This window comes from Microbacterium sp. HJ5 (assembly GCF_054824025.1).
In genome coordinates, this window is sequence record NZ_JSYE01000024.1 from 1 (window position 1) to 50812 (window position 50812).

The window sequence follows — 50812 nt, forward strand, 5'->3', positions numbered from 1 at the left end:
CACCCGGATCCGCTGATCGGGCGTGCGGATCGCGGGGTGTCGAACCCCAGTCATGTGCACATCATGGACCCGCCTGCCCCGGTCCCGCCATCTCCCTATCCGCAACCCGCACGGCCGGCACGTGCGCAAGCGCGTACGCGGCGGCCTCGTGCGCCGACCACGCCCGCCCGCGCGCCATCGCCTCGGCCACCGCCGGGTCGTCCCCGGCCGCGGCGTCGAGGTACCGCAGGTGGTAGACGAACTGCGGCGCATCGAACATCGTGAGCCGCTCCCGCGTGCTCGCCGCCGCGCCCGCCAGCGCGGCCGCGGTCGCGACGTCCCCGCGGAGTGAGGCGATGGCCGAGAGGCCTTCGATCGCGTACGCGATGCCCTCATCGTGGTCGAGCTCCATCGACATGCGCATCGCCTCGGTGAAGCCGAAGGCCGCGGCATCCGTCTCACCCGCCAGCAGTCGCACGCGCGCGAGGTGATGCGTCGCCACGGACAGCCCGAAGATCCCGCCTCCGCCGCGTGCGGCGGCGGATGCCTCGGCGAAGCGTCTCGCCGCCTCGTCGGGGCGCTCGAGGGCCCACTCGAGCCGGCCGAGGGCGATGAGCGCGAGGGTCTCGGCCCAACGGTCTCCGCCGTCGCGGAAGCGTCGGGCGCAGTGCTCCAGGTCGGCGGCCGTCGCCGCGATGTCGGGATCGCCCATCGTGATCCGGGCGAGCCCTGCGGTCGCCTCGGCCATCGTCGCGCCGAACGCGTCGTCCGACCGGGCGAACAGCTCACCCGCCTCGAGCAGGCCGCTCACCACGCCGTCCCGCTCGTCGGTGCGCCACATCTCGGACCACAGGAAGTAGAAGCGCGCGATGGCCCGAGCGTGGTCCGACAAGACGGATGCCCCGTCCAGCAGCTCCTCCATCCAGACGCGCACCTCGTAGAAGTAGCCGCGCAGCCACCAGTAGATGTAGAGGCGCCACGCGATCTCGGTCGCCGCATCGGCGACACCCGCGGTGATCAGATGCCGGACCGCGGTGCGGAGATTGCCGCGCTCGAGGTCGAGCCGGCGGGTCGCGGTGCGCTGGTCGGCGCCGCCGAGGGATGGCGAGATGCGGCGGGTGAGCTCGAGGAAGTAGCGTGCGTGGGCGTCGCGCAGCAGCGTCTCCTCACCGGCCTCCGCGAGACGTTCCACGGCGTACTCGCGCACGGTCACGAGCATCGAGAAGACCGCGCTCCCGTCCACCTCGGACTGCGACACGAGGGAGTTGTCGATGAGCGCCTCGAGCGCCTCGACGGCGCGGGCCGCCCACGGGCGTCCGACCGCGACGGCTTCCACGGCGTCGAGGGTGAAGCCCGCCGAGAACACCCCGAGGTCGCACAGCATCGAGCGTTCGTCGGCCTCGAGGAGTCCCGCCGACCAGTCGATCGTGGCGCGCAGCGTCCGCTGACGCGGGGGCAGGTCGCGGGCGGCGTCGCCGAGCACCGACCGGGGCCCGTGCAGCCGCTCGAGGACGAGCGCAGGGGTGAGCAGCCGCATGCGCGCGGCGGCCAGCTCGATGGCGAGGGGCAGGCCGTCGAGCGCCCGGCACAGCTCCACCACCGCCGGGGTGCTGTCGGCGGACAGCGCGAAGTCGGGCTTGACCGCTCGCGCGCGCTCCACGAAGAGCTCGACCGCGGGTGAGGTCGCCGCACGCGCGAGCGACTGCGGCGCCCCGGGGTCGGCGGTCTCCAGCGGCGGCACGTCGTACACCCGCTCGCCGCGCACCCGCAGCACGGCACGGCTGGTGACGAGGAAGGACGTGAGGGGCGCGATCGTGTACAGCCGCACGAGTTCGGCGGCGGCATCCACCAGCTGTTCGAAGTTGTCGAGCACGAGCAGCATGCGCCGAGACGACAGCGCGAGCGCGAGTCGTTCCTCGACCGGCAGATCGCCGCTGTCGCGGATCCCCAGCGCGTAGGCGATCGTCGGCAGCAGCAGCCGCGGCTCGAACACGTTCTCGAGGCCGACGAACACGGCTCCGTCGGGGAAGTGGTCGCGCGCGGCCGCGGCGACCTCGAGCGAGAGGCGGCTCTTCCCGATGCGGCCCGGGCCGAGCAGCGTCACCACGCGATGCTGTCCGGACGTGAGCAGGCCGACGACTTCGTCGATCTCGCGGCCGCGGCCGATGAGGCGGTTGTAGGGGGTCGGCATCGGCGACGCGGGAGCGGCCGGCGCCGGCGCCCCGCGTTCCCGCGACGCGTCGAAGCGCTCGGCGAGCAGCACCGCGAGGTCGGCCTCGACCAGCTGCGCGAGCTCCTCGGGCGACGAGAACCCGCGGTACGACGCGGTGTCGTCGTCCTGGATGCGCCGGACGAGACCGTCGAGGCGCTCGTCGCGCCCTGTCGACTCGCGGAGGTAGATGAGCTTGGGCATGCCGCGCGGCGCGAGCCGGTACTCGTCCTCGAGTCCCGAGATGTCCTCGCCCGGCGCGACCCAGCCGTAGCTGTCGCCATAGACGCCCACGAACACATCGCTCTGCCGCAGGTACGAGCGGTACAGCTCGCGCGGCGGGTGCGGGCGCGCCCCGAGCTCGAACATCACCGGCGCGAGGTGCAGGGTCTCGATGGCCGTGCGCACCGACCGCCGCTCCGCCTCGAGTTCTTTGAGCGTCGAGCTCACGAACACGCGGAGCCGCTGGTCGGGCGTGCGGATGGCGCCCGAGACCCCCTCGCTCCCCAGCGTCATGCGGTTCATTCTGGGGGCGGGATGCTCTGCCGTCCAGCATTGGGCGCGGTTATACCGCAGCATCCGAAAGTCGTCAAGGATCCCGCTGGACATGGCGCGTCCCGACGCGTATAGTAGGACCTTGCGCTCTTGGATTCCCCCTGCCCTCATATGGTGGTCGGCTGTGCCTGCGCGCCCTCGCTTGATCGCGAGGCGTGACGCGCGGGCTATCGGGGACGACGACTGAGCACTCCACCCTGACGACAAGGAAACGTGCCCCTCAACGGGCCCACGGAGGTAATCCCCTTGGCTGCTGCGCGCAACGCATCCACCACCACCCCCAAGAACGGCCGCGGAGCTTCCCGCCTCTCGTTCGCCAAGATCTCCGACACGCTGACGGTCCCCGACCTGCTGGCGCTTCAGACCGAGTCCTTCGACTGGCTCGTCGGCAACGACGCGTGGAAGACGCGCGTCGCCGACGCCCAGGAGGCCGGTCGCTCGGATGTCCCCGAGGTCAGCGGCCTCGAGGAGATCTTCGAGGAGATCAGCCCCATCGAGGACCTGAGCGAGACCATGCAGCTCTCGTTCACGAACCCCTACCTCGAGCCCGAGAAGTACTCCATCGAGGAGTGCAAGGAGCGCGGCAAGACGTACGCCGCCCCGCTCTACGTCGAGGCCGAGTTCATGAACCACCAGACCGGTGAGATCAAGACCCAGACGGTCTTCATGGGCGACTTCCCGCTCCAGACCGACAAGGGCACGTTCATCATCAACGGCACCGAGCGCGTCGTCGTGTCGCAGCTCGTCCGTTCGCCCGGCGTCTACTTCGACAAGACCCCCGACAAGACGTCCGACAAGGACATCGTGTCGGCGCGCGTCATCCCCAGCCGCGGTGCGTGGCTGGAGTTCGAGATCGACAAGCGCGACCAGGTCGGCGTGCGCATCGACCGCAAGCGCAAGCAGTCGGTCACCGTCTTCCTCAAGGCGCTCGGCCTCACCAGCGAGGACATCCTCGCCGAGTTCGCCGGCTTCGAGTCGATCGAGGAGACGCTGTCGAAGGACACGATCCTCTCGAAGGAGGACGCGCTCCGCGACATCTACCGCAAGCTCCGTCCGGGCGAGCAGGTCGCCGCCGAGGCCGCCCGTGCGCTCCTCGACAACTTCTACTTCAACCCGAAGCGCTACGACCTGGCCAAGGTGGGTCGCTACAAGATCAACCAGAAGCTCGGCCTCGACAAGCCGCTGACGGACTCGGTGCTGACGGTCGACGACATCGTCGCGACCATCAAGTACCTCGTCCGCCTGCACCGCGGCGACGTCACGTTCGACGGCATCCGCGGCGGCAAGCCGGCCGAGATCCGCCTCGACGTCGACGACATCGACAACTTCGGCAACCGCCGCATCCGCGCCGTCGGCGAGCTCATCCAGAACCAGGTCCGCACCGGTCTGTCGCGCATGGAGCGCGTCGTCCGCGAGCGCATGACCACGCAGGACATCGAGGCGATCACGCCGCAGACCCTGATCAACGTGCGCCCCGTCGTCGCCGCGATCAAGGAGTTCTTCGGAACGTCGCAGCTGTCGCAGTTCATGGACCAGAACAACCCGCTCGCGGGTCTGACCCACAAGCGCCGCCTGTCGGCGCTCGGCCCCGGCGGTCTGTCGCGCGAGCGTGCAGGCGTCGAGGTCCGTGACGTGCACCCCTCGCACTACGGCCGCATGTGCCCGATCGAGACGCCGGAAGGCCCGAACATCGGCCTGATCGGCTCGCTCGCATCGTTCGCGCGCATCAACGCGTTCGGCTTCATCGAGACGCCGTACCGCAAGGTCGTCGACGGCAAGGTCACGGACCAGATCGACTACCTCACCGCGAGCGAGGAGAGCGACTACATCGTCGCGCAGGCGGGCGCCGAGCTGAAGGCCGACGGCCACTTCGCGCAGGACCGCATTCTGGCCCGCCGCGGCCAGGGTGGCGAGGTCGACCTGTTCCACGCCGAGGAGATCGGCTACATGGACGTCTCACCGCGCCAGATGGTGTCGGTCGCGACCTCGCTCATCCCGTTCCTCGAGCACGACGACGCCAACCGCGCCCTCATGGGTGCGAACATGCAGCGCCAGGCCGTCCCGCTCCTGCGCTCGGAGTCGCCCGTGGTCGGCACCGGCATGGAGGGCTTCGCGGCCATCGACGCCGGTGACGTCGTCACCGCCGACAAGGCCGGTGTGGTCCTCGAGGTCTCGGCCGACGTCGTGACGGTGCAGCTCGACGAGGGCGGCACCCAGGACTACTTCCTGCGCAAGTTCGACCGCTCCAACCAGGGCACGTCGTACAACCAGCGCGTCGTGGTCTCGGCGGGCGACCGCATCGAGGTCGGCGAGGTCATCGCCGACGGCCCGGCGACGGAGAACGGCGAGCTCGCGCTCGGCAAGAACCTCCTCGTCGCGTTCATGACGTGGGAAGGCCACAACTTCGAGGACGCCATCATCCTCAGCCAGGACCTCGTGAAGGACGACACCCTCTCCTCGATCCACATCGAGGAATACGAGGTCGACGCCCGAGACACGAAGCTCGGCAAGGAGGAGATCACGCGTGACCTCCCCAACGTGAGCCCCGACCTGCTGAAGGACCTCGACGAGCGCGGCATCATCCGCATCGGCGCCGAGGTGCGTCCCGGCGACATCCTCGTCGGCAAGGTCACGCCCAAGGGCGAGACCGAGCTCTCGGCCGAGGAGCGCCTGCTCCGCGCGATCTTCAACGAGAAGAGCCGCGAGGTGCGCGACACGTCGCTGAAGGTGCCCCACGGTGAGCAGGGCACGATCATCGCGGTCAAGGAGTTCAACGCCGAGGACGGCGACGACGAGCTCGGCTCGGGCGTCAACCGCCGCGTCGTGGTCTACATCGCCCAGAAGCGCAAGATCACCGAGGGTGACAAGCTCGCCGGTCGTCACGGCAACAAGGGCGTCATCGCGAAGATCCTGCCCGTCGAGGACATGCCGTTCCTCGCGGACGGCACCCCCGTCCAGGTGATCCTGAACCCGCTCGGCATCCCGGGTCGAATGAACTTCGGCCAGGTGCTCGAGCTCCACCTCGGATGGATCGCGCAGCAGGGCTGGAAGGTCGAGGGCACCCCGGAGTGGGCGGCCCGCCTGCCCGAGGAGGCTCTCGAGGCTCCTGCCGGCACGAAGGTCGCGACCCCCGTGTTCGACGGCGCCTTCGAGGAGGAGATCGCTGGTCTGCTCGACTCGACCAACGTGACCCGCGACGGTGAGCGCCTCATCGGCTCCAGCGGAAAGACCGTGCTGTTCGACGGCCGCTCCGGCGACCCGTTCCCGGCGCCGGTCTCGGTGGGCTACATGTACATCCTGAAGCTGCACCACCTCGTGGACGACAAGATCCACGCGCGGTCGACGGGTCCGTACTCGATGATCACCCAGCAGCCGCTCGGTGGTAAGGCCCAGTTCGGCGGTCAGCGCTTCGGTGAGATGGAGGTGTGGGCCCTCGAGGCCTACGGCGCCGCGTACGCGCTCCAGGAGCTCCTCACGATCAAGTCGGACGACATCCTCGGCCGCGTCAAGGTCTACGAGGCGATCGTCAAGGGCGAGAACATCCAGGAGCCCGGCATCCCCGAGTCGTTCAAGGTGCTCATGAAGGAGATGCAGTCGCTCTGCCTGAACGTCGAGGTGCTCTCGGCCGACGGCACGGCGGTCAACCTCCGCGACACCGACGACGACGCCTTCCGCGCCGCAGAAGAGCTCGGCATCAACATCTCCAGCCGCTTCGAGTCCTCGTCGATCGACGAGATCTGATCCGGCCAGGCAACGAACAGAATTCCGACACAGGAGAACCAGTGCTCGAATCAACCACTTTCGATCAGCTTCGCATCGGCCTGGCCACTGCCGACGACATCCGTCGTTGGTCCTTCGGCGAGGTCAAGAAGCCCGAGACCATCAACTACCGCACGCTGAAGCCCGAGAAGGACGGTCTCTTCGGAGAGCAGATCTTCGGGCCCTCGCGTGACTGGGAGTGCGCGTGCGGCAAGTACAAGCGCGTGCGCTTCAAGGGCATCGTCTGCGAGCGCTGCGGCGTCGAGGTCACCAAGTCCTCGGTCCGCCGCGAGCGCATGGGCCACATCGAGCTCGCCGCGCCCGTCACCCACATCTGGTACTTCAAGGGCGTCCCCTCGCGCCTGGGCTACCTGCTGGACATGGCGCCGAAGGACCTCGAGAAGGTCATCTACTTCGCCGCGTACATGGTCATCTCCGTCGACGAGGATGCGCGTCACCGCGACCTCGCGACGCAGGAGAACAACATCCGTCTCGAGCTGAAGACGCTGGCCGACCGCCGCGACTCGCGGATCGCGACCCGACTCCAGAAGCTGGAGGAGGAGCTCGCCGCCCTCGAGGAGGAAGGCGCCAAGGCCGACCAGAAGAAGAAGGTCAAGGACGCCGCCGAGAAGGAGATGGCCTCGATCCGCAAGAACGCGGACGACCAGATCGCCCGTCTCGAGCGCGTGTGGGAGGACTTCCGCACGCTCGAGGTCGGCGCGCTCAAGGGCGAGGACGAGATCTTCCACGAGCTGCAGGACCGCTTCGGTCAGTACTTCGAGGCCCACATGGGTGCGGAGTCGATCAAGCGCCGCCTGGAGGCCTTCGACCTGCAGGCCGAGGCCGACAGCCTCCACCTGCAGATCTCGGAGGGCAAGGGCCAGCGCAAGATCCGTGCGATCAAGCGCCTCAAGGTCGTCAACTCGTTCCTCCAGACCGGCATGTCCCCGGCCTCGATGGTGCTCGACGTCGTCCCGGTGATCCCGCCGGAGCTGCGCCCGATGGTGCAGCTGGACGGTGGCCGCTTCGCGACCTCCGACCTCAACGACCTGTACCGCCGTGTGATCAACCGCAACAACCGCCTCCGTCGACTGATCGACCTCGGTGCTCCTGAGATCATCGTCAACAACGAGAAGCGGATGCTGCAGGAGGCCGTCGACGCGCTGTTCGACAACGGCCGCCGCGGTCGTCCCGTCACCGGCACCGGCAACCGCGCCCTCAAGTCCCTGAGCGACATGCTCAAGGGCAAGCAGGGTCGCTTCCGCCAGAACCTGCTCGGCAAGCGCGTGGACTACTCGGGCCGTTCGGTGATCATCGTCGGACCCCAGCTCAAGCTCCACCAGTGCGGTCTGCCCAAGCAGATGGCCCTCGAGCTGTTCAAGCCGTTCGTGATCAAGCGCCTGATCGACCTCGGTCACTCGCAGAACATCAAGGCGGCCAAGCGCGCCGTCGAGCGCACGCGTCCCGAGGTCTGGGACGTGCTCGAGGAGATCATCCGCGAGCGTCCGGTGCTGCTCAACCGTGCACCCACGCTGCACCGACTCGGCATCCAGGCTTTCGAGCCCCAGCTCGTCGAGGGCAAGGCCATCCAGCTGCACCCGCTCGTCTGCGCCGCCTTCAACGCGGACTTCGACGGCGACCAGATGGCCGTGCACCTTCCGCTGTCGGTCGAGGCCCAGGCCGAGGCGCGCATCCTCATGCTCGCGTCGAACAACATCCTCAAGCCGTCGGACGGCCGCCCGGTGACCCTGCCCTCGCAGGACATGATCATCGGCCTGCACCACCTGACGACCGTCAAGGAGGGTGCGACCGGTGAGGGCCGCGTGTTCGGCTCGGTCGGCGAGGCGATCCTGGCCAAGGACGAGGGCACCCTCGACCTGCAGGCCAAGGTCCGCATCCGCATCCCCGGCATGACGTTCCTCGAGTCCGAGGGCGAGACCGCCGAGAGCATCGCCGCGTACGAGCGCAACGGCCTCGTCGAGACGTCGCTGGGTCAGGCGATCTTCAACGACACGCTCCCCAAGGGCTACCCGTTCGTCCGCGAGCAGGCCGACAAGGGCAAGCTGTCGCAGATCGTCAACAAGCTGGCCGAGGAGTACCCGAAGGTGGAGGTCGCTGCATCGCTCGACCGCATCAAGGACGCCGGCTTCTACTGGGCCACCCGCTCGGGTGTCACGGTGGCGCTGAGCGACATCCTCACCCCGCCGAACAAGGCTGAGATCGTCGGCGGCTTCGAGAAGCAGGCCGCGAAGGTCCAGGCCCAGTTCGAGAAGGGCCTCACCACCGACGCCGAGCGCCGTCAGGAGCTCATCAAGATCTGGACCGAGGCGACCGACGCCGTCCAGAAGGCGATGCGCGACAACTTCCCGGAGGACAACACCATCAACCGCATGGTGTCGTCGGGCGCTCGTGGCAACTGGCTGCAGATCCGCAACATCGCGGGCATGCGCGGCCTGGTGAACAACCCGAAGGGCGAGATCATCCCCCGTCCGATCATCTCCTCGTACCGCGAGGGTCTGTCGGTGGCGGAGTACTTCATCGCGACGCACGGTGCCCGCAAGGGTCTGGCCGACACGGCCCTCCGTACGGCCGACTCGGGCTACCTCACGCGTCGTCTGGTCGACGTCTCGCAGGATGTCATCATCCGCGAGGAGGACTGCGGCACCACGAAGGGTCTCGAGCTGCCGATCGCGGCTCAGAACTTCGAGGGCGAGCTCGTCCGCGACGCGAACGTCGAGAACTCGGTGTTCGCCCGCACGCTGGCCGCCGATGTCGTCAACCCCAAGGGCGAGGTCCTCGCCGAGGCGGGCGACGACGTGGGCGACGTGCTCATCGACAAGCTCGTCGAGGGCGGCGTGGAGTCCATCAAGGTCCGCTCGGTCCTCACGTGCGACTCGGCCGTCGGCGTCTGCGCGAAGTGCTACGGCCGCTCGCTCGCCACGGGCAAGATCGTCGACATCGGCGAGGCCGTGGGCATCATCGCGGCCCAGTCGATCGGTGAGCCCGGCACGCAGCTGACGATGCGTACGTTCCACACCGGTGGTTCGGCCTCGGCCGACGACATCACGCAGGGTCTGCCCCGCGTGCAGGAGCTGTTCGAGGCGCGCACGCCCAAGGGCGCGTCCCCGATCGCCGAGTCCGACGGCCGCATCACGATCGACGAGACCGACAAGTCGAAGAAGATCATCCTCACGCCCGACAACGGCGACGAGCCGCACGTCTACCCGGTCCTGAAGCGCGCGACGCTTCTGGTCGAGGACGGTCAGCACGTCACCGTCGGTCAGCCCCTGCAGGTCGGCACGCTCGACCCCAAGGAGGTCATGCGCGTCATGGGTGCCCGCGAGGTGCAGAAGTACCTCGTCAACGGCGTCCAGGGCGTGTACCGCTCGCAGGGTGTTCCGATCCACGACAAGCACATCGAGGTCATCGTGCGCCAGATGCTGCGGAAGGTCACCGTGGTCGACCACGGCGAGACCACGCTGCTTCCGGGCGAGCTGGTGGACTTCAAGCGCTACCAGAACATGAACCGCGAGGCCGTGGCCGAGGGCAAGCGCCCCGCGTCGGGCCGTCCGGAGCTGATGGGTATCACGAAGGCGTCGCTCGCGACGGAGTCGTGGCTGTCGGCCGCGTCGTTCCAGGAGACGACGCGCGTCCTCACCCAGGCGGCGATGGAGGGCAAGAGCGACCCGCTCGTCGGCCTCAAGGAGAACGTCATCATCGGAAAGCTCATCCCCGCCGGAACCGGACTTGCGAAGTACCGCAACGTCTCGGTCGAGGCGACGGAGGAGGCCAAGAGCGAGCGGTACCCCAACCGCATCTTCGCCTCGGACGGCGCGTACTCCGACGCCGACCTGAGCTACGTCGACTTCGACAGCTTCTCCACCGACGGCGACTTCAGCGGGAACTACAACTGATCCCCGACTGATCGCAGTGCGAAGGGCCCCGGTTCGCCGGGGCCCTTCGTCGTTCCCCCGCGGCGCCTCGGCGTTCGCTGCGCGCCGCGCCGCGGCATCCGTCCTCGTCGTCCTACCGTGGAGGAGGAGGTGGTGGGGGCCATGGCACGCGTGGGTGGGCGCAACACGTGGATCGCCGTGCCCGCGGGGCTCGCGTGCGCGGCGATCGTGGGCGGCCTCGTGTGGCTCTCGCTCCCGATGGTGCCGGTGACCGTCGCGTGGGCGGGGGAGATGCTGCGCAATGCGACCGCTCCGCCGCCGCCGACGTCGCTCGCCGACACCCCGGCGATGCGCATCGCCGCCGGCGAGGGGCTCGACTGCCGTCAGATCTACTCCGACGCCCTGTGGAACGAGATGACCTGGACGGGGCGCACCATCCTCGACCAGGGCGCCGACACCCCGCCGAGCGCGGTGATGTCGCTCACCGAGGTCCTCGCGCCGGACGTGCGGCTGACCTGCGCGTGGACGGACGACGACGGCGACACGGTGGTCTCGACCGTCGCGCTGGTCGACGCCGACGCAGCCGTCCTCGCCGAGGCGGCGCTGCGCGGGCAGGCCTTCGCGTGCGCGACCGACGAGGACGGGCTCCGCTGCACGGGCTCGCCGAGCGGGGGGTCGACCGAGACGCACGTCCTGCGCGGCGGGCTGTGGCTGGTGACCGCCGAGACGGGCTGGCACCCCGAGGAGTACGCGCCGCGGCTGGAGCGCGAGGTCTTCGGCTGAGCTAGCCGAAGATGCTCGCGACGATCGCCGACGTGTAGCCCGTCGGCGCGAGGGTCGAGAACTGCGTGTCGGGGATCTGCGCCGCGCTCCGCGTGCCCGCCCGCCGAACCGCGCCGAATCGCCCCGGCACGCCTCCGCGGCAGGAGGCGGCGTGCGGGCTACTCTCGCTGTGCGGGACGTACCCCCGCGTGAGGAGTGCCTGCGATGAGTGACTCGAAGTCGACCTACGGCGAACCGGTCGAAGAGCCCACGCCCGATGGCGACGTCGTCGGCCGCGCGCACGAAGGTCTCGCCGAAGCGGAGGCCGCGCGTCGCGACGCCGTCGACCGGCCCGTCGACGAGCCCCGGCCCGCGGACGAGCCGGAGGCTGCGGCATCCGACGCGCCGGCCGCGCCCGCCCCCACCGAGCCCGACCCGTGGGACTCCGCCGAGGCCGCGTCGCTGCAGTACGACGCCGCGCCGTCGCAGGCATCCGATGCCGCCGTCTACGACACCCCGTCGACCCCTGCGACCACCGTGTACGAGCCGGCGGCCGAGACCGTCGTGGCCGCTCCGGTGGTCACCCCCAGCGAGCCGGTCGCCGACACGGTCGTCGCGTCCCCTGCGGCACCCCAGCCGATCTTCGTGCAGGCGCCCGAGGCCCCGCGTCCCCGGGGCAACCGCGCCGCCGCCGGTGCGATCGGACTCGTCGCCGCGCTCGCGTTCGCTGTGCTCTACTACGGCGTCTGGCTCGCGCTGGACGCGATCGCCGGCGAGCTGACGGCCGACAACCTCGCCGAGCATGCGCTGGCCGCGCTCGCCTCGTGGACGCTCTGGGTGCCCGTCGTCGTCTTCTTCCTCGCGTTCTGGCTGCTCGGGGCCATCATCAACCGCGGCCGCTGGGGCTCGTGGGTGATCTTCGGCCTGCTCGTCGGCTTCGCGTCGTGGGGCGGGTATCTGCTGGGTCAGCTGTTCCAGGAGCAGTTCTGGAACCTCACGGCCTCGCAGGGCGCCGACCTCATGGCAGAGCACCTGCTCGCGCCGCTCGCGGTCGCCGCGTTCATCATCGGCCGAGAGCTCACGATCTGGTTCGGCGCGTGGGCCGCCTCGCGGGGCAAGCGGGTGACCGAGCTCAACGTCGAGGCCCAGCGCGAGTACGAGCGCACCCTCGAGGCGGGGCCGCAGCTCGTCCGTCAGTAGATGAGCGGCGAGCCGCAGGGCACGACCGGGCCGGTCCGCCCGCTCACGGCGCTCGCCTTCGCCACCGCCGGCTACGTCGCGCTGCTGATCTTCGGTCTCGGCATGACGAGTCTCGCCACGAACGCGGACGTGATCGCCACGCCCGGCCTCGGGCAGGCGCCGGGAGTCACGGCGACCGTCGTGTCGACCGCGGCCTTCGCGCTCGCCCTGTGGGTCGCCGTGCGGCGCAGCCCCGCGTCCTACGTGGGGTCGGCGTGGGCCACCGCGGCCGCCTTCCTCGGCTACGTCGGAGGGGTGTGGGCCGCCGCGATCGCCACCGGGACCGACCTCGCCGTCGCGTCCGCGGTCGCAGGCCGCATCGCCACATCGTGGTTCGGGTTCGTCATCGCCGCGGCCGCCTTTGTCGCCTCCTGGGCGGGGATCGCGCTCGTCCGCACGCACGCCCGGCGGCCGCGCTGGCCGTGGGAGGACGAGTTCGACGAGTGACGGTGTCCGGTTCGGATCCGCGTCATCCCGCCGCTCGCGGCCGTGCGGTACTACCGTTGTCACCGTGGAGCGGTCTCTCGAGACGCAGGTCAGCCAGGCGGTGGACGCCTGGCTGGCGTGGCTGCCCCGGTGGGAGCCCGCCACGCACCGCGGCAGGGTCGCCCCCTGCCGACGCTGCTTCGGCTCGCCGGTGCTGTCGGCGGCCGGTCTCGGTGCGGATGTGCCCCACGGGGTGCAGCACGGGCTCTCGACGCGCATCAAAACCATCGTCGACCGCGCCGTCGCGGAGTACACGTCGCTGAACCTGCCGATGCTGCAGGCCGAGCTCGACCAGCAGGCCGCGCGCAACCGCTCTCGCAGCTACCGCCCGGCCGAAGACCTCGAGCCCGAGTACGAGGGCCTGCCGCTCGACCCCGATCCGGTGCCGGGCGCGCCGTTCCTCTTCACGATCTCGGGGCTCGCCGAAGAGGCGGATGCCGACATCCCGGCGCTCCCTCCGCTGAGCGACGAGGCCAAGGCGGCGCTCCGGCAGGAGGTCGGGCTCGCCGACGACTACGCCAACATGGTGGGGCGGGAGGTGTGCACGATCCTGCTCCATCACCGCCTGCGCATCCAGGCCGCGATCACCGAGTACGTCGAGCCGCAGATCGAGGCGATGCTCGAGGAGCTCACCCGGTCGCTCGACGCCCCGTTCGACCCCCACGACCCGTCCTCCGGCTGACCGCGGGCCGGCGGCGGTCCACAGCATCAGGGTGCGCTCAGCCTCGCGGAGACGACTTTGTTAGCATGGCCGGGTTTGCTGTGCTAGCGGCACGCCGGCTCTTCCGGCGGCATGAACTGGAGGAGGAGTCATCGCCACCAGGCTCCCTTCCGCGCCCCCGATCCTCCCCGGGCTCGCCTACATCCGCCCGCTCGGCTCGGGCGGCTTCGCCGACGTCTTCCTCTACGAGCAGGACATGCCGCGGCGCAACGTCGCCGTGAAGGTCATGCCGAGCGACGTCCGCGACCCCGACCTGCGGCGCATGTTCAACGCCGAGGCCGACGTGCTCGCGCATCTGTCGGCCCATCCGTCGATCGTCACCGTCTACCAGGCGGGCATCTCGGCCGACGGCCGCCCGTACATCGTGATGGAGTACTGCCCGGGCTCGCTGGCCCAGCGCTACCGCATTGAGCGCATCCCGGTCGACGAGGTCCTCGCGATCGGGGTGCGCATGGCGGGGGCGCTCGAATCCGCCCACCGCGCCGGGCTCGTCCACCGCGACGTCAAACCCAGCAACATCCTGATCACGACGTTCGGCACCCCCGTGCTCGCCGACTTCGGCATCTCGTCGTCACTCATCCAGAAGAGCGCCGACGAGGTGCTCGCGATGTCCATCCCCTGGAGCGCGCCGGAGGTCGTCGCCGAGCAGACCGCCGGCTCGATCGCGAGCGAGGTGTGGAGCCTCGGCGCCACGGTGTACTCGCTGCTCGCGGGCCACAGCCCGTTCGAGCGCCGTGAGCGGGGCCAGAACACGAAGGACCTTCTCCGCCGCCGCATCGCGCGGGCCACGTACACGGAGATCGCCCGCGCGGACGTGCCGGCCTCGCTGCAGGCCGTGCTCGCCACCGCGATGAGCCGGGATCCCTCGCGTCGCCAGGCGTCCGCGCGCGCATTCGCCGATGCGCTGCGCGAGGTGCAGGCCGAGCTCGGCCTGTCGCCGACGCCGCTCGAGATCCCCGATGAGGAGTGGGCGCCGGCATCCGATTCCGTCGACTTCTCGGACTCGGCGCTGCGGGGTCCGGCGCGGTCCCGCCTCGAGCGCGACTCGACGCGCAAGCGGCGCGCGTCGACGGGCGTCTCCGGGCTCGCCCGCGACGAGGACACCGAGTTCTCGTCACCCACTCCGAAGCGGCGCGCTGTGATGCCGTGGATCGTCGGCGGCGCGGTCGGCGCCGTGGTCGTCGGCGGCGCGCTCATCGCCGCCATGTTCGCCACCGGGGTGCTGTGATGCGCCGCCGCACCCTCGCGGGCCTCGTCGCCGCCGGCGCCGCCACCGCCGTGATCATCGTCGCCGGCGTGGTGTGGCCGGGCCTCGACGCGCAGGAGACGCCCGAGGTCGACACCGCGGTGTGGGCGCTCCAGACCGGCGACGGCCGCCGCTACGCCCGCGTGAACACCTCGGTGGACGAGCTCGACACCGTCCGGGGGATCAGCAATCCCGACCGCGTGGTGCAGACGGGCGACGCGGCCTACATCTTCAGCGACAGCCTGAGCAAGGTGACGCGCATCGACGAGGCGCAGCCCGCCGATCTCGACGAGGAGGCGCTGCGCGCATCGGCCTCCACGCCGGCCGGCACCACCGAGGTCGCGACCGCCGGCGACTTCGTCGCGTACCGCACCGACGCCGGGACGGTCTTCGCCGGGCTGCTCTCGACCGGTGAGCCCGCGCAGCTCGACCCGTTCCCGTCCGACGACGAGGACGCGCCGCAGTACACGGCCGATGCCATCGCCGTCGACGACCGCGGGATCCTGTTCGCCTACTCCCGCGAAGACGGGTCGGTCGTGCGCTACGACATCCGCACCGGCGACGTGGAGGGTCGCGATCCGCTCGATGCCGACGGCATGGCCGCGCCCGCGATCACGGCTGCGGGCGATGCGTGGGCGGTGGTCGACACCGAAGACGGCCAGGTCTGGCTCAGGGGAGCGGATGCCGCAGCCGACGCGGGCACGACCGGGGCGATCGTGGTCGGCGAGCCTGATCCGACGGGAACCGACGTCTATCTCGCCGACGAGACGTCGCTGGTGCGCGTCGCGGTCGACGGGTCCGCCGTCGAGACGACGACCGGCGGGGGCGCGACCGTGCTCGGCACCGCCGCGCGCCCGATCGTGCACGACGGTGTGGTCTACGCCGCGTGGCTCCGCCAGGGCGAGGACGGCGGCACACTGTGGCGCTCGGACGGCGAGCAGACCACTCTCGACTACGGCGACAAGACCCTGCCCGACGAGCGCCGGCCGGTCTTCGTGGCGAGCGACCGCGCCGTCATCCTCAACGACATCCGGTCGGGGTGGGCGTGGGCCGTGCCCGACGGCGCGCTCATCCCCTCCAGCCAGGACTGGTCGCTCGACGACCGCACCGATCGCGATGCCGTTCCCAGTGAGGAGCAGCTCCCCGTCGTGATCGACCCCAAGCCGCCGATCGCCGAGCCGGACGCGTTCGGTGTGCGACCGGGGGGCCTCTCGACCCTGCCCGTGCTCATGAACGACCACGACCCGAACGAGGACGTGCTCAGCATCGACCCCGCATCGGTCACGGGCCTCGACCCCGGCTTCGGCACCGTGTCGATCACCGACGACGGTCAGCGCCTGGCCGTCCGCACGACGCCCGGTGCCCGCGGCTCGGCGACGTTCTCGTACGCGGTCACCGACGGCACCGCCGAGGGCGGCCTGCTCTCGAAGCCGACGTCGGTCACCCTCACGGCGGCGGATCCCTCCGTCGACACCGCGCCGCAGTGGTGCGGCGTCGAACGCTGCCTCCTGGAGTGGCCCGAGCCCGAGGTCGCACGGGGCGGGACGCTCACCGTCCCCGTCCTGCCGGGCTGGGTCGACCCCGAGGGCGACCCGCTGCTGCTCCTCTCCGTCGAGAACATCTCCGGTGTGGGGAGCGTCGCCGCGACGCCCGCCGGCGATGTCGTCTACCAGCACAGCGACGACGGTGAGGGCGGCGAGCAGCTGGTCGAGCTGGTCGTGACCGTCTCCGACACCGGTGGCCGCACCGCGCAGAAGTCGCTCGTCGTGCGCGTGTCGCCCGAGCCGCAGCTCGTCGCTCAGTCGTTCGCCGTGGTCGACACCGTCGACGCGGCGCTCACGGTCGACGTCGCGCCGCACGTGACCGGCACCGCCGGAACGCTCGCCGTCGAGTCGGTCCGCGTACTCGACGACGCGGCGGCGACCGCGACGGTCGTGGACGGGACGACGGAGTTCGACTTCTCGGCGCGCGAGCCGGGCACCTTCCGCGTCGACTTCACCGTCACCGACGGCACGACGGACGCGACGGGCACGGCACGGATCACACTGCTCCCCGCCGACGCGCCCGCGGATCTCGCGACCTCGCCGGTGGTGGCCTTCGTCCACCCGCAGCAGGACGCCACCCTCGACGTGTTCGCCGCGGTGTCCAACCCCACACGGCGGGTGCTGCTGCTCAGCGACGTCGTCGCGACGGCCGACGACGGCGCCACGCTCTCGGTCGACGCGGTGGGGCAGAACAACCTGCGAGTCTCGGGCACGACGGCCACCGGCGGACCGGGCCGCCTGGGAACCGTGACCTACGTCGTGAGCGACGGGACCGAAGACCAGGGGGCCCGCATCGAGGGCGAGGCGACCGTCTACCTGCTCCCGCTCGCGCCCGAGCTCGCCCCCATCGCAGTCGACGACAGCGTCGTGGTCCGCGCCGGTGCGCAGATCGACATCCCGGTGCTCGAGAACGACATCTCACCCGCCGGCGGACGCCCCACGCTCGATCCCTCCTCGATCGGCTCATCGACGACGGATGCCCTCGCCTTCGCCTCCGGCGACGTGCTGCGCTACCTCGCGCCGACCGAACCGGGCGAGTACGGCGTCGACTACTCGGTGTTCACGACCGGCGCCCCGGCGCTCGCCGACTCCGCCCGTGTGCGGATCCGCGTGCTGGCGGACGAGGTCAACCGCGCGCCGGTCCCCGACACGCTCGAGGGCCGGGTGCTGAGCGGTCAGTCGGCCCTGATCGAGTTCGACGGCTTCGGCATGGATCCCGACGGCGACGTCGTCATGCTGGACCGGATCGTAGAGCAGCCCGATCGGGGCGCCGCGACGATCTCGGCCGACGGCGCCTCGATCCTGTACTCGAGCGTCCCCGGCGACTCCGGGCAGGTGTCGTTCCGCTATCGCGTCGTGGACGCCTTCGGCGACACCGGCGAGGGGACGGTGCGGATCGGGGTGCTCGACGGTCAGGCGAACCCCAGCCCGGTCACCTTCACGGACTACGTGCAGGTCCAGGCGGGCGAGGACAACACCATCCGCGTCAGCCCGCTCGCCAACGACGTCGACCCCACGCTCGGATCGCTCGCGATCACCGACGTGCGCCCCGACCTGCCGGCCACGCTCATGGACGGCAGCGACAACCCGGAGTTCACCCGTCTCGACGAACGGATCCGCAGCGTCGACGACGCGACGGTCGTGATCGAGGCGGGCACCGAGCCGACGACCATGTCGTTCCTCTACGACATCGAGTCGAGCTCGGGCAACACCGGGCGAGGGCTGATGGTCGTCAAGGTCGTGCGCGAGAACGTGCCCGACTACCCCGTCGTGGCCGACACCATCCTCACCGCGGAGACCCGCGAGGACTTCCCGGAGGGCGTCGACGTGCTCGACGACAAGGCGGCGTGGTCGGGCGGCGACGTGTCCGACCTGGAGGTCTCGCTGTGGGGCGACCCCGGCGGTGTGGCCGTCGACGGCTGGGAGCTCAGCGGCGAGCTGCCCGAGATCACCCGGCTGATCCCGTTCGCCGTGACCGGCGAGGGCGCATCCGGCGACGTGACGACCTACGCGTTCCTCCGCGTCCCCGGCGACGACGACCTGGCCCTGACGATCCGCGCCGGCGCCCCGTCGCCGGAGGTCACCGAGCTCGAGTCCGTCACGTTCGACATGACCGACCTCGTGGCCAAGCCCCGGGGCAGCCGGCTCGAGGTCGGCACCGACGTACGGGTGTCGGGCGCGCGCACCGACGCGGCGTGCGCCGTCGAGTCCGGCGCGACGGTGCGCTACGACTCCGGCCCCGGAGCCCCGTGGGCGGATTCGTGCCAGGTCCCGGTGCGCCTCGAGGGGCAGGAGGACTGGACCTACCTGTCGGTCCCGATCATCGTGAACGCCCTCGACCCGCAGCCCGTCCTGCGCCCCGGTTCGATGACCGTCGGCCCCGGCGAGACAGCGACCTTCGAGCTTCGCGACATGACCACGTGGCAGCTGCGTCAGGACTGGGGCGGCATCGACTACGGGCTGGACTACACCGGGTCGGCGTTCGATGTGTCGCTCGAAGGCTCGACGGTGACGGTGACGGGAGCGGATGCCGCGGTGCCGGGTTCCGAGGAGGCGGCGATGGTCTCGGTCACGAGCCACGAGTCGGTCGCTCCGGTCCGCCTGATCCTCCGGGTCGGGGCGGCGCCCTCGACGCTGCCGCAGGGCGGCTCGGCCACCCAGCAGTGCTCGCAGTCTTCCGGATCCTCGTGCTCCGTCTCGGTGATCGGCGCGGGCGGAGAGGTCAACCCCCTGCCGCGCACGCCCCTCGAGGTGGTCGCGGTGCGGCCGACGGGTGCCTGCATCGGCGTGTCGTTCGCGGTCGCCTCCCCGACCTCCGTCGTCGCGTCGTGGGCGCCGGACGCTCCGGGGGCGACCTGCTCCGCCACCTTCTCGGTGCGCGACGCGCAGGGCCGCGTGACGACGGCCGAGCGCGACGGCCGGCTGCTCCTCGACCTGCTCGGCTACCCCAAGGCGCCCGCGAGCGTCGGCCAGACCGCGTACGCCGACGGCACGGTCACGCTGCGGGTCGATCCCGGTGAGGCGCGGCTCGCCTACCCGGCGCTCTCCGGTTTCGCCATCCGCCACAACGGCGCCCAGGTGGCCGAATGCGGCGCCGACGGCGCGTGCCCGCCCATCCCGGCACCCAACGGCGAGGAGCGCACCTACGAGGCGTTCGCGGTCAACGCGGTGGGCGAGTCGCGCACCGGCGTGCGCACCGTCGCCTGGGCGTACGACACGCCGCCGTCGCCGTCGAAGGTCACCGCCCGTGCGGTGCCCACGAGCACGGGCGAGGGCGGAGTCGTCGCGCTCGCGATCGAGGGGATCGTGCCGTCCGAGACGGGCAGCCTCGAGATCTCCAGCGCCACGGGCGAGACGGTGCGCATCCCCGTCGGCCCCAACCAGACGCGGCTCGACGTGCCGGGCTACCGCGTCGGCACGAACTCCGCGACACCCATCACCGTGACGCCGTTCTCGCGCTTCGCGCTGCCGCCGGGCCTCGGCGGGAGCGAGTCGGGCGCGGCCGTCGTGACCTCCGGCAACGGCATCGGGGCGCCACGCGAACCGCGACTGACGCTGACCTCGGCCTCTAACGGCGACGGCACGTCGACGGTCACCGCCCGCGGCGCCGCCCTGCTCAACGGCGACGGTTCCAGCCTGCGCTACGGGATCGTCCGCGCGGGGCAGGTGTGCACGCCGACGGTCGACGGCGCCCAGGCCACGTTCCCGGGCCTCGAGGACGGCGAGGAGTACGGCTTCGACATGTGCGTCGAGTCATGGCGCGACGACGAGGAGTTCGGCCGCGCGGTGACCCAGGAGACGGTCCGTGCCCAGCAGTCCGGGCGTGCGCCGCAGGGGTGGACGTTCGTCGTGGACGCGAACCCGAACGTCGACGGGCAGCGCGCGGACTGGATCATCCGCCAGACGCCGACCTCGAGCGAGAAGATCCCGAACAACAACAACGTCGAGTTCCGGGGAGGTCCGCCCACCTCGGTGGTCGGTCAGAACCCGAACATCCAGGTGCGCTATGTGCACCGGTTCTGGGGGACCGCGACGCCGTGGGCGGACGTGACGCCCCGTGCCGGAAGCGCGCCGTACCAGGTCCAGGCCAGCTGGCGGGTGGCCAGCTGCGTAGGCGGCTCCGACCTCGTCGCGGCGGGGGAGTCGACGGGCGGACTCGCGGCCATCACCTTCAAGAACGGCGCGATGGTCTTCTACGACGAGAACGATCAGGTCGTCCCTCGGCCGGCGCCCGACACGTTCGCCGTGCCCGTCGGCGCTGTGCGCGTCGCCGGTGTCGGGGTCGTCGTCGACTGGGGCGCGCAGGGCTGGGGCCTGGCGCCGATCGACACCACGTTCTCCGCCGAGTGCGACCCCAACACCCCCGGTCAGGGCAACCCGTGACACCGGCATCCGATTCTCCCCACGCCCCCGCCCCTACCACAGAGGACAGCCAATGACGATCACGCAGGAGCAGGCGACCTGGTTCGCCCAGACGTTCTCCCAGCTCGCCGACAACGTCGAGCGCGCCGTGCTCGGCAAGAGGCACGTGGTGGAGCTGGTCCTCACGGCGATGCTGAGCGACGGGCATGTGCTGCTCGAAGACGTACCGGGCACCGGCAAGACCTCGCTCGCTCGCGCCATGGGCCAGTCGGTGCAGGGGACGAACACCCGCATCCAGTTCACGCCCGACCTGCTGCCCGGCGACATCACCGGCATCAGCGTGTACGACCAGAAGGAGGGCGTCTTCGAGTTCCACGCCGGCCCGATCTTCGCCAACATCGTGCTGGCCGACGAGATCAACCGCGCGAGCCCGAAGACGCAGTCCGCGCTACTCGAAGTCATGGAGGAGGGGCGCGTCACGATCGACGGCGTCTCGCGCCAGGTCGGTGTTCCGTTCCTCGTGCTCGCGACGCAGAACCCCGTCGAGCAGGCCGGCACCTACCGCCTGCCCGAGGCCCAGCTCGACCGGTTCATGATGCGCGCGTCGCTCGGCTACCCCGATCACGCGGCGACGGTGCGCATCCTCGACGGCGCGGCCGTGCCGACCGAGGACCTGCCGCCGATCATCACGCCGCAGGCGCTCGTGGGCATGGCGGACCTCGCCGCGCAGGTGTACGTGGACGCGCTCGTGCTGGACTACATCGCCCGCCTGGTCGACAGCACCCGGTCGGCCGACGAGGTGCGGCTGGGTGTCAGCATCCGCGGTGCTCTCGCCCTCACGCGCGCGACGCGCACGCGTGCGGCCTCGCAGGGCCGCACCTACGCGACGCCCGACGACGTGAAGGCGCTCGCCGTCGCCGTGCTGTCGCACCGCCTGATCCTCCACCCCGAGGCCGAGTTCGACGGTGTGACCCAGGAGGCCGTGGTCGGCCAGGTTCTCCTCGACGTGGCACCGCCCAGTCGGCGCGAGGCGGTATGAGCCTCACCGAGTCCCGTCTCACCCGCACGTCGGCGTCCACCGGCACCGGCGGCCGCACGCACGTCACGGCGACCTCCGTCACGTCGGCCGGTCGCTCGCGCACCCTCGTGCGCGCCGCCGTGTGGGGTGCCGGCGCGTGGACTTCGGTCCGCGACGCCATCGCGGCCGCGGCCGCGTGGAGCGCGCGCACGATCCGCCCGGCGGGCGTGCTCGTGGTGCTCGCGGCGACGGTGGGACTCGGGCTCGGCATCCTGTTCGGCTGGGTCGAGTGGATGGTGGCCGGCGCGGCCGCGCTCGTGCTGGTCGCGGCATCCGTCCCCTTCCTCTTCGGCGCGCGGTCGTACGACGTCGATCTCTCGCTCACCCACGAGCGCATCGTCGCCGGCGACGGCATCACCGGCGAGATCGTGGTGCGCAACGACGGACACCGCATCGCCCTGCCGGGGCGCCTGGACATCCCCGTCGGAGCGGGCCTGGTCGAGTTCGGAGTGCCGCTCCTGCGCCCCGGGCACGTCGTGTCGCAGCCGCTCGACATCCCGGGTCTGCGCCGCGGCATCGTCACTGTGGGCCCCGCCACGACGGTCCGCAGCGATCCGATCGGGCTCCTGCGGCGCGAGCACGCCTTCGACGACGTCCACGATCTGTTCGTGCATCCGCGCACGACGTCGCTCCCCTCGACGAGCGCGGGTCTGATCCGCGACCTGGAGGGCAGCCCCACCCGCCGCCTCGTCGACGCCGACATGTCGTTCCACGCGATCCGCGAGTACGCGCCCGGCGACTCGCGCCGGCAGATCCACTGGAAGTCGACGGCCAAGACCGGCCGGCTCATGGTGCGCCAGTACGAGGAGTCGCGCCGCTCCCGCATGGCCGTGGTGCTGGGAGTCGCCGAGCACGAGTACGCCGACGCCGACGAGTTCGAGCTCGCCGTGAGCTGTGCCGCCTCGCTCGGACTGCGAGCGGTGCGCGATGCGCGCGACGTCGAGATCGTCACGGGGTCGGAGATCCCTCGCGTGGTGCGCGGGCGTCTGCGGGCCATCCGGCACATCCCCGCCGCGGCGCCGCGACCCATGCTCGACGGGTTCAGCGGCGTGGCGACGCTCGAGAGCACGATGCCCGTCGCCGACGTCTGCCGCCTGACCGCCGAGTCGGGCGACCGCCTCTCGATCGCGTTCGTCGTCGTCGGCTCGCGGGTGACGCTCACACGGCTGCAGCAGGCGGCGCTCGCCTTCCCCGCCGACACCGCCGTCGTCGCGGTGATCTGCGACGAGCGCGCGCATCCGCGCATGCAGCCGCTGTCGGCGCTGACCGTGCTGACCGTGGGCACGCTGGACGACCTGTCGGGCCTGCTCCTGCGGGGGGCGACGGCATGACCAGGATCCCGGATGCCGCACCTGCGGCCGAGCGCGCGCAGCGGGGCGTCTCGCGCATCGTCGCCGGCTCGATCTTCACGGGTGTCATCGTCGCAGTCGCCGCGCTGGCGTCGTGGCCGATCTACCGCTCGTGGCAGCTTCCCCTGCTGGTGGGCGTCTCCGTCGTCCTGGCGGGTGCGATCGCGGCCGTCGCATGGCGACGTCGCTGGGGCGGGTGGCTCGTGGCCGCCGCGCTCGGCGCCTCGTTCCTCCTCGTCGGCGTGCCGCTCGCGGTGCCCTCGCGGCTGGGTACGCCGTCCGAGCTCCTGCGCGGGCTCGCCGAGCTGGCATCCGGCGTCGTCTTCGCATGGAAGGACCTCGTCACCGTCGAGCTCCCGGTGGGAGCGTACCGCAACCTCCTCGTCCCGGCGCTGCTCGTGTTCCTCGTCGGCACGTGCGCCATGCCGCTGCTGTCCTGGCGGGACGGCCGCATCGCCTACGCCGCGGTGCCGGTCGCCCTGGGCATGGTGTGGTTCGGGCTGTTCTTCGGGCGCACCACCGTCAGCGCGCCTCTCGAGATCGGGCCCGTCACCCTCTACGCCCCGCTGGAGACGGCCCTGGGTGCCGCGAGTCTGCTCGCGTGCCTCCTGTGGCTCGCGTGGCGCACGCACCACGAGCGGGTCCGCGCCCTCCAGCGCGCCGCGGTGTCGAGCGGCGTCCGTGTCTCGCGCAAGCCGTCGCGAGCGGACCGCCGACGCGCGGCCCTCGGCGCGGCCATGATCGCCGGCGCACTCGTCGTGGCCGTCGCCGTGGTGCCCTTCGCGGCGCGTGGAGCCGAGCGCGAGGTGCTCCGCACCGCCGTCGGCCCCGAGATCGACGTGTCGGCCGCCGTGAGCCCGCTGGCCGAATACCGAGGGCTGTTCACCGACGAACGCGCCGACGAGGTGCTCTTCACGGTGGAGTCCGCGGGCGAGCTTCCCGCGCGCCTTCGGCTGGCGACGCTCGACGCGTACGACGGCGAGGTCTTCCGCAGCGGCGGGGAGGGTGCCGTCGACGCGGGCCGGTTCGTCCGCGTGCCGTCGGCACTCGACGCCGGTGCCGGCACCCCGGTCGAAGCGGAGGTCTCGATCGAGGGTCTGGACGGGATCTGGATGCCCACGGCCGGCCGCCTCGCCGCCGTGACGTTCTCGGGCGACCGGGCAGCCTCGCTCGCGGACCGGTTCTACTACAACGCCGACGCGTCGGCGGGCGTGCAGACCGCCGGCGGCGGTCTCGAGCCGGGAGACCGCTACGTCGCGCGGGGCGTCGAGCCCGACCTTCCGGCGCTCGCCGAGGTCGAGGCTCCCGGCGGCGTCGACGGCAGCGTCGCCGCCCCCGACAGCCTGCGCGCGTGGATCGACGCGCATGCCACCGCCACCGGCGGGGCGGCGCTGGTGGAGCTGGTCGAGCTCCTGCGCGAGCGCGGCTACCTGAGCCACGGGCTGACGGAGGGCGAGGGTGAGCTCGTCTGGGCGCAGGACCTCGACGGCTACACCTTCCAGCCCAGCGCCTCGGGTCACTCGCTCGCGCGGATCGACGCGATGTTCGCGCGGCTGCTCGAGCGCGAGAACGATCCCCGCGCCGAGGCATCCGGCAACTTCGTCGCGGCGGTCGGCGACGACGAGCAGTTCGCGGTCGCCGTCGCCCTGATCGCGCGCGAGCTCGGCTTCCCCTCGAGGGTCGTGCTCGGCGCCCGGCTGGGCGAGACCGAGCCCGGGCTCGCGGCGTGCGACGACGGCGTCTGCCGCGGGCGGGATCTCTCGGCCTGGACCGAGGTGCACTCGTCCACCGGCGAGTGGGTCCCCGTCGACGTGACGCCGCAGTACGCCCAGTCTCCGAGCCTCGACGTCACCGAGCAGCGCGACCCCGAGGTCGTGACCGAGGTGCGCCCCGACGCCGTCGAGGAGGTCATCCCTCCCGACCCGCTGCAGGAGGACTCCGCGGCGAGCGATCCCGACGGCGAGGAGGTGGGGCTCGATCTCGCCTGGCTCTGGCCGATGCTGCGCATCGTGGGCGTCGCCCTGCTGATCCTCGGCCTCGCGCTGGGGCCGTTCCTCGTGATCGTCGGCGCCAAGGCGACGCGTCGTCGCGGCCGTCGGACCGGCACGCCCGCCGCGCGCATCGCCGGCGGCTGGGAGGAGTACGTGGATGCCGCGGTGGACGCGGGCCGCGACGCGCCGCGCGCCCGCACCCGCCGTGAGCTCGCCGAGGGCTTCGACTCCGCGGCGGGCCTCCGGCTCGCCGACGTCGCCGATCGCGCCGTATTCTCGTCCGGAGACGAGACGGAAGCCGACGCGGCGGAGTTCTGGCGCTCGGTCGACGAGGAGCGTCGAGTCCTCGCAAGGGAGCGAGGGTTCTGGCGCGCACTCGCCGTGACCGTATCGTTGAGATCGTTCGTCCGCCACGTGGCACCCGCGCAGGGTGTCCGCACGCGTTTCGCCGAGAGGGGGAAGCGCCGGGCCCTCCAGCCCGTGCGTCAGCTGCCATGAATGCCGATGCATCCGCCGTCGTCGCCGGGATACTCATCTCGCTGATCGCGTTCGCCGCCGTCTACGTGTGGACGGCGCTCGCGCTGTCCGCCGTGTTCCGCAAGTCCGGCGAGGAGCCGTGGAAGGCGTGGGTCCCGATCCTCAACACGATCGTGCTGCTGCAGCTCGGCGGCCTCTCGCCGTGGTTCGTGCTGCTCGCCGTGATCCCCGGGTTCGGCGCCATCGCACTGTGGGTGGTCGTCGTCATCGCCTGCTACCGCATCAACGTCGCGTTCGGCTTCGGCGTCGGCATGACGGTGCTCGCGGCGCTGCTGCTGCCGGTGTGGGCGACCGTCCTCGGCTTCGGCTCGGCGCGCTGGGTCGGAGCCGACAGCGGCGCCGGCGTCCGCCGCAGTGCGGACGCCGATCACCGCACGCCGGCTGACGAAGGCCGCGCGCCGGCCGGGGAGAGGCGCCTGCCGGGCTTCTCGCCGGCGGATGCCGGTCCTCCGCCTCCGCTGCCTTCGCCTGCCCAGGCCGCACCGGCGCCCGCTTCGGGCTCGATCGCGGGCTGGGCGCCGTCCGCGCCGGCGCGACCCGCTCCGCCGGTGCCCACGATGCCGGCTGCTCCGGCGGCCGCCGAGGAGCCGATCTCGTTCGTGCCGGTGCACCCGGCCGCGGCATCCGCCGCTCCGCAGCCGCCCGCGCCTGCGCCTGCGGCCGATCCCGCGCCCGCACGTCCGGCCGATCCCGCGCCCGCCCGCCCGATCGACGACGAAGCCGACGCGCTGCCCGCTGCGCCCGCGCCGGCGTCGTCCGCGCGCGCGAACCAGGGCTGGGGCGGCTTCGAGCTCGGCGCGGTGGGCGAGCTGACCGGCGAGGTCACCGCCGCGGTCAAGGGCGCCCCGCACCCGATCGCCGCCGTCCCGGGCGGGGTCGTCGATGAGACCGAGGCCGTCGAGCCCTCGCCGTCGGTGACGCGCGTGCCCGCCGCCCGCCGCGCTCCCGAGGCCGAGCCGTGGGCTCCCGCACGCTCGCCGCTGCCCGAGGGCGACGCGTTCCCCGAGGCGTCAGGGGAGGTCTCGGCCGTGGCCGGGGCGCCGGATGCCGGCACCCCTCGCTCGGCGCGCACCTCGGTGTCGGCCCAGCATGTGCTCCCCGAGATCCCCGACGAGGTCGAGGCGACCGTGATCGCGCACCGCCGTCGCCTGGCGTGGTCGCTGACCCTCCCGACGGGCACCGCGGTGCCGCTCACGGCCGACGTCGTCCTGGTGGGGCGACGCCCCGCGCCGAGCACCGCCTACCCGAACGCCCAGCTCATCGAGGTCGGCGACGGCACCGTCTCCAAGACGCACCTGCGGCTCGAGCGCCACGACGACGAGTGGTCGGTCACCGACCTGCATTCGACGAACGGCACGATCCTGATCGCGTCCGACGGCGCCGAGCGCGAGATCGCGCCGGGCGCCGCGCATCGCGCCCCCGCACGCCTCCTCGTCGGAGACGCCGAACTCCGGCTCGCGCCGGACGATGCGAGCCGATGACGTCGAACGAGCCTCATCCGGAGCGCGAGGCCGCCTCCGCGGGGGTGCCGGAAGGCCACGACGTCGAGGCGACCCAGCTCTCCGCCCGTCGCGGCGGCGCGGGAGCGGTGCCCGACGAGACGATCCCGTCCGCCCGGCGGATCGCCGCGGCTTCGGTGCCGGTCGCCGCCGAGGCGCCTCTCGAGGGCGAGGCGCCGCTCGATGCGACGGTGGTCTCGTCACGCCGGCGTCCGACTGACCCCGAGCCCGATGACGGGACGGTGATCTCGTCGCGCCGGCGTCAGGCCGCGCCCGACGACGGCACCGTGATCTCGTCGCGCCGCCGTGCGGCTGAGCCCGCGCCCGCGTCCGACGATGTCACCGAGCTCGCCGTCCGCCGGCATCCGGCCGTCGCGATGCCCGACGATGCGACGGCCGTCTCGGCGCGCCGCCGCTCGACTGCCGAGCCGGAACCCGTGGAGGTTCTCGCGTCCCGGCCCGGCATGGCCGGCGTCGATACCGTTCCCGAGCACGAGGACACTCTTCTGCGGCCGGGGGCTCCATCGGCCACGCCGGCCGCTCCTCTCGAGGCGGACCCCACCGCCGTGCGCGTACGCGATGCGCGCATACCGGATGCCGCCGCCCTGCGCACGCCGCAGGCGCCGCGGCCGGTGCCGACCGTGACCGCGGTCCGTGCGCCGGCGCCGACGCGCCCGGCGGAGCCGGGTGGCTCGGCCGCGCCGGTGGACCATGAGAGCCTGGAGCGTGCCGTCCGGGTCGAGGGCCGCCGCCGCGTGCTCCTCGTGGTGGTCTCCGCCGCGGTCGTCGCGCTCGCGTCGGCCGGTGCTCTCGTGATGCTGCTGACCTGACGCACAGGTGACGTGAGGATGACCATGACCGACCCCGCTTCCGCCCGATCGGCCGAAGACGCCGCGCTGACCGACGACGTGTCGCCCGAGTCGGCGCAGCGACTGGGGATCGTTCCCGCGGGCGCCGGGTTCCGCTCGCTCGCCTTCACGATCGACGCCGCGATCTGGATGGTCCTGGTGTCTCCGCTGATCGTCGGCGCCGTCATGCTCTCCCTCGGCGACGCGTCGCTGCTCCCCTTGATCCTCGTGGGGGCCGGCTGGCTGCTCACCACGCTCTTCGTGCTGCTCCAGCTCGTCCTGCACGGCCGGCGCGGCGTCACCGCCGGCAAAGCGGCGCTCCGCCTGCGTTCCGTCTCGGCGACCCACCTCGGCCGGCCGGGCTTCTGGCGAGTGGTCCTTCGCGCACTCGTGCTGTGGGCCGGCTTCCTCGTCCTGGTGGTCGTCGGTCCCGCCGTCCTCTTCGCGTCGAGCCTGTGGGATCCGCAGCGGCGGGGGCGCAGCATCCTGGACCGGATCGGCGGATGCTGGGTGATCGATGCCCGCGCGGGGCTGGACCCGTTCGACGCCAAGGCCCTCCGTCACGCCCGGCGCGCCCTGCGCGGCCGGCCCGATGACGGCGAGAACCTCCCGTCGATGGCGAGCGGCGCCGACGCCGCGTCGGCGCTGCGCATCCCCGACGCGCGCTCGCGAGCCGGCGTCGTCGGCCCGGGTGGGACGGGCGCGCAGTGGGCGCTCGCGCAGTCCGCCGACGACCTCGGCGTGATCGACGGCGTCCCGGGCGCCCCGTCGTCGACGGCTGTCGGTCAGGGGAGCGTCGCGGCGGGGTCGGGGTCGAGCTTCGCCCCCGCGATCCAGAGCTTCGCCCCGGCCGGCGGGGTCGGCGCGGCAGCGCCGTTCTTCCCGGAGCCCGCACCCGCCCAGCCCGCACCCTCTCACGCCGCACCAGCCTCCGCCGCACCAGCCTCCGCCCCGGCGCCGGCGCCGCAGGGGCGCGTCGAGTCGCCCCCGCACGCCGCGGGAATGCCGGCGCCCGCCGAGGTCGTCCAGGCCGCCGGTGCGGTGCCGCCGGCCTCCTCGCGTCGTGCGCAGGCGATGATCCGCTTCGACGACGGCTCGGTCGTACGCGTGCCGCTGCTCGGCCTCATCGGGCGCGACCCCGAGGCATCCGCCGGCGAGAGCGCCGATGCACTCGTGCGTCTCGAGGATCCGCAGCGCCTCATGTCGAAGACCCACGCCGCGTTCGGACAGGACGCCGAGGGCGTCTGGGTGGGCGACCGCGGATCCCGCAACGGCACGCAGCTGCTCTCGCCGGGCGGAGACGTCGTCGACGTCACCGCGGGGGAGCGCATGCGGGTGCCCGTCGGCTGGACCGTCCAGATCGGCGGCAGGACGTTCGAGCTCGTTCCGAGAGGTGCTGATTCGTGAAGCTGAAGCTGGGCCTGCGTCGTGGGGTCGGAGCCGCCGTCGACGTGCTGGTCACCGCTGATTCGACCGCGACCGTGCAGGACGTCGCGCGCGCCCTCGCCGAGGGCGACGCCCTCGCCGCACCGGGCGGCGTGAACGCCAGCGACGTCCCCACCCTGCTCGTGGCGTCCCCCGCGGGCCAGCCCGTCCACCTCGACCCCTCCTCATCGATCGCGGATGCGCCGATCGGCTCGGGCTTCGACGCGTCGGTCGTGCCGGCCGTCCCGGGCGCGGGGGTCGACGGCGCGGTGACCGCGGCCGTCATGCGCATCCTCAGCGGGCCCGACGCGGGCCGCACCGTGCCGATCCCCGTCGGCTCGACGGTGATCGGTCGCGTCTCCCCGGCCCAGATCGTGCTCGACGACCCGCTCGTCTCGAAGCGCCATGCGCGCGTCGAGGTCGACAAGAGCATCGAGCTCGTCGACCTGAACTCCGCCAACGGGCTGATCGTCGACGGCGGGCTCGTACAGCGCGTCCGGGTGATCCCCGGCCAGAAGATCACGATCGGCGCCACCGACGTGTCGTTCTCGCTCGTCCCGCGCGTCGAGACCGACGCCTCGCAGGTGCTCGAGCGCGGCGGCGCGCTGATGTTCAACCGCTCGCCGCGCGTGGAGGATCGCTACGCGGGGCAGGAGTTCCGGCATCCGATCATCCCGAACGAGGCAGACCCGCGGATCTTCCCGTGGCCGATGATCATGGCACCCGTGCTGCTGGGCTTCGCGATGTTCGCGGTGACCCAGCGGCCGACCTCGCTGCTCATCGTCGCGATGGCGCCGCTCATGATGCTCGGCAACTTCATCGGGCAGCGCACGCAGCAGGGCAAGAAGCTGCAGCTCGAGATCGAGACGTTCGAGACGCAGCTCGACGAGCTCGAGGAGCAGCTGCAGGCCGAGGAGGTGGTCGAGCGCGAGCGCCGCAGGGCGGAGGCGCCGGCGACAGCCACGGTGTACGAGAACGCGATGGCCCTCGGACCCATGCTGTGGACCAGGCGGCCGGAGCACTGGAACTTCCTCGGCCTTCGTCTCGGCGTGGGCGCGGGCATGAGCCGCAACACGGTGCAGGAGGCCAACGACCAGCGGGGGATCGCGCAGTACTCGCAGCTGGTGCGCAAGCTCCGCGACCGGTTCTCCCGCATCGAGGACGTGCCCGTCATCGAGCTGCTGCCGTCGGCCGGCGCCATCGGCATCGCCGGCCCGCGCGAGCTCGCAGCGGACGTGGTGCGCGGGCTCGGCGTGCAGCTCTTCGGCCTGCACGCACCCAACGAGGTGGTCACCGCCGCCATCGTCGACCCCGGCTGGACGGGCGACATGGAGTGGATGAAGTGGCTGCCGCACACCACCAGCCCGCGCTCGCCCTTCGCCGAGATGGCCCTGGCCGACAGCCAGTCCGCCGGCACCGCCCTCCTCAACGGCCTCGAGGAGGCGATCCTCGAGCGCCTGTCGGGCTCGGCGACGCATCGCGGCCCGCTCGCCGCGAGCGAGGCGTCGATGGCGCTCGGCAAGCAGGTCGGCGAGTCCCGCGGCGCCTCCGGCTCCACGGTGGCCGACGTGTCGCTGGTCCTGTTCGTCACCCATGACGCGCCGGTCGACCGGCCGCGCCTCACTCAGGTGATCGAGCGGGGGCCGGATGCCGGTGTCTACACGGTCTTCGTCGCACCGACCGTCGAGTCGCTCCCTGCCTCGTGCCGGACGTTCATCGACGTGACGCACGGACTCGATGACGCGACCGTCGGGTGGGTGCGCGCCGGCGACCGCGCGCAGAGCGTCGGCATCGAGGGGGTCTCGCGCGAGTACGCGGAGATCTTCGCCAAGCGCCTGGCCCCCGTGGTGGACTCGAGCTCGGTGGCCGCCGACTCGTCCGACCTGCCCGCGAGCGTGTCGCTCCTGCGGCTCATCGGCACCGACATGGCGGCCGAACCGCAAGCGGCCATCGAACGCTGGCGCCAGAACAACTCCATCGTCGACCGCACGCGCGGACCTCGACCGCGGCTCAAGCGGGCCGGCACGCTGAAGGCCTACGTCGGTCAGGGCAGCCCTGATGCGATGTCGCTCGACCTGCGCACCCAGGGTCCGCACGCACTCGTGGGCGGTACCACCGGCTCGGGCAAGTCCGAGTTCCTCCAGGCCTGGGTGCTCGGCATGGCCGCCGAATACAGCCCCGACCGCGTCACGTTCCTGTTCGTCGACTACAAGGGCGGGTCGGCCTTCGCCGACTGTGTCGAGCTGCCGCACACCGTCGGCCTCGTGACAGACCTGAGCCCCCACCTCGTGCGCCGCGCGCTCACGAGCCTGCGGGCGGAGCTGCACCACCGCGAGCACCTGTTCAACCGCAAGAAGGCCAAGGACCTCCTCGAGCTCGAGAAGCGCCAGGACCCCGAGACCCCGCCGGCACTCGTCCTCGTCATCGACGAGTTCGCAGCGCTCGCGACCGAGGTGCCCGAGTTCGTCGACGGCGTCGTCGACATCGCCCAGCGCGGCCGGTCGCTCGGCATCCACCTCATCATGGCGACACAGCGCCCGGCGGGCGTCATCAAAGACAACCTGCGCGCCAACACGAACCTCCGCGTCGCGCTGCGGATGGCGGATGCCGCGGACTCGAACGACGTCGTCGGCGATCAGGTCGCCTCGACCTTCGACCCGTCGATCCCGGGCCGCGGCATCGCGAAGACCGGTCCGGGCCGACTGGTGCCGTTCCAGTCCGGGTACGCCGGCGGCTGGACGACCGACGAGCCCGATCGCGCTCAGGTGCGGGTGGCCGAACTCCGCTTCGGATCGGTCACCCTGTGGGAGGCGGAGGGCGACGGCGACTCCGACACCCACGACGAGGATCTCGGCCCCAACGACCAGAAGCGGCTCGTCGCCAATCTCGTGCAGGCGTCGGCGGATGCCGGCATCCCGGCCCCCCGCCGCCCGTGGCTCGACGACCTCGCGGCCACGATCGACCTGCGCGACCTGCCTCTCGAGGGCGACCGGCGCATCCCGATCGGCCTCGCCGACATCCCGCAGCGCCAGCTGCAGGAGGCTGTCTTCTTCCAGCCCGACACCGACGGCCACATGCTGGTCTACGGCACGAGCGGCGCGGGCAAGAGCGCGGCGCTGCGCACCATCGGCATCGCGGCCGGGGCGCGGCCCGATCTCGGCCGCGTCGCCGTCTACGGCATCGACTTCGGGACCGGCGCTCTGCGATCGCTCGAGACGATGCCCCACGTCGGATCGGTGGTCGCCGGCGACGACGTCGAGCGCGTGCAACGCCTCTTCCGCACCCTGCGCGGCGTCCTGGACGACCGCGCGAAGCGCTACTCGGACGTGAACGCCGCGACCCTCACGGAGTACCGCGAGATCACCGGCGACACCGCGGAGCCGCGGATCATCGTGCTGCTGGACGGATTCGGGGTGTTCAAGCAGGACTGGGAGACGTCGTCCACCCGGTCGGCGTTCTACGGCATCTTCATGCGACTCCTCGGCGAAGGCCGGCCGCTGGGCGTCCACGTGGTGGCCACGGCCGACCGCTACGGTGCCGTGCCCACCGCCGTCAGCGCGAACGTGACCAAGCGCATCGTGCTGCGCATGTCCGACGAGGGGGCGTACTCGATCCTCGGCGTGGCGAAGGACGTGCTCAACGAGCGCAGTGCTCCCGGGCGCGCGATCGTGGACGGCCTCGAGACGCAGGTCGCCGTCATCGGCGGCACCACGAACGTGGCCGAGCAGAACGCGGCGGCGGAGGCCTTCGCCGCCGCGCTGCGCGCGGCCGGGGCGATCGAGGCCAAGAACATCGGCTCGCTGCCGACCGAACTCTCCGAGAGGGAGCTGCCTCCCCGGGTGGGCGACCTCCCCGCGCTCGGCATCGGAGACGACACGCTCGGGCCCACCGGCTTCGAGCCCGTCGGCACCTTCGTCGTCGCCGGCCCTCCGCAGAGCGGCAAGACGACGGCCCTGCGCGGCATCGTGTCGGCGCTCGAGCGGTTCGATCCCGAGGTCGAGCTCTTCCACGTCGGCGGCCGGCGAGCCGCGCTGCGCGACTTCCGCAAATGGCGGCAGGCCGTGTCGGGCATCGAGGATGTGCGCGCGCTCGCGAAGGAGCTCAAGGAGATCGTGGCGGACGAGTCGATCTCCAAGAAGATCGCGATCGTCGTCGAGAACATCACCGAGTTCGGCGACACCGACGCCGAGCGCCCGCTCAAGGAGCTCTTCCAGGCCGTCAACCGCAGCGACCACTTCCTCGTCGCCGACGGCGACGTGGCGCAGCTCTCGAGCGGTTACGGGCTCATCGGCGAGCTGAAGGCGGGCCGCCACGGCATCGCCCTGCGCCCAGAGACGTACGACGGCGAGTCGCTCTTCAAGGTGCCGTTCCCCAAGGTCCAGCGCCATGAGTTCCCCGCCGGGCGAGGGCTCTTCGTCGAGAACGGCCAGCTCGTCACCGTGCAGCTGCCGCTCGTGGGGGAGTGAGCGCGCCCGCGTTTGACCGGCCCCCGGCATCCCGCGTATCATTGATCGGGTGTGCGCTCACGCGCGCCGTCCGCCGTGCCCCGGCATGCAGACGGCTCGCCGGGCGCCGCATCTCAGGGAACGGTCTGCGAACAGGCCACCCCCACGGCATATCCACCACACAAAGGCTCGGCATCATCATGCCGCTCCGGTGGATGAATGTGAGCCCGCCGCGTCACGAATCGCAAGATCCGGATGCAGCGGGGGAGACACGAACGCTGTCACCGTGCAGCACTACATAGGAGAGAACGTGCCAACCATTCAGCAGTTGGTTCGCAAGGGTCGCTCGCCCAAGGTCTCGAAGACCAAGGCGCCGGCGCTCAAGTCGAACCCGCAGCAGGCGGGTGTCTGCACCCGCGTGTACACGACCACGCCCAAGAAGCCGAACTCGGCCATGCGCAAGGTCGCCCGTGTCAAGCTCCGCAACGGCACCGAGGTCACCGCGTACATCCCCGGCGAGGGCCACAACCTGCAGGAGCACTCGCTCGTGCTCGTCCGCGGCGGTCGTGTGAAGGACCTCCCCGGTGTCCGCTACAAGATCGTCCGCGGTGCGCTCGACACCCAGGCAGTCAAGAACCGTAAGCAGGCTCGCAGCCGCTACGGCGCGAAGAAGGGCTAAGGAACATGCCTCGTAAGGGACCCGCCCCGAAGCGCCCCGTCGTCAACGACCCGGTCTACGGCGCACCGATCGTCAGCCAGCTGGTGAACAAGATCCTCGTCGACGGCAAGAAGTCGCTCGCCGAGTCGATCGTCTACACCGCCCTCAAGGGCGTCGAGGCGAAGAACGGCCAGGACGCCGTCGCCACGCTCAAGAAGGCCCTCGACAACGTGCGCCCGACCCTCGAGGTCAAGTCGCGCCGCGTCGGCGGCTCGACCTACCAGGTGCCGGTGGAGGTCAAGCCTCACCGCGCCAACACGCTCGCCCTCCGCTGGCTCGTGAGCTACGCCAAGGGTCGTCGTGAGAAGACGATGACCGAGCGCCTCCAGAACGAGATCCTGGACGCCTCGAACGGCCTGGGTGCCGCGGTCAAGCGCCGCGAGGACACCCACAAGATGGCCGAGTCGAACCGCGCCTTCGCGCACTACCGCTGGTAACCAGCTCTGTGTCGCCGGCCGGGGAGGACCTTCCCGGCCGGCGCATCCCGAACACGTAAGGAAGACATCCCGTGGCACAAGAAGTGCTCACCGACCTCAACAAGGTCCGCAACATCGGCATCATGGCGCACATCGATGCCGGCAAGACGACGACGACCGAGCGCATCCTGTTCTACACGGGCGTCAACCACAAGATCGGTGAGACGCACGACGGCGCTGCGACCACCGACTGGATGGAGCAGGAGCAGGAGCGCGGCATCACCATCACGTCCGCGGCCGTGACGTGCTTCTGGGACAAGAACCAGATCAACATCATCGACACGCCCGGCCACGTCGACTTCACGGTCGAGGTCGAGCGCTCGCTCCGCGTCCTCGACGGCGCCGTCGCCGTCTTCGACGGCAAGGAGGGTGTCGAGCCCCAGTCCGAGACCGTGTGGCGTCAGGCCGACAAGTACGACGTCCCCCGCATCTGCTTCGTCAACAAGATGGACAAGCTGGGCGCCGACTTCTACTTCACTGTCGACACCATCGTCAACCGCCTGAAGGCCAAGCCGCTCGTGATCCAGCTGCCCATCGGCGCGGAGAACGACTTCGTGGGCGTCATCGACCTCGTCGAGATGCGCGCGCTCGTCTGGCCCGGCGACGCCAAGGGCGACGTGACCATGGGCGCCAAGTACGAGATCCAGGAGATCCCGGCCGACCTCGCCGACAAGGCGGCGGAGTACCGCGAGAAGCTCATGGAGACCGTCGCGGAGTCCGACGAGCACCTGCTCGAGAAGTACTTCGGCGGTGAGGAGCTCACGGTCGCCGAGATCAAGGGCGCAATCCGCAAGCTGACCATCGCCTCGGAGCTCTACCCCGTGCTCTGCGGCTCGGCGTTCAAGAACCGCGGCGTGCAGCCGATGCTCGACGCGGTCGTGGACTACCTGCCGTCGCCGCTCGACGTCCCCGCCATCGAGGCGAAGGACCCGAAGAACGAAGAGATCATCATCGAGCGCCACGCCGACCGCGAGGAGCCGTTCGCCGCTCTCGCGTTCAAGATCGTGACGCACCCCTTCTTCGGTCGCCTGACCTACATCCGCGTCTACTCGGGTCACCTCGACTCCGGCGCCCAGGTCGTCAACGCGACCAAGGGCAAGAAGGAGCGCATCGGGAAGATCTTCCAGATGCACGCCAACAAGGAGATGCCGGTCGACTCGGTCACCGCGGGCCACATCTACGCCGTCATCGGCCTCAAGGACACCACCACCGGTGACACGCTGTCCGACAGCGCCAACCAGGTCGTCCTCGAGTCGATGACGTTCCCGGAGCCGGTCATCGAGGTCGCCATCGAGCCCAAGACGAAGGCCGACCAGGAGAAGCTGGGTCTCGCGATCCAGAAGCTCGCCGAAGAGGACCCGACGTTCCGCGTCGAGCAGAACGCCGAGACCGGTCAGACGGTCATCAAGGGCATGGGCGAGCTGCACCTCGACATCCTCGTGGACCGCATGAAGCGCGAGTTCAAGGTCGAGGCCAACGTCGGAAAGCCGCAGGTCGCGTACCGCGAGACGATCCGCAAGTCGGTCGAGAAGCACGACTACACCCACAAGAAGCAGACCGGTGGGTCGGGCCAGTTCGCGAAGATCCAGTTCACGATCGAGCCTCTCGAGGTCACGGCCGACAAGACGTACGAGTTCGAGAACAAGGTCACCGGTGGCCGCATCCCGCGCGAGTACATCGGCCCCACCGACCAGGGCTTCCAGGACGCCATGAACGTCGGCGTGCTCGCCGGCTACCCCATGGTGGGCGTGAAGGCGATCCTGATCGACGGCGCCTCGCACGACGTCGACTCGTCCGAGATGGCGTTCAAGATCGCCGGCTCGATGGGCTTCAAGGAGGCCGTCCGCCGCGCGAACCCGGTCATCCTCGAGCCGATCATGGCCGTCGAGGTGCGTACGCCCGAGGAGTACATGGGCGACGTCATCGGCGACCTCAACTCGCGTCGTGGCCAGATCCAGTCGATGGAGGACGCCGCCGGCGTCAAGGTGGTCCGTGCCAACGTGCCGCTGTCCGAGATGTTCGGCTACATCGGCGACCTGCGCTCCAAGACCTCCGGCCGTGCCGTCTACTCCATGGAGTTCGACAGCTACGCCGAGGTCCCGCGCAACGTCATGGACGAGATCGTCCAGAAGACCAAGGGCGAGTAGCCCTTTCCGTCGGGATGCCTCGGTGACGCGGCATCCCGACGGGCACAACTTCACACAGAATCACCAGAACCGTCTCTACTAAGGTGGAGATATCCCCGTAGACGACCGGTCGCAAACCAGCGACCGGACCCTCTACACGAACGTCCTGAGGAGGACCCAGTGGCTAAGGCCAAGTTCGAGCGCACCAAGCCGCACGTGAACATCGGAACGATCGGTCACGTCGACCACGGCAAGACCACGCTCACCGCAGCGATCTCGAAGGTGCTCGCCGACAAGTACCCGTCGGCCACCAACGTGCAGCGCGACTTCGCGTCGATCGACTCCGCTCCCGAGGAGCGTCAGCGCGGCATCACGATCAACATCTCGCACGTCGAGTACGAGACGCCGAAGCGCCACTACGCGCACGTCGACGCCCCGGGTCACGCCGACTACATCAAGAACATGATCACCGGTGCCGCTCAGATGGACGGCGCGATCCTCGTGGTCGCCGCCACCGACGGCCCGATGGCTCAGACGCGTGAGCACGTGCTGCTCGCCAAGCAGGTCGGCGTGCCCTACCTGCTCGTCGCGCTGAACAAGTCGGACATGGTCGACGACGAGGAGATCCTGGAGCTGGTCGAGCTCGAGGTTCGCGAGCTTCTCTCGTCGCAGGACTTCGACGGCGACAACGCCCCCGTCGTGCGCGTCTCGGGCCTCAAGGCTCTCGAGGGCGACGCCGAGTGGGTCGAGAAGATCGTCGAGCTGATGGACGCCGTCGACGAGTCGATCCCCGACCCGGTGCGTGACAAGGACAAGCCGTTCCTCATGCCCATCGAGGACGTCTTCACCATCACCGGTCGTGGCACCGTCGTCACGGGCCGCGCCGAGCGTGGCACGCTGGCCATCAACTCCGAGGTCGAGATCGTGGGTCTGCGCCCGACGCAGAAGACGATCGTCACCGGTATCGAGATGTTCCACAAGCAGCTCGACGAGGCGTGGGCCGGCGAGAACTGTGGTCTGCTCCTCCGCGGCACCAAGCGTGACGACGTCGAGCGCGGCCAGGTCGTCGTCAAGCCCGGTTCGGTCACCCCGCACACCAACTTCGAGGGCACGGCGTACATCCTGTCCAAGGAGGAGGGCGGCCGTCACAACCCGTTCTTCACGAACTACCGTCCGCAGTTCTACTTCCGCACCACCGACGTCACCGGCGTCATCACGCTGCCCGAGGGCACCGAGATGGTCATGCCCGGCGACACCACCGACATGACGGTCGAGCTGATCCAGCCGATCGCCATGGAGGAGGGCCTCGGCTACGCCATCCGTGAGGGTGGCCGCACCGTCGGCGCCGGCACGGTCACGAAGATCCTGAAGTAACAACTTCGGCACAACGGTGGGGTCGGATCCGAAAGGGTCCGGCCCCACCGTCCGTTCTGGACGGAGGCGATGAGGTCCGATGGTCGATGATGCGGCGCGCAGGGCTCGTCAAGTCGAGGATTCGCTGACGATCGGCGACCACAACGATCTCGATCGTCGTCCGCTCCGCGCTCTGCAGGGCTTCGCCGTCCTCGCGGGCGGGGTGTTTCGCCGTCACCAGCGGATGAGCCTCCCTTCACTGAAGGGCGGCCTCTTCGTCGTCGCCAACCCGGTCGCGCACGGTGCGCGGCTCGCTGCGGCGGTCAGTGCGGCGCTTCCGGCCGGAATGACCGTCATGGCCGACGCGCGCCTGTCAGATTCCTCGCTCGCCCTCGGAGCGAGCTTCCCCTCTCTGGCGCCCGCGTCGATGTTCGGCGTCGTCACCGCAGCCCGCGTACGTGAAGCGCTTCGCCTGCGACGGAGGCTGCGTCGGAGCGGCATGCGGCGCGGACGCGACATGTTCGACGTCTACCTGTTCCTCGCCCAAGCCGTGAGGTTCGCCGCTGCACGAGACGCGGTGGCGGGCGTAGGAATCGGCCGGGTCGTGATCGCGGACTTCGACCGCGCCGCGTACGCGGCGCCGATCGTGATCGCCGCGAATGAAGCAGCCATCCGAACCGCCTCGCTCGTGCACGGGTCCCCGAGCGCACGTACCTACCTTCCCCTGTACGCCGCGGCCGTGCTCCCGTGGGGGCGCGTTCAGGCCGACTGGTTCGCCGTGCACTCTCCGAGCACCGTGGTCCACCCAGTCGGGCGGCCGGACGTGGACGATGTCGACGCGCCGGTGGGTGAGTCACCCCGCCTCATCGTCTGCCACTCGCGTGAGGAACTGTCCGAGCACGAGCAGCACGCCATCCTGAGCCGTATCGAGTCGGCGGCGACGGTGGGTGAGCGGGTGATCGTCCGCCTGCACCCGATCTCTGCCTCCGTGGGCATCGAGGCGTCGTGGACCCGCATCACCGCTCGCGCCGACGACGTGACCCTCGGAACGGAGCCGCTGCACGAGATCGTGCGGCGCGGCGATACCGTCGTCGTCGTCTCCTCGACCGCGGCCCTGGACGCCGTTGCGCGCGGGGTGCATGCGGTGGTGGTCGCGGACGGCGGCCGCGCCCTGCCGGCCGACCTCGCTGCTCTGGCGCACGCGGACGGCGGGGTCCTGACCCGCGATGACTTCGTCGTCGCGCGCGGCGTCACGGCGCAGCAGCGGATCGCAGACGCACTCGCGGCCATGACCTCGACCGAGAGGCCGTAGCCCTTCGCTGGCTGTTCGGTCGGGCCCCGCTGACGCGGGACGAGCGATCAGCGCAGCGTGGCCCGCACGCGCCGGATCGCCTGCAGTATCGAGCCGGCCGCGGCGAGCGCCAGGGATCGCGCCCATCCGTACGTGGGCAGCCCCACCTGCGAGCCACGAGCGTCGTCGGCGATCGCGTCGGCGTGCCAGCGCGTCGCCTCGAGGTAGGCGCGCCCGTTCGCGGCATCCGGCTCGAGATGAGCCCCCTCTGCCCACTCGTTCCAGGCGTTCACGAAGACCAGGCCCGAGCTTCCTCGCGTCCGCTGTTCATAGGTGCGCGCATGCGAAAGCCACCTGCGGTACGACGCCGGGCTCGCGTCGAGATAGACCGTCGCGGCGCTGCCGCGACGGGCGGTGTTGTCCCAGCCCGGCACGACGGAGCGATAACGCACGAAGCGCGGAACGGGCCTTCCGCGGTAGCGCCGCGCTAGCCGGGGGTACGACATCAGTCGTCCTCGGAAGCTCCGCTCGAGTCCCTTCACCGGGAGGATCTTGGCCGCGCTGAGGGTGTTGGCGCCCACGGGCGGAAACTCGGCGACCGCGTCGAAGCCGTTCTGGCCGGGGACGATGCCGGGGTGGGTCTCGGCCGCCACGAGGTGCAGCGGTCCCACGCCCGCTTCGTCGGCGAGCCGATGCCAGACCTCGGCGAACTCCCGTCCGTCGGGCAGATGATCCGTGCGATGCACGAGCAGCACCGCCGCGCCGTCGACGCGCAGATAGCGCGGGTCGCGCAGATAGGGCATGAAGTCGGCGAAGATGTCCTCGGCCGATGTCGGACCGTAGTCCTGGCTGATGAGGCTCTCGTGATCCTTGCCGTCCCATCGACGACTCCAGCTCTCGTTCGCCCACGAGAGGCAGAACGGAAAATCCGGTCCGTCGGAGAGGTACTGCTCGACCGGCCGCTCGAGCAGCCGGGTGCCGCCGAACCAGTAGAAGTAGAAGCAGAATGCGTCGACGCCGTTCGCCGCCGCCATCTCGGCCTGACGATGCATCACGCTGACATCGGTCAGGTCGTACTCGCCGATCTCGGTCGACTCTCTGGGGTGGCCATGACCCGCGAACATGGACTTCGCGCGCCGAACATTCACCCACTCGGTGAAGCCCGTTCCCCACCACCGATCGTTCTCGGGAATGGCATGGAACTGGGGGAGGTAGAAGGCGACGGTGCGGGGTCGGTCGAGATCCGCGGCGGGTTCCTGCTGACGTCGGTCGAGGCGCGCGAACCACCAGAGGACGAGGCCGGTGACGATCGCGAAGAGGAGGTACCCGAGCACGTCGTACAGCGAGCCGCGGAGCACGAGCACGATCAGGGCCGCGACCGGCGCGTCCACGACGCGCCGCGTCGGCCAGGCGCGGAGCGGTGCCCCGGGGGTCACCGGCCGGACGAGGCCGAAGAGGACGCCGAACGCGACGAAGACGAGCACGACGCCGACGATGCCGCCGATGATGTACGCCTCGCCCCACAGAGGCATCGAGACGTTGGTGTAACCCATGCCGGTCACACGGGCCACGAGCGGCCCGGTGGCGTCTCCCACGACGAGCTGCGAGAGGCCGGGAACCCATCGGAGGAACGGCGCGATGAGGAGGGCGAGCGGGGCGGTCTCAGCCGCGGAGATCTGCCCGGACGCCTCCACCGCGCGCAGGAGCATCTCGAAGGAGTCGAAGTCGAACGTCACGAGCGCTTCGGCCGGAGACGAGACTGCGAGAGAGCTGGCGCCGGTGCCGTCGCCTCGCATCAGGTCGAGCGACGGGAAGACGGTCACCAGCGCGACGCCCAGGGCGGCGGGGAGGTAGCGCGCCAGCTCGCGGCCCGCGATGATCGCGCCCGCGATCGCGAGGAGGAAGCCGCCCGTCAGGAAGCGGGAGCCGGTGAGAGGATTGGTCACCACGAAGGCGAGAGCGCTCGCCAGGGCGATGAGCAGCCAGCTGACGGTGACGCCGTTGCGACGAGCGACGACGGCGACCGCGGGGAGGACGATCGCCCCCGCGGTCGAGACGAAGTACAGCGTCCCGGCGCCGACGATGTCGACGTTGGCGACGAGCTGGCGCTGCAGCTCCGCCTTGCCTCCGAAGAGGGCCGCGCCCGTGATCGCGATGTAGACGGCGGCGCATGCGACGTAGGCGATCAGGATCACCGAGAGCGCCGAGCGGACCGCCCGATAGCCCGATCCCGAGCTCGGCTCCCGGCCGATGTCGCGAAGGGCCTTTCGTGACTTGCCCGCGGAAACGAACGCCTGCGCGACCGCGACGGACGCGCAGCCCACAACGACGACGAGCAGCGCGGTCGTGACGGTGCCGTCGTCAAAGGCACCGCGCCAAGGGAACTGCGCACTGCTCAGCTGGTGCTGGGGCGCCAGCGCGAGGAACACGAACGACCAGACCCAGAATGTGCTCCACGCGAGGCTGAAGCGCCGCGAAGTTGCCGACGCCACGAGCCCGCCGGCAGTGCCCAGTGTCACGAAGACGAGCAGCGTCTTATTGAGCGGCGAGATCAGGGGGGAGCTGATCGACGAGACGAGCGCGGGGGCCGCGCCGGCGACGATGATCAGCGCGTAGACGGATGCCGCGATGACACGCCTGACCACCGGCCTCGGAGTTGCCACGTGTTTCTCCTCCGTGCCGTTGAAGTCTCCAGGTTGGATTCTAAAGGAAGCCTTCCTGACAAATCGGTGATCAGCGCCACTATCGGAGGATGCGTCGATTCGAGACGGCGACGGCCGCGGCGCACACAACGAAGGCTGCGGCAGCGATGAGGAGAGGCGGATGCAGCCACGCGACCGCCAGCGGGGCGGCGGCGGCCAGGATCAGAACCGGAACGGCTCCGAGGAGGGCAGGCCCTGCGAACCGGGTCCGTCGCCGGAGAACCCCCGCGACGATCGACTGGGAGATATGGAAGAGGGGGATGCCGAGCGCGAGTGCGACCAGTCCCTGCCAGCCCAGCATGCTCACGGCGACGACACCGGCGATCGCGACGGCCGCCGATGCCGGGGTCGTGATCGCCAGCATCCCCGTGCGGCCCGAGAGGAACACGAGATGCATGTTCGACAGATAGACGGCCATGAACGCCGTCGCCGTCGATGCGACGAGGGCGGCGTCGAGGAGGCCGGGCGAGTAGATCTGCGGACCCGCGATGAACCGTGCCACGGGTTCCGCGGCCACAGCGAACCCACCGGTGAGCAGGAAGACGAGAACCGCCACGGCGCGGGTGCTTCGCGTGAGCAGCGCCGTGCGCTCCTCATCGGGCGCGCGATAGATCATGGGCGCCCACGCGTTGTTGAAGGCTCCCAGCACGATGAGCGGCGCGGTGCCGAGGAAGAGCGCCAGCTGCAGCTGCCCAGCGGCTTCGACGCCCTGAAGCAGCGATGCGAGGATGACCAGGGTGCTGACGAGCAGGGCCGATGCGACGGAATGCGGAACCGTCGGAAGTCCGATCGCGAGGTTCTCACGCAGCTCCACGAGGGAGAAATCGGCGCGGCTGATCCGCGGCAGCAGAAAGAGCCCCGCTGCAGCTGCGGTCGTGTGGCCGATCGCCACGCCCGCGAGATAGTCGCCCGGGGTCGGCCCGAGGAGCATGATCGCGATCAGACCGAGGCCTGGTCCGGCGAACGCGGAGAGGACGCCCAGCGCGACGAACGTCTTGACCCTCTCGACGGCTCGATACACCGACTGGGTGAGGGTGAGGATGCTCAGCGACACAGCCGACAGTACGGGCCATACGAGCACCGTGGACTCCGCCGCCCCGCCGAGGATGATCGGGCCCCACAGCGGGATCAGGGCGGCGAGGACGGCGCCGAGGAGCACTGCGGCCGCCGCACCGCAGAACACGAGGGCGACCGCCCCGCGCACTCCGGATCCGCCGATGATGGCATGCCGGGTGATGGACGCTGAAAGACCCAGGCCCAGCACGATGGCCCCCATCTGGTAGAGGGTGATCGAGACGCCGACCACCCCGAACCCCTCAGCCCCGAGAGCGCGGGTGACGAGAGGTGTCACCAGAAGGCTGACCAGCACGGGTGCCACGGTGGCGAGCGCGTACACCGCGCCCGATCCGAGCATCCCCCCTCGGCGGCCGGGCTGCGACGGCTCAGTCAATTGCGGCGATTCGTCCCGCTCGCGCGCTGGCGAGCGCGTGACGGCGTCGTGCGATCCCGCCCCCAAGCAGAAGCTCCGGGTAGAGGGTATAGAAGCGGACCAGGGAATCCAGCTCCAGGAGCCAGGGCCTGAGCCGGAACCGAAGCGTTTCACGCGCCCAGCCGTGCGTCCAGCGGAATCGCCCGGCCACCGCCACCGGATAGCCCTCGCGCCATGCGCGAAGCGAGAGGTCCTTGTCTTCGTAGTAGACGAAGAAGCGCTCGTTCCAGCCCCTCAGTGCCCGAACCGTGGCGGCCCTGCCAGCGACGACGGCACCGATCGCCCAGAAGACGAACCTCGTCTCGCCGTCGGCGGCGAGGATCAGATAGCCCGTCTTCGCCGCTCCTGACGACAGGCGGTTCTGCACCTTGTGGGCGAGCACCGGCATCCCTCGGCCGTTCGGCTGCAGCGAGCCGTCGTCGTGGACGAGCTGCGGAGCCACCAGGCCGCCGACGGCGTCGACCACCGCGCTGAGGGGCTGCAGATCGTCGAACTCCACACGGACATCCGGGTTGACGAAGGCGATGAAGTCCCCGGTGGCCGAGGCGAGGCCGCGGTTGTTCGCGGCGCTGAATCCGAGGTTCCTGCCCGCCGCGATGACGGTGGCGCCGAGCGCCTGGGCGACCTGGACGCTGTCGTCGGACGAACCGTTGTCGACGACGATCCACTCCACGTGGTCGGGGCGCACGGCGGACCAGTAGCGGCGGAGTGCCGGCGCGCTGTTGTAGCTCACAGTGATGAGCGACCATGAACGCAACACCATCAGAGGATACCCAACAGGGCGCGCCGGCCCCGACGTGGACGGGATAGGTTCAGCGGGACACGACAGTGACCGAAGGAGAACGATGTCGCCCCTCGCGGAACCCGGCTGGATCTGTCTGGCGGTGTACAAGCCCGATCCCGCGCTCCTCGCCGAGCAGTTGTCCTCGATCCGCGCGCAGTCCCTCAGGACCTGGACGTGCGAGATCGGCATCGACGGAGCGGACCCGGCGGCTCGCGAACTCGTTCGTCGGCTGACGGAGGATGACGAGCGCTTCCGAGTCACCGAGTTCGCCGACAACGTGGGGTTCTATCGGAATTTCGAGCGGCTGCTCGGCCGGGTTCCCCGCGAGATCGCATGGGTGGCGCTGTCCGATCAGGACGACCGCTGGTATCCGGGCAAGTTCGAGACCCTCGTCCCGTTCCTCGGTTCGGCGGCGCTGGTGACCGGCCAGGCGCAGATCGTCGACCGCACCGGCGAGGAGATCGCCGCCCCCACGCTGCGGAGAGTCGTCGGCATGGCGGGCGAGCTGATCGACAATCAGGTCACCGGAAGCCTGTGCCTGTTCCGTCGGACGCTGCTCGATGTGGCACTGCCCTTTCCCGCTCCGACGGACGCGGCGTATCACGACCACTGGCTGGCTGTCTGCGCGCTGGCCGCGGGCGGGATCACGATCAGCCCGGAGTTCGTCCAGGGCTACGTTCAGCACGACGCCAACGTCATCGGAGAGGAGCGCGGCTCATCTGTCCGTGCCCGGTTCCACCGCCTCGCCGCGCGGTCAGAGGAAGGCGGCGGAGGGCGGCTGGAGTACCTGCGCGCGAACAGGTGGGGGTGGAGGGTGCGGATGGCCGGAGCGTTGCTGACGCGTCGGCCCGATGTCGACCGAGACGCCCGGCGGACTCTCCAGGCAGTGGCTGCCGATCGTCTCTCGCCGTCTCTGCTGGGTGCGTTCGTCGGGGCTGTCGCACGACGGGAGGCGCCCGCGCTCCGCGCGCTGGCGCTCCTCATCGGCGCGGGGTGGTTTCGGCCTCGGATCGCGCCGTAGTCCGCACGGAAGCGGCGATTCGCTGACCGATGCGCGAGGCCTGTCACCGGTGGATAACTCCGGCGAGCGCTTACTGGCCTGTTACCCTGTGGAGTCGGGGCGCAGGCGTACGGAGGACGGCCGAAGACGCAGACGACTGAGCACCCCGGGAAGAATGAACGACCGCAATAGAGGCGTGGACGAACCGCGCCACGAACCCGGGGGTGAGCACCGCCCCACGGTTCGGCAGGCGACCCCTCGATACCCGGACTGGCCACGCCGATACGCGAGCCGTCTCTTCTACACGGACGCTGCCGTCATCGCCGTCACTCTCGGCGGGTACAGCATCGTCGCGCTGGATCGACTTTCGGAGCCCGTCGTGTGGACCGGTCCGACCGTTCCGTATTGGGCCTTTCTGACACTTGTCGCATTCGTGTGGCTCATCGGGCTCGACGTCATCGACACGCGGGACCGGCACATCGTGGGCAACGGCATCACGGAGTATCGGCGCATCGTCAACGCCACGCTCGCCGTCTTCGCCATGCTGGTGGCCATCGCCTTCTTCCTGCGCATGGATGTCGCACGCTCGCTGTTCGCACTCGCTCTGCCGGTCGGACTCGTCCTCCTCCTCTTGTCGAGATGGATCTGGCGCCAGTGGCTGCGTGCGCGCCAGCGTGCGGGACACTACGTGTACCGCGCCGTCATGGTCGGAGAGCCCGCCAAGCTCAGGCACATCATCCGCGAGATCCGCCGCACTCCCGACTCCGGCTACGTCATCGTCGGAGCCATCACGACGAAGCCCGACATCGCCGATCTCTCCGGCGTACCGGTCGTGGGGGGCCTGAGCGATGCAACGGCCGCCGTCGAATCCCTCGGAGCCGACACGGTCATCGTCTCCTCTGCTGATGAGCTCGACCCGGCGGCGATGCGTCGGCTGGGCTGGGCGATGGCCGATCGCGAGATCGACTGGATCGTCGCTCCGGCGCTCACCGATGTGGCGGGGCCGCGCATCCACGCCACCCCGGTCGCCGGTCTGCCGCTGATCCACGTCGAGTACCCGACCCTCGAGGGGTACAAGCGCTTCGCGAAGCGCACGCTCGACATCGTCGGCTCGAGCCTGCTCATCGTCCTTCTCTCGCCCGTCATGATCGCGACGGTCATCGCGATCCGCGTGGACGGTCCGGGGCCTCTGCTCTACCGACAGGTGCGCATCGGGCGGCGTGGCCGGGAGTTCGGCATGATCAAGTTCCGGTCGATGGTCGCCGATGCCGACGACCAGCTCGCGAGTCTCCTCGACGTGCAGGGCACGACAGATCAGCCGTTGTTCAAGGTGACCGACGATCCGCGGATCACCAAGGTCGGCCGGGTGATCCGCAAGTATTCGATCGACGAGCTGCCCCAGCTCTTCAATGTCTTCCTCGGCGAGATGAGTCTGGTCGGCCCTCGGCCTCAACGGCCGGCGGAGGTCGCGCTGTATGACGCCGACGCGCATCGCCGCCTGCTCGTGAAGCCGGGCATGAGCGGGCTGTGGCAGGTCAGCGGGCGGTCGAAGCTGTCGTGGGAGGACGCCCTGCGTCTCGATCTCTACTACGTCGAGAACTGGTCTTTCACCCAAGATATCCAGATCCTCTTCCGAACCATCCGCGCCGTCATCGCCCCCGGCGAAACCGCACACTGAGCGCGTCTCTCGGCTCCGTCACAGGCCTCCCCGGATAGCATCCTCTGGTGTCCCGCAAACCCTCGCACGGTCGCTACCGCCATGGTCGCGCCGGCAACCACGCGCCGCCGCCGCAGCGCCGGCGCCGGTGGCCCTGGGTGGTTCTGGGGACGTTCGTGGTGCTCGGCGGATTCGCCGCGGTCGGCGGGGTCTTCGCACTCCAGGCGCTCGAGGTGCGGGACGATCTCTTGACGGCGAAGTCCAGGCTGGGCTCGTTCACGGCGGCGTACTCGGCCGGAGATGCGGCCCAGATGCAGGCGCTGGGCGACGAGGTGCTGCAGCTCACCACCCACGCGGACCAGACGGTCCAAGGTCCGCTGTGGGACGCGGCATCCGCTCTGCCGTTCATCGGCGTCAACGTCGCCGCGGTCAAGAGTGCGACGGAGGCCACGCACATCATCGTCCGCGATGCGCTGCCTCCGGGGATCGAACTGCTGGGCGTGATGGCGCCGGACAAGCTCAAGGTCGAGGGCGGAGGCATCAACCTCGCACCCTTCCAGCAGGCTCAGCAGACGCTGCCCCAGATCAAGACGGTGGTCGCCGAGGCGCAGGCCAAGATCGCGGAGATCGACCGTGAGGCTCTCCTTCCGGTCGTCGACGAGGCGGTCGGGCAGCTCGTGACCGTCGTGGACCAAGCAGGACCACTGCTCGACACCGCGGAGCAGCTTCTGCCGGTCGCGCTGCGCATGGCGGGTTCGGAAGGCCCGCGCAACTATCTCGTCGTGTTCCAGAACAACGCCGAGATTCGCGCCACCGGGGGCAACGCCGCGAATTCGACGGTCATCCACGCCGACAACGGGAAGATCGAGAAGATCGAGGACCAGAGCGTCGAGGACTTCAAGATCGCGGGGTACAACGGCTGGCTCGAGTCGGAGATCCCCGATGAGACCCGCGCCCTCTACGAGCACGACTTCGATCGCAACGCGCAGAACTTCTCGCGCACGCCCGACTTCCCCACGACCGCGAGCCTGTTCAACCAGCTGTGGGAGCAGACCAACGGCACGCAGCTCGACGGCGTGATCTCGATCGATCCGGTGGCGCTGTCGTACATGCTGCGAGCGACAGGCCCGGTTCCTCTCGAGGACGGAACGGAGATCAACGCGGACAACGCGGTCAAGCTCCTGCTCAGTGACACCTATGAGCGCTTCGGCACGAACGGCCTCGCCGCAGACGCGTATTTCGCTGACGTTGCATCGCGCGTGTTCGACAAGATCGCCAGCGGCTCCTGGGGGCCGACGGCGATGCTCGATCAGCTGAAGCAGTCGATGGACGAAGACCGCATCTACGCATGGTTCCCGCGCGAGGACGAGAACGCGATCACGACGGAGTTCAACATCGACGGCGCTCTGACAGCTGACAACGTCGAGGCGACGCAGGTCGGGATCTACCTCAATGATGCGTCGTACAGCAAGCTCGAGTACTACCTTTCCACGTCGATGAGCGTCACCTGCGATCCCGCCGCGCGCACGATGACGACCTCGCTCACGATGACGTCGGCGGTCCCCGACACCGACCTCAGCGGCTACACGCTCGCGTGGCGCAACCCCTCGTTGGATCTGCCGCGGAGGACCATGATCCTCGACGTGCTGTCGGTCGCGCCGCCGGGGGCGACGATCACCGCGATCACGCCGGCCGACGGTGACATCGCCGATTGGAACCGCGACGGCGTCGAGAAGGGGCATCCGCTCGCGAGTCGGACGATGCTGCTGCCCATGGGCGAGTCGAAGACCGTGTCCTTCACAGCCGCGCTCCCCGCGGGCGAGCTCGGTCCGCTCGAGGTGCGCTTCGCGCCCACGGTGACCCAGACGCCGGTGACGATCGATTCATCGTGCGAAACCATCTTCGGATGACTCGGTGAACAGCGGGCTTCCGAGTACAAGCGGGCCGCGCCACGCAGTCATCGCGCTGCTGGCCATCGGATACGGCGCCTTCCTCGCTTTCGTCGTCTTCTGGCCGAGCCCCATCGACCGCCCTGTCGCCGGCATCCTCAACCGGGCGATCGCCGAGCTGCACGAACGAGGAGTGCCGTCCTTCATCGACTACGGGCTCATCGAAGCGTGCGCGAACGTCGCTCTCTTCGTCCCCGTCGGCCTCCTGTTCGGACTGATGGTTCCCCTTCGCTGGTGGCCGATCGCCCTGTTGCTCGGACCCGCGCTCTCGGCATCGATCGAATTCGCGCAGCGCTACCTGCTCGAAGAGCGCTACGCCACCGTGAACGACGTCATCGCCAACTCCATCGGCGCGACGGTCGGTGTGCTGGCGGCCGTTCTCCTGCGCGCCGTGGTGGCGGCCCGCGACGAGCGCGTCATCGATCGCCACGAGGCGCGCCGGGCCGCGGCATCCGCTCGCTGACACCCCTTTCGCTCTGTCGGCGGTACCGACAGAATGGCCGGGAAACGCCCGCGGGGCGCCGAAGGAGTGTGTGATGGGTATTGACGACCTGGTGAATCAGGGCAAGGACTTCCTCGAGCAGAACAAGGACAAGATCGACGACGCGCTGAAGTCGGAGCAGGCGGAGGGCGTGAGCGACAACGTGCTCGACGCCGCAGCCGAGTTCGTGAAGAAGGTCGCCCCCGACAGCATCGACCAGCACGTCGACGGCGTGCGTGATTCGATCGACAAGTCGGTCGGCAACGAATAGGTCTTCTGTTCGAAGGTCAGAAGCGGCTCGCGGCCTCCGGCCCGGGCCGCTTCCTCATGCCCGGCAAGCCTGTCCGGCCCATCCGCGCTCTGTCGCCCGAACCGGACAATCCGCTCCGGGAGTCGCGATTCGCCGGGGTACTTGACAGCGGTCGGTCACAGGCTTACGTTCCCCCTGGGAACACGTGTCGGCTGACTCCTGGGGAGTCATGCTCTGACTGAGGCCGTCACGTGCTGGGAGGGGCTCCGACTTGGGGCACCCTACGTCATTACGACAAGGGTGAAGTCAATGGATGTTCGTATTTTCGCGCGCGCTCCAAAATCTGGGGGAGTGCGCCGCAGCATTCGGGAAGAGCGGGATCAGGAGCGCAGGATCGCGCTCCGGCAACGCTGGCACGTAGGAGCCCTGGCGACTCTCGTCGCCGGGGCGCTCGTGTTCTCGGGCATGACGCCCGCGGTCGCCGATGAGGCGGTGACATCCGACACGACGCTGACGGCGGCGTCCACCGAGACGGAACCGGCGGCGGAAGAGCCTGCGGCTCCCGCCGAGGAGACCCCGGCCGAGGAGCCGGCCGCTCCCGCCGAGGAG

The 50812-nt window shown here is 70.4% G+C and carries 30 protein-coding genes and 1 pseudogene; 26 read left to right on the plus strand and 5 right to left on the minus strand.

What is annotated here, in order from left to right; genetic code table 11:
• Window positions 1-61 precede the first annotated feature (61 nt).
• Complete coding sequence (locus OB08_RS11925) at window positions 62-2704, minus strand: ATP-binding protein (protein ID WP_461474989.1); 2643 nt, start codon at window positions 2702-2704, stop codon at window positions 62-64.
• 285 nt (window positions 2705-2989) lie between these two features.
• On the opposite strand from OB08_RS11925, the gene rpoB reads away from it, so the two are divergent.
• The 3 genes from rpoB to OB08_RS11940 all read left to right on the plus strand — a co-directional run bounded on the left by rpoB (window position 2990) and on the right by OB08_RS11940 (window position 11178).
• Window positions 2990-6484, plus strand: a complete 3495-nt coding sequence (rpoB, locus tag OB08_RS11930) for a DNA-directed RNA polymerase subunit beta (RefSeq protein ID WP_461474991.1) — start codon at window positions 2990-2992, stop codon at window positions 6482-6484.
• 41 nt (window positions 6485-6525) lie between these two features.
• A complete protein-coding gene (gene rpoC, locus OB08_RS11935) occupies window positions 6526-10416 on the plus strand; it encodes a DNA-directed RNA polymerase subunit beta' (RefSeq protein WP_461474993.1) in 3891 nt (1296 codons plus the stop codon).
• Between the two features lie 141 nt (window positions 10417-10557).
• Complete coding sequence (locus OB08_RS11940; protein WP_461474995.1) at window positions 10558-11178, plus strand: hypothetical protein; 621 nt, start codon at window positions 10558-10560, stop codon at window positions 11176-11178.
• Window position 11179: 1 nt separating this feature from the next.
• Here OB08_RS11940 and OB08_RS11945 read toward each other — a convergent pair whose 3' ends face one another.
• Window positions 11180-11308, minus strand: a complete 129-nt coding sequence (locus OB08_RS11945; RefSeq protein WP_461474997.1) for a hypothetical protein — start codon at window positions 11306-11308, stop codon at window positions 11180-11182.
• A gap of 74 nt (window positions 11309-11382) precedes the next feature.
• On the opposite strand from OB08_RS11945, the gene OB08_RS11950 reads away from it, so the two are divergent.
• The 17 genes from OB08_RS11950 (at window position 11383) to OB08_RS12030 (ending at window position 39912) form a co-directional block, all read left to right on the plus strand.
• Complete coding sequence (locus OB08_RS11950; RefSeq protein WP_461474999.1) at window positions 11383-12357, plus strand: ABC transporter; 975 nt, start codon at window positions 11383-11385, stop codon at window positions 12355-12357.
• Complete coding sequence (locus OB08_RS11955) at window positions 12358-12843, plus strand: hypothetical protein (protein ID WP_461475001.1); 486 nt, start codon at window positions 12358-12360, stop codon at window positions 12841-12843.
• Between the two features lie 64 nt (window positions 12844-12907).
• Window positions 12908-13564 (plus strand): spermidine/putrescine ABC transporter substrate-binding protein, encoded by a 657-nt coding sequence (locus tag OB08_RS11960; protein ID WP_461475003.1) that lies wholly within the window; start codon window positions 12908-12910, stop codon window positions 13562-13564.
• A gap of 130 nt (window positions 13565-13694) precedes the next feature.
• Window positions 13695-14831 carry a serine/threonine-protein kinase gene (locus OB08_RS11965; RefSeq protein ID WP_461475039.1) on the plus strand — a complete coding sequence of 379 codons (1137 nt, stop codon included), beginning with the start codon at window positions 13695-13697 and terminating at the stop codon, window positions 14829-14831.
• Entirely contained in the window at window positions 14831-20776 is a 5946-nt protein-coding gene (locus tag OB08_RS11970; RefSeq protein WP_461475005.1) for an Ig-like domain-containing protein, read from the plus strand. The genes OB08_RS11965 and OB08_RS11970 overlap by 1 nt, the downstream gene beginning before the upstream one ends.
• Window positions 20777-20828: 52 nt before the next feature.
• Window positions 20829-21794: an AAA family ATPase gene (locus tag OB08_RS11975; protein ID WP_461475007.1), complete on the plus strand. Its 966-nt coding sequence runs from the start codon at window positions 20829-20831 to the stop codon at window positions 21792-21794.
• Complete coding sequence (locus OB08_RS11980) at window positions 21791-23164, plus strand: DUF58 domain-containing protein (RefSeq protein ID WP_461475009.1); 1374 nt, start codon at window positions 21791-21793, stop codon at window positions 23162-23164. Before OB08_RS11975 ends, OB08_RS11980 begins: the two co-directional genes overlap by 4 nt.
• A complete protein-coding gene (locus tag OB08_RS11985; protein ID WP_461475010.1) occupies window positions 23161-25671 on the plus strand; it encodes a transglutaminaseTgpA domain-containing protein in 2511 nt (836 codons plus the stop codon). Before OB08_RS11980 ends, OB08_RS11985 begins: the two co-directional genes overlap by 4 nt.
• Window positions 25668-27191: a DUF5684 domain-containing protein gene (locus OB08_RS11990; protein WP_461475012.1), complete on the plus strand. Its 1524-nt coding sequence runs from the start codon at window positions 25668-25670 to the stop codon at window positions 27189-27191. Before OB08_RS11985 ends, OB08_RS11990 begins: the two co-directional genes overlap by 4 nt.
• Window positions 27188-28039: a hypothetical protein gene (locus OB08_RS11995; RefSeq protein WP_461475014.1), complete on the plus strand. Its 852-nt coding sequence runs from the start codon at window positions 27188-27190 to the stop codon at window positions 28037-28039. The genes OB08_RS11990 and OB08_RS11995 overlap by 4 nt, the downstream gene beginning before the upstream one ends.
• A gap of 24 nt (window positions 28040-28063) precedes the next feature.
• Window positions 28064-29464, plus strand: a complete 1401-nt coding sequence (locus OB08_RS12000; RefSeq protein ID WP_461475016.1) for an RDD family protein — start codon at window positions 28064-28066, stop codon at window positions 29462-29464.
• On the plus strand, window positions 29461-33948 hold the full coding sequence (locus OB08_RS12005; protein ID WP_461475018.1) for an FtsK/SpoIIIE domain-containing protein: 4488 nt from the start codon (window positions 29461-29463) through the stop codon (window positions 33946-33948). The genes OB08_RS12000 and OB08_RS12005 overlap by 4 nt, the downstream gene beginning before the upstream one ends.
• A gap of 289 nt (window positions 33949-34237) precedes the next feature.
• Window positions 34238-34606: a 30S ribosomal protein S12 gene (rpsL, locus tag OB08_RS12010; protein ID WP_013584051.1), complete on the plus strand. Its 369-nt coding sequence runs from the start codon at window positions 34238-34240 to the stop codon at window positions 34604-34606.
• 5 nt (window positions 34607-34611) lie between these two features.
• Window positions 34612-35082, plus strand: a complete 471-nt coding sequence (gene rpsG / locus OB08_RS12015) for a 30S ribosomal protein S7 (protein WP_056117669.1) — start codon at window positions 34612-34614, stop codon at window positions 35080-35082.
• A gap of 71 nt (window positions 35083-35153) precedes the next feature.
• Window positions 35154-37268 (plus strand): elongation factor G, encoded by a 2115-nt coding sequence (gene fusA / locus OB08_RS12020; RefSeq protein ID WP_461475021.1) that lies wholly within the window; start codon window positions 35154-35156, stop codon window positions 37266-37268.
• A 159-nt stretch (window positions 37269-37427) separates the two neighbouring features.
• A complete protein-coding gene (gene tuf / locus OB08_RS12025; protein ID WP_109210491.1) occupies window positions 37428-38621 on the plus strand; it encodes an elongation factor Tu in 1194 nt (397 codons plus the stop codon).
• 79 nt (window positions 38622-38700) lie between these two features.
• Window positions 38701-39912: a DUF6716 putative glycosyltransferase gene (locus tag OB08_RS12030; protein WP_461475023.1), complete on the plus strand. Its 1212-nt coding sequence runs from the start codon at window positions 38701-38703 to the stop codon at window positions 39910-39912.
• Window positions 39913-39959: 47 nt separating this feature from the next.
• Here the strand turns inward: OB08_RS12030 and OB08_RS12035 are convergent, their stop codons facing one another.
• The 3 genes from OB08_RS12035 to OB08_RS12045 form a co-directional block, all read right to left on the minus strand.
• The gene (locus OB08_RS12035) at window positions 39960-42554 is read right to left on the minus strand and encodes a glycoside hydrolase family 99-like domain-containing protein (RefSeq protein WP_461475025.1); all 2595 of its coding nucleotides are present in this window, start codon (window positions 42552-42554) and stop codon (window positions 39960-39962) included.
• Between the two features lie 79 nt (window positions 42555-42633).
• The gene (locus OB08_RS12040; protein WP_461475027.1) at window positions 42634-44007 is read right to left on the minus strand and encodes a lipopolysaccharide biosynthesis protein; all 1374 of its coding nucleotides are present in this window, start codon (window positions 44005-44007) and stop codon (window positions 42634-42636) included.
• A 28-nt stretch (window positions 44008-44035) separates the two neighbouring features.
• Entirely contained in the window at window positions 44036-44842 is an 807-nt protein-coding gene (locus OB08_RS12045) for a glycosyltransferase (protein WP_461475028.1), read from the minus strand.
• Window positions 44843-44927: 85 nt separating this feature from the next.
• Here OB08_RS12045 and OB08_RS12050 point away from each other — a divergent pair, with 85 nt between their 5' ends.
• From OB08_RS12050 to OB08_RS12075, 6 genes and pseudogenes are all read left to right on the plus strand, one after another.
• A complete protein-coding gene (locus OB08_RS12050) occupies window positions 44928-45887 on the plus strand; it encodes a glycosyltransferase (protein WP_461475030.1) in 960 nt (319 codons plus the stop codon).
• A 175-nt stretch (window positions 45888-46062) separates the two neighbouring features.
• Complete coding sequence (locus tag OB08_RS12055; protein WP_461475031.1) at window positions 46063-47544, plus strand: sugar transferase; 1482 nt, start codon at window positions 46063-46065, stop codon at window positions 47542-47544.
• A 47-nt stretch (window positions 47545-47591) separates the two neighbouring features.
• Window positions 47592-49433 carry a DUF4012 domain-containing protein gene (locus OB08_RS12060; RefSeq protein WP_461475033.1) on the plus strand — a complete coding sequence of 614 codons (1842 nt, stop codon included), beginning with the start codon at window positions 47592-47594 and terminating at the stop codon, window positions 49431-49433.
• A 4-nt stretch (window positions 49434-49437) separates the two neighbouring features.
• A complete protein-coding gene (locus OB08_RS12065; protein WP_461475035.1) occupies window positions 49438-49935 on the plus strand; it encodes a VanZ family protein in 498 nt (165 codons plus the stop codon).
• A 73-nt stretch (window positions 49936-50008) separates the two neighbouring features.
• Entirely contained in the window at window positions 50009-50224 is a 216-nt protein-coding gene (locus OB08_RS12070; protein WP_461475037.1) for a hypothetical protein, read from the plus strand.
• Window positions 50225-50554: 330 nt separating this feature from the next.
• A pseudogene (locus OB08_RS12075) lies at window positions 50555-50812 on the plus strand (hypothetical protein); the annotation flags it as partial.

Excerpts from the sequence above, each read along its gene's own strand:
- OB08_RS11925 (WP_461474989.1), bottom strand. The coding sequence starts at position 2,704 with ATGACGCTGGGGAGCGAGGGGGTCTCGGGCGCCATCCGCACGCCCGAC.
- OB08_RS11940 (WP_461474995.1), top strand. The coding sequence starts at position 10,558 with ATGGCACGCGTGGGTGGGCGCAACACGTGGATCGCCGTGCCCGCGGGG.
- OB08_RS11950 (WP_461474999.1), top strand. The coding sequence starts at position 11,383 with ATGAGTGACTCGAAGTCGACCTACGGCGAACCGGTCGAAGAGCCCACG.
- OB08_RS11955 (WP_461475001.1), top strand. The coding sequence starts at position 12,358 with ATGAGCGGCGAGCCGCAGGGCACGACCGGGCCGGTCCGCCCGCTCACG.
- OB08_RS11970 (WP_461475005.1), top strand. The coding sequence starts at position 14,831 with ATGCGCCGCCGCACCCTCGCGGGCCTCGTCGCCGCCGGCGCCGCCACC.
- OB08_RS11975 (WP_461475007.1), top strand. The coding sequence starts at position 20,829 with ATGACGATCACGCAGGAGCAGGCGACCTGGTTCGCCCAGACGTTCTCC.
- OB08_RS11980 (WP_461475009.1), top strand. The coding sequence starts at position 21,791 with ATGAGCCTCACCGAGTCCCGTCTCACCCGCACGTCGGCGTCCACCGGC.
- OB08_RS11985 (WP_461475010.1), top strand. The coding sequence starts at position 23,161 with ATGACCAGGATCCCGGATGCCGCACCTGCGGCCGAGCGCGCGCAGCGG.
- OB08_RS11990 (WP_461475012.1), top strand. The coding sequence starts at position 25,668 with ATGAATGCCGATGCATCCGCCGTCGTCGCCGGGATACTCATCTCGCTG.
- OB08_RS11995 (WP_461475014.1), top strand. The coding sequence starts at position 27,188 with ATGACGTCGAACGAGCCTCATCCGGAGCGCGAGGCCGCCTCCGCGGGG.
- OB08_RS12000 (WP_461475016.1), top strand. The coding sequence starts at position 28,064 with ATGACCGACCCCGCTTCCGCCCGATCGGCCGAAGACGCCGCGCTGACC.
- rpsG (WP_056117669.1), top strand. The coding sequence starts at position 34,612 with ATGCCTCGTAAGGGACCCGCCCCGAAGCGCCCCGTCGTCAACGACCCG.
- OB08_RS12030 (WP_461475023.1), top strand. The coding sequence starts at position 38,701 with ATGGTCGATGATGCGGCGCGCAGGGCTCGTCAAGTCGAGGATTCGCTG.
- OB08_RS12040 (WP_461475027.1), bottom strand. The coding sequence starts at position 44,007 with ATGCTCGGATCGGGCGCGGTGTACGCGCTCGCCACCGTGGCACCCGTG.
- OB08_RS12050 (WP_461475030.1), top strand. The coding sequence starts at position 44,928 with ATGTCGCCCCTCGCGGAACCCGGCTGGATCTGTCTGGCGGTGTACAAG.
- OB08_RS12070 (WP_461475037.1), top strand. The coding sequence starts at position 50,009 with ATGGGTATTGACGACCTGGTGAATCAGGGCAAGGACTTCCTCGAGCAG.